This window comes from Grimontia marina, from assembly GCF_900060185.1.
In the GTDB taxonomy this organism is placed as follows: Bacteria; Pseudomonadota; Gammaproteobacteria; order Enterobacterales; family Vibrionaceae; genus Enterovibrio; species Enterovibrio marinus.
This window is the reverse complement of the sequence record NZ_FIZY01000013.1, coordinates 1-57671: the sequence shown is the minus strand read 5'-3', so window position 1 is coordinate 57671 and position 57671 is coordinate 1. Positions and strand designations below refer to the sequence as shown.

The 57671-nt window shown below is 48.4% G+C and carries 47 protein-coding genes; 18 read left to right on the top strand and 29 right to left on the bottom strand.

From position 1 onward, the window contains the following. Nucleotides 1-96: 96 nt before the first annotated feature. From GMA8713_RS08975 to GMA8713_RS08965, 3 genes are read left to right on the top strand one after another with little or no spacing between them, the layout of a single operon-like run. Nucleotides 97-2031: a PrkA family serine protein kinase gene (locus GMA8713_RS08975; protein ID WP_062708336.1), complete on the top strand. Its 1935-nt coding sequence runs from the start codon at nt 97-99 to the stop codon at nt 2029-2031. Nucleotides 2032-2067: 36 nt separating this feature from the next. Beyond that, a complete protein-coding gene (locus GMA8713_RS08970) occupies nt 2068-3339 on the top strand; it encodes a YeaH/YhbH family protein (RefSeq protein ID WP_062708198.1) in 1272 nt (423 codons plus the stop codon). Between the two features lie 43 nt (nt 3340-3382). Then, a complete protein-coding gene (locus GMA8713_RS08965) occupies nt 3383-4927 on the top strand; it encodes a SpoVR family protein (protein WP_062708195.1) in 1545 nt (514 codons plus the stop codon). A gap of 63 nt (nt 4928-4990) precedes the next feature. On the opposite strand, the gene fadR is transcribed toward GMA8713_RS08965, so the two are convergent. Then, nucleotides 4991-5842, bottom strand: a complete 852-nt coding sequence (gene fadR / locus GMA8713_RS08960; protein ID WP_062708192.1) for a fatty acid metabolism transcriptional regulator FadR — start codon at nt 5840-5842, stop codon at nt 4991-4993. A 669-nt stretch (nt 5843-6511) separates the two neighbouring features. Here fadR and nhaB point away from each other — a divergent pair. Next, entirely contained in the window at nt 6512-8098 is a 1587-nt protein-coding gene (gene nhaB, locus GMA8713_RS08955; protein ID WP_062708189.1) for a Na(+)/H(+) antiporter NhaB, read from the top strand. A gap of 85 nt (nt 8099-8183) precedes the next feature. Then, the gene (dsbB, locus tag GMA8713_RS08950; RefSeq protein ID WP_062708186.1) at nt 8184-8720 is read left to right on the top strand and encodes a disulfide bond formation protein DsbB; all 537 of its coding nucleotides are present in this window, start codon (nt 8184-8186) and stop codon (nt 8718-8720) included. Between the two features lie 57 nt (nt 8721-8777). Here dsbB and GMA8713_RS08945 read toward each other — a convergent pair whose 3' ends face one another. Then, a complete protein-coding gene (locus GMA8713_RS08945) occupies nt 8778-9164 on the bottom strand; it encodes a (deoxy)nucleoside triphosphate pyrophosphohydrolase (RefSeq protein WP_062708184.1) in 387 nt (128 codons plus the stop codon). After that, the gene (locus tag GMA8713_RS08940) at nt 9164-9808 is read right to left on the bottom strand and encodes a YecA family protein (protein WP_062708181.1); all 645 of its coding nucleotides are present in this window, start codon (nt 9806-9808) and stop codon (nt 9164-9166) included. Before GMA8713_RS08940 ends, GMA8713_RS08945 begins: the two co-directional genes overlap by 1 nt. A 202-nt stretch (nt 9809-10010) precedes the next feature. Between GMA8713_RS08940 and GMA8713_RS08935 the strand changes: the two genes are divergently transcribed. Continuing rightward, a complete protein-coding gene (locus tag GMA8713_RS08935; RefSeq protein WP_062708179.1) occupies nt 10011-10685 on the top strand; it encodes a Rossmann-fold NAD(P)-binding domain-containing protein in 675 nt (224 codons plus the stop codon). 72 nt (nt 10686-10757) lie between these two features. Here the strand turns inward: GMA8713_RS08935 and dusC are convergent, their stop codons facing one another. Both dusC and GMA8713_RS08925 read right to left on the bottom strand, forming a co-directional pair. Next, nucleotides 10758-11732, bottom strand: coding sequence for a tRNA dihydrouridine(16) synthase DusC (dusC, locus tag GMA8713_RS08930; protein WP_062708176.1), 975 nt, complete (start codon nt 11730-11732; stop codon nt 10758-10760). A 5-nt stretch (nt 11733-11737) separates the two neighbouring features. Beyond that, nucleotides 11738-12181, bottom strand: coding sequence for a YcgN family cysteine cluster protein (locus tag GMA8713_RS08925; protein WP_062708174.1), 444 nt, complete (start codon nt 12179-12181; stop codon nt 11738-11740). Nucleotides 12182-12398: 217 nt separating this feature from the next. Between GMA8713_RS08925 and GMA8713_RS08920 the strand changes: the two genes are divergently transcribed. Continuing rightward, on the top strand, nt 12399-12662 hold the full coding sequence (locus tag GMA8713_RS08920; RefSeq protein ID WP_002541050.1) for a YkgJ family cysteine cluster protein: 264 nt from the start codon (nt 12399-12401) through the stop codon (nt 12660-12662). On the opposite strand, the gene GMA8713_RS08915 is transcribed toward GMA8713_RS08920, so the two are convergent. Then, the gene (locus GMA8713_RS08915) at nt 12659-13240 is read right to left on the bottom strand and encodes a sugar O-acetyltransferase (protein ID WP_062708171.1); all 582 of its coding nucleotides are present in this window, start codon (nt 13238-13240) and stop codon (nt 12659-12661) included. The two genes, GMA8713_RS08920 and GMA8713_RS08915, sit on opposite strands and share 4 nt — an antisense overlap. Before the next feature lie 65 nt (nt 13241-13305). Between GMA8713_RS08915 and GMA8713_RS08910 the strand changes: the two genes are divergently transcribed. Next, nucleotides 13306-14718 carry a hypothetical protein gene (locus GMA8713_RS08910; protein ID WP_232314399.1) on the top strand — a complete coding sequence of 471 codons (1413 nt, stop codon included), beginning with the start codon at nt 13306-13308 and terminating at the stop codon, nt 14716-14718. 72 nt (nt 14719-14790) lie between these two features. Here the strand turns inward: GMA8713_RS08910 and GMA8713_RS08905 are convergent, their stop codons facing one another. From GMA8713_RS08905 to GMA8713_RS08840, 14 genes are all read right to left on the bottom strand, one after another. Next, nucleotides 14791-15249: an FKBP-type peptidyl-prolyl cis-trans isomerase gene (locus GMA8713_RS08905; protein WP_062708168.1), complete on the bottom strand. Its 459-nt coding sequence runs from the start codon at nt 15247-15249 to the stop codon at nt 14791-14793. A 158-nt stretch (nt 15250-15407) separates the two neighbouring features. Further along, nucleotides 15408-16145 (bottom strand): 3'-5' exonuclease, encoded by a 738-nt coding sequence (locus GMA8713_RS08900; protein ID WP_062708165.1) that lies wholly within the window; start codon nt 16143-16145, stop codon nt 15408-15410. A gap of 9 nt (nt 16146-16154) precedes the next feature. Then, nucleotides 16155-18038 carry a DUF294 nucleotidyltransferase-like domain-containing protein gene (locus GMA8713_RS08895; RefSeq protein ID WP_062708162.1) on the bottom strand — a complete coding sequence of 628 codons (1884 nt, stop codon included), beginning with the start codon at nt 18036-18038 and terminating at the stop codon, nt 16155-16157. Between the two features lie 116 nt (nt 18039-18154). Then, nucleotides 18155-19762 carry a BCCT family transporter gene (locus GMA8713_RS08890; RefSeq protein WP_422615197.1) on the bottom strand — a complete coding sequence of 536 codons (1608 nt, stop codon included), beginning with the start codon at nt 19760-19762 and terminating at the stop codon, nt 18155-18157. 476 nt (nt 19763-20238) lie between these two features. After that, on the bottom strand, nt 20239-21870 hold the full coding sequence (locus GMA8713_RS08885; protein WP_062708157.1) for a BCCT family transporter: 1632 nt from the start codon (nt 21868-21870) through the stop codon (nt 20239-20241). Between the two features lie 207 nt (nt 21871-22077). Beyond that, entirely contained in the window at nt 22078-23631 is a 1554-nt protein-coding gene (locus GMA8713_RS08880; protein ID WP_062708154.1) for a cryptochrome/photolyase family protein, read from the bottom strand. A 110-nt stretch (nt 23632-23741) separates the two neighbouring features. Continuing rightward, nucleotides 23742-25049, bottom strand: a complete 1308-nt coding sequence (locus GMA8713_RS08875; protein ID WP_062708151.1) for a dicarboxylate/amino acid:cation symporter — start codon at nt 25047-25049, stop codon at nt 23742-23744. A gap of 390 nt (nt 25050-25439) precedes the next feature. Continuing rightward, nucleotides 25440-26630: a putative manganese transporter gene (locus GMA8713_RS08870; protein ID WP_062708148.1), complete on the bottom strand. Its 1191-nt coding sequence runs from the start codon at nt 26628-26630 to the stop codon at nt 25440-25442. Between the two features lie 311 nt (nt 26631-26941). Next, on the bottom strand, nt 26942-28567 hold the full coding sequence (locus GMA8713_RS08865) for a methyl-accepting chemotaxis protein (protein WP_062708145.1): 1626 nt from the start codon (nt 28565-28567) through the stop codon (nt 26942-26944). Between the two features lie 223 nt (nt 28568-28790). Next, on the bottom strand, nt 28791-30248 hold the full coding sequence (locus GMA8713_RS08860) for a nucleoside hydrolase (RefSeq protein ID WP_062708142.1): 1458 nt from the start codon (nt 30246-30248) through the stop codon (nt 28791-28793). After that, the gene (locus tag GMA8713_RS08855) at nt 30217-31695 is read right to left on the bottom strand and encodes a GGDEF domain-containing protein (RefSeq protein ID WP_062708139.1); all 1479 of its coding nucleotides are present in this window, start codon (nt 31693-31695) and stop codon (nt 30217-30219) included. The genes GMA8713_RS08860 and GMA8713_RS08855 overlap by 32 nt, the downstream gene beginning before the upstream one ends. A 29-nt stretch (nt 31696-31724) precedes the next feature. Then, the gene (locus tag GMA8713_RS08850) at nt 31725-32213 is read right to left on the bottom strand and encodes a hypothetical protein (RefSeq protein ID WP_198159480.1); all 489 of its coding nucleotides are present in this window, start codon (nt 32211-32213) and stop codon (nt 31725-31727) included. 156 nt (nt 32214-32369) lie between these two features. Beyond that, nucleotides 32370-33218, bottom strand: coding sequence for an HTH-type transcriptional regulator HdfR (gene hdfR / locus GMA8713_RS08845; protein WP_062708133.1), 849 nt, complete (start codon nt 33216-33218; stop codon nt 32370-32372). 142 nt (nt 33219-33360) lie between these two features. Further along, nucleotides 33361-33690 (bottom strand): hypothetical protein, encoded by a 330-nt coding sequence (locus GMA8713_RS08840; protein ID WP_062708130.1) that lies wholly within the window; start codon nt 33688-33690, stop codon nt 33361-33363. 302 nt (nt 33691-33992) lie between these two features. Between GMA8713_RS08840 and GMA8713_RS08835 the strand changes: the two genes are divergently transcribed. After that, nucleotides 33993-35204 (top strand): pyridoxal-phosphate-dependent aminotransferase family protein, encoded by a 1212-nt coding sequence (locus tag GMA8713_RS08835; protein ID WP_062708127.1) that lies wholly within the window; start codon nt 33993-33995, stop codon nt 35202-35204. 134 nt (nt 35205-35338) lie between these two features. On the opposite strand, the gene GMA8713_RS08830 is transcribed toward GMA8713_RS08835, so the two are convergent. From GMA8713_RS08830 to GMA8713_RS08820, 3 genes are all read right to left on the bottom strand, one after another. After that, nucleotides 35339-36820 (bottom strand): EAL domain-containing protein, encoded by a 1482-nt coding sequence (locus GMA8713_RS08830; protein WP_062708123.1) that lies wholly within the window; start codon nt 36818-36820, stop codon nt 35339-35341. 273 nt (nt 36821-37093) lie between these two features. Next, the gene (locus GMA8713_RS08825) at nt 37094-38158 is read right to left on the bottom strand and encodes a hypothetical protein (RefSeq protein ID WP_232314398.1); all 1065 of its coding nucleotides are present in this window, start codon (nt 38156-38158) and stop codon (nt 37094-37096) included. A 74-nt stretch (nt 38159-38232) separates the two neighbouring features. Beyond that, entirely contained in the window at nt 38233-39282 is a 1050-nt protein-coding gene (locus GMA8713_RS08820; protein WP_062708120.1) for a hypothetical protein, read from the bottom strand. A 613-nt stretch (nt 39283-39895) separates the two neighbouring features. On the opposite strand from GMA8713_RS08820, the gene gbca reads away from it, so the two are divergent. The 3 genes from gbca (at nt 39896) to GMA8713_RS27675 (ending at nt 42764) form a co-directional block, all read left to right on the top strand. Further along, a complete protein-coding gene (gene gbca, locus GMA8713_RS08815; RefSeq protein ID WP_062708116.1) occupies nt 39896-41149 on the top strand; it encodes a glycine betaine monooxygenase oxygenase subunit in 1254 nt (417 codons plus the stop codon). Between the two features lie 144 nt (nt 41150-41293). Beyond that, complete coding sequence (gene gbcB / locus GMA8713_RS08810) at nt 41294-42409, top strand: glycine betaine monooxygenase reductase subunit (protein ID WP_062708326.1); 1116 nt, start codon at nt 41294-41296, stop codon at nt 42407-42409. 214 nt (nt 42410-42623) lie between these two features. Then, the gene (locus GMA8713_RS27675; RefSeq protein WP_198159479.1) at nt 42624-42764 is read left to right on the top strand and encodes a hypothetical protein; all 141 of its coding nucleotides are present in this window, start codon (nt 42624-42626) and stop codon (nt 42762-42764) included. A 113-nt stretch (nt 42765-42877) separates the two neighbouring features. On the opposite strand, the gene focA is transcribed toward GMA8713_RS27675, so the two are convergent. Continuing rightward, entirely contained in the window at nt 42878-43720 is an 843-nt protein-coding gene (gene focA / locus GMA8713_RS08805; protein ID WP_062708323.1) for a formate transporter FocA, read from the bottom strand. A gap of 332 nt (nt 43721-44052) precedes the next feature. On the opposite strand from focA, the gene GMA8713_RS08800 reads away from it, so the two are divergent. Genes GMA8713_RS08800 through GMA8713_RS08780 form a run of 5 tightly spaced genes read left to right on the top strand, consistent with a single transcriptional unit; the run spans nt 44053 to nt 49668 of the window. Further along, entirely contained in the window at nt 44053-45078 is a 1026-nt protein-coding gene (locus GMA8713_RS08800) for an ABC transporter permease subunit (protein ID WP_084387691.1), read from the top strand. Next, nucleotides 45078-46124 (top strand): ABC transporter permease, encoded by a 1047-nt coding sequence (locus GMA8713_RS08795; protein WP_062708321.1) that lies wholly within the window; start codon nt 45078-45080, stop codon nt 46122-46124. Before GMA8713_RS08800 ends, GMA8713_RS08795 begins: the two co-directional genes overlap by 1 nt. A gap of 13 nt (nt 46125-46137) precedes the next feature. Next, a complete protein-coding gene (locus tag GMA8713_RS08790) occupies nt 46138-47961 on the top strand; it encodes an extracellular solute-binding protein (RefSeq protein ID WP_062708109.1) in 1824 nt (607 codons plus the stop codon). 13 nt (nt 47962-47974) lie between these two features. Then, the gene (locus tag GMA8713_RS08785) at nt 47975-48838 is read left to right on the top strand and encodes an ABC transporter ATP-binding protein (protein WP_084387689.1); all 864 of its coding nucleotides are present in this window, start codon (nt 47975-47977) and stop codon (nt 48836-48838) included. 2 nt (nt 48839-48840) lie between these two features. Next, nucleotides 48841-49668 carry an ABC transporter ATP-binding protein gene (locus tag GMA8713_RS08780; RefSeq protein ID WP_084387688.1) on the top strand — a complete coding sequence of 276 codons (828 nt, stop codon included), beginning with the start codon at nt 48841-48843 and terminating at the stop codon, nt 49666-49668. A 219-nt stretch (nt 49669-49887) separates the two neighbouring features. On the opposite strand, the gene GMA8713_RS08775 is transcribed toward GMA8713_RS08780, so the two are convergent. The 3 genes from GMA8713_RS08775 to GMA8713_RS08765 form a co-directional block, all read right to left on the bottom strand. Then, complete coding sequence (locus tag GMA8713_RS08775) at nt 49888-50409, bottom strand: DUF2058 domain-containing protein (RefSeq protein WP_062708106.1); 522 nt, start codon at nt 50407-50409, stop codon at nt 49888-49890. Between the two features lie 86 nt (nt 50410-50495). Further along, nucleotides 50496-52457, bottom strand: a complete 1962-nt coding sequence (locus GMA8713_RS08770; RefSeq protein WP_062708318.1) for a RecQ family ATP-dependent DNA helicase — start codon at nt 52455-52457, stop codon at nt 50496-50498. 237 nt (nt 52458-52694) lie between these two features. Continuing rightward, a complete protein-coding gene (locus GMA8713_RS08765; protein WP_062708104.1) occupies nt 52695-53294 on the bottom strand; it encodes a hypothetical protein in 600 nt (199 codons plus the stop codon). Between the two features lie 759 nt (nt 53295-54053). Between GMA8713_RS08765 and trhO the strand changes: the two genes are divergently transcribed. After that, complete coding sequence (gene trhO / locus GMA8713_RS08760) at nt 54054-55034, top strand: oxygen-dependent tRNA uridine(34) hydroxylase TrhO (RefSeq protein WP_062708315.1); 981 nt, start codon at nt 54054-54056, stop codon at nt 55032-55034. Between the two features lie 491 nt (nt 55035-55525). Here the strand turns inward: trhO and GMA8713_RS08755 are convergent, their stop codons facing one another. Next, entirely contained in the window at nt 55526-56500 is a 975-nt protein-coding gene (locus tag GMA8713_RS08755; RefSeq protein ID WP_232314397.1) for a sensor domain-containing diguanylate cyclase, read from the bottom strand. A gap of 834 nt (nt 56501-57334) precedes the next feature. After that, nucleotides 57335-57671 (bottom strand): IS630 family transposase (locus GMA8713_RS08750; RefSeq protein ID WP_157515497.1); only part of this gene is annotated, 337 nt, incomplete at its 5' end.

Here is a 57671-nt window from a genome sequence, read left to right as displayed (position 1 = left end):
ATCAGTTGCGACTAGTCTTAAAAGAGTGAGGATATGAAAGCAACTGCGCCGATATCCTTTCTAATTGATAACAGCACGATTTTAGGGGGCAGGACCATGAGTATTTTCGACCACTATCGTCAGCGCTACGAAGAAGCAAAAGACGAAGAGCTGAGCCTTCAAGAGTTTCTGGACCTTTGCCGGGAAGACCGCAGCGCATACGCTAATGCGGCTGAAAGGCTGTTAATGGCCATAGGCGAACCTGAAATGATCGACACCGCGCTCGATCCCCGCTTAAGCCGACTATTCTCAAACCGCGTGATCTCTCGCTACAAAACCTTTGAAGATTTTTATGGCATGGAGGATGCGATAGAGCAGATCGTCTCTTATCTCAAGCATGCCGCTCAAGGGTTGGAAGAACGCAAACAGATTCTTTATTTACTGGGTCCAGTGGGTGGCGGTAAGTCCTCTCTGGCTGAAAAACTCAAAAGCCTGATGCAGAAAGTCCCGATTTACGTGCTGACTGCTAACGGTGAGAGAAGCCCAACTAACGACCACCCTTTCTGCCTTTTTGATGCTGCGGAAGACGGCGCACTGCTGGAAAGCGAATACGGCGTTCCTCAACGCTACCTTCGTACCATCATGTCACCCTGGATTGCCAAACGTCTGCATGAATTTGGCGGTGACATTACCAAGTTCAAGGTCGTCAAAGTCCGTCCATCGATCCTCGACCAGGTAGCTGTTGCGAAAACAGAACCTGGCGATGAGAACAACCAGGATATTTCTTCACTGGTTGGTAAAGTCGACATCCGTCAGCTTGAGCATTTTGCACAAGATGATCCAGACGCTTACAGCTATTCAGGTGCGCTGTGTAAAGCCAATCAGGGTTTGATGGAATTCGTTGAGATGTTCAAAGCACCGATCAAAGTGCTTCACCCACTGCTGACTGCAACGCAGGAAGGTAACTACAACGGTACTGAAGGTCTCTCTGCCCTTCCGTTTGATGGCATGATCCTCGCTCACTCTAATGAATCTGAGTGGCAGACCTTCCGCAACAACAAAAACAACGAGGCGTTCCTTGACCGTGTTTACATCGTGAAAGTGCCTTATTGTCTGCGTGTCTCTGAGGAAATCAAAATCTACGACAAATTGTTGGAAGGCAGCGAACTGTCGAATGCGCCTTGTTCACCAAGTACGCTCGATATTCTTGCACGATTCAGTGTGCTGTCGCGCCTTAAAGAGCCGGAAAACTCCAGCATCTTCTCGAAAATGCGCGTCTATGATGGTGAAACGCTGAAAGACACGGACCCAAAAGCCAAGTCTTATCAGGAGTACCGAGACTACGCAGGCGTCGACGAGGGCATGAACGGCCTGTCTACCCGCTTCGCGTTCAAGATCCTCTCCCGCGTGTTTAACTTCGACCATTCCGAAGTGGCGGCAAACCCTGTTCATCTGTTCTATGTGCTTGAGCAACAAATCGAGCGTGAGCAGTTCCCACAGGAAATTGCCGAGAGGTACCTAGAAAACCTGAAAGGGTACCTGATTCCAAAATATGTCGAATTCATCGGCAAAGAAATCCAGACTGCCTACCTCGAATCATACTCAGAGTACGGCCAGAATATCTTTGACCGTTACGTGACCTATGCGGACTTCTGGATTCAAGATCAGGAATACCGCGACCCAGATACCGGCCAACTGTTTGACCGCTCTGCACTCAACAGTGAACTGGAGAAAATCGAGAAGCCCGCAGGTATCAGTAACCCTAAAGACTTTCGTAATGAAATCGTGAACTTCGTACTTAGAGCGCGAGCTAACAACGAAGGAAAGAACCCGGTTTGGACCAGCTACGAGAAACTTCGCACTGTTATAGAGAAGAAAATGTTCTCGAACACCGAAGAGCTGCTTCCGGTCATTTCCTTCAATGCGAAAACGTCGACTGAGGAACAGAAGAAACACGACGACTTCGTCGCCCGTATGATGGAAAAAGGATATACCCGCAAACAAGTTCGCTTGCTGTCTGAGTGGTACTTGCGTGTGCGTAAATCCTCGTAAGTCTGTCTAGGGATGTATTGAAATTACGGGGGGCTTATGGCGCATTTTATTGATCGAAGGCTCAACGGGAAAAACAAAAGCACGGTGAACCGTCAGCGTTTCCTGCGACGTCACAAGCGACAGATTAAAGAATCTATTGCTGATGCCGTGAACAAACGCTCCATCACTGATGTGGATAGTGGCGAAAGCGTCACTATCCCTTCCCGAGATATTCGAGAGCCAGTATTCCGACAGGGCAAAGGTGGACAGCGTGATGCTGTCCACCCTGGCAACGACCAATTTATCCCCGGCGACCGCATTGAACGTCCACCGGGCGGTGGACAAGGTGGCGGTGCAGGTGAAGGTCAAGCAAGTCCAGATGGCGAAGGCCAAGACGATTTCGTATTCCAGATTTCCAAAGATGAATATCTGGATTTACTGTTTGAAGATCTGGAACTACCAAACCTACAGAAGAACCAGATGAACAAACTGGTTGAATGGAAAACCCACCGCTCCGGCTTCAAAGCCACCGGTGTTCCGGCCAACATTGCGATTGTACGTTCGCTCCAGAACTCTTTGGCACGCCGCACTGCCATGTCAGCAGGAAAACGTCGCAAGCTTCGTGAACTCGAGGCAGAGCTTGAGGCGCTGAAAAGTACTGAGCCGGGACAGCCACTCGAAGAGAAACGTATCCAGGAAGAAATCGATGAGCTGAAGGCGAAGATCGCTGCAGTCCCTTTCATCGATACCTTCGACCTGCGCTACAAAAACTACGAGAAGCGTCCACAGCCAAGCAGCCAGGCGGTGATGTTCTGTCTGATGGATGTGTCAGGTTCGATGGACCAAGCCACAAAAGATATCGCCAAACGCTTTTATATTTTGCTTTATCTCTTCCTTACTCGAACCTACAAGAACGTGGAAGTGGTGTTTATCCGTCACCACACTCAGGCGAAGGAAGTGGATGAGCATGAGTTTTTCTACTCACAGGAAACAGGTGGCACCATAGTGTCCAGTGCGCTTCGACTCATGAACGACATCGTGAAAGAGCGTTATCCCTCCAATGAGTGGAATGTCTACGCCGCACAAGCATCAGATGGTGATAACTGGGCAGATGATTCACCAGGCTGTCGCGAGTTGTTGGAACGACAACTGCTGCCTGTTACGCGCTACTATGCGTACATTGAAATCACCCGTCGAGCCCACCAAACGTTGTGGCGCGAATACGAATCAGTGGCAGACAGCTACGAAAACTTTGCCATGCAAAACATTCGCTCTGCCGACGACATTTTCCCAGTCTTCCGGGAGTTGTTTAAGAAACAGGTGAGCTAACCCCTCACCTCTTTTTCCGGGATAGAGTTCCAAGGAGGACGCTATGGCAGTCGCAGCAAAAAAGAAAAAGAAGACGCTCAGTGATGGTCCTGACTGGACATTTGAGTTGCTAGAGAACTATCACACAGAAATTAAACGTGTGGCAGCACACTATCGCCTCGACACCTTTGTTAACCAAATTGAAATCATCACCGCCGAGCAAATGATGGACGCCTACTCAAGCGTAGGTATGCCAATCAACTACAACCATTGGTCTTTCGGCAAGAAATTCATCGAAACTGAACGCGGTTACAAGCATGGCCACATGGGCCTTGCCTATGAAATCGTGATTAACTCCGACCCTTGCATCGCCTATCTGATGGAAGAAAACACCATCACGATGCAAGCACTGGTGATGGCACATGCCTGTTATGGGCATAACTCTTTCTTTAAAGGCAATTACCTGTTCCAAACCTGGACAGATGCTGGATCAATTATTGATTACCTGCTCTTTGCCAAGAACTACATCAGTGAATGTGAAGAAAAATACGGCGTCGATGAAGTCGAGAAGCTACTCGATTCCTGCCATGCGCTGATGAGTTATGGTGTAGACCGCTATAAACGTCCACAGAAGATCTCGATTGCAGAGGAGGTAGCGCGTCAGAAGTCCCGTGAAGACTACCTGCAGAGTCAGGTGAATGCCCTTTGGCGCACGATTCCAACCAGCGAGAAGAAGCGTGAAGTGGAAGTCGATCGGTTCCCATCAGAGCCTCAGGAAAATATCCTCTACTTCTTTGAGAAACATGCACCATTGCTGGAGTCTTGGCAACGTGAGGTGATCCGTATCGTCAGAAAAGTCAGCCAGTATTTCTACCCGCAAAAGCAAACGCAGGTGATGAACGAAGGCTGGGCGACATTTTGGCACTACACTATCCTCAACCACCTTTATGATGAAGGCCTCGTGACTGACCGTTTCATTATGGAGTTCCTGCACAGCCACACCAATGTAGTTGCACAACCCCCTTATAACAGTCGTTTTTACAGTGGTATCAACCCGTACGCGCTAGGATTTGCGATGTTTCAGGATATCCGCCGTATTTGTGAAGAGCCAACCGATGAAGACAAGTACTGGTTCCCGGAAATTGCAGGCAGTGACTGGCTTGAGACTCTTCACTTTGCGATGCATAACTTTAAAGACGAGAGCTTTATCAGCCAGTTTCTGTCTCCAAAAGTGATGCGGGACATGAAGTTCTTTGCCATCAATGACGATGACAGACAAAACTTCATCGAAGTGACCAGCATTCACAATGAGGAAGGTTACCGCCAGATACGTGAGAAACTGTCAGCGCAATACAACCTCAGTAACCATGAACCCAACATTCAGGTGTTTGATGTGGATTTACGTGGCAACCGCTCGCTGACCCTGCGTTACGTACCACATAACCGTATCCCGCTAAACGATTCCTACGAAGAAGTGCTAAAGCATGTCCACTGTTTGTGGGGTTTTGAAGTCGTACTGGAAGAAGAATTACCGGACGGCAAGAGCAAGATTATTTCCACGTGCCCAAAGCGTCCCCAGTTTGATCCCGACTTGATACCGGGTAGCTAGCTAAGAGCACAGCTACAAAAAAACCGCCAGCGATGGCGGTTTTTCTTTTTAGAAAAAGCGCGATTACGCTTCTTCCTGCTCCATCAGTCTGGCAATTGTGTCGCGGTTAGAGAACCAAATTGCACCACTCTCACGGCCATATTGCTTAATGCGGTCAGCCACATCCAGATGACAGCCTTCATTCGTGATAACCAGCAAATCACGATAAAACTGAATCGCCAACTCACAGGCACGCTTGTCCATGAAGTAGTAGCCGCCAACGCGGGAGTAAATTTTACGCATACCGTTCATGGTCAGTACATAAACTTTGTTGCCTGAACGTTGGGCCATACCTTGGAACAGCATGTAATCGAAGTGATTGAATGCACGACCACGGCAAACAGCTTCACAGGTCTCTAGGTCAGTTTTGCCGAAGGTATCATAAATCTTCTTCACATCCTGCTGGATAGCATCTTTCTCTTCAGCAGTTTCAATGAAGCTCGAAAAGCTCTCGCTCGCCAGCAAAGCCTCACAGCGACCAATCACTTTCTCAATCAGGTCAGCACAGATTTGTGGGTCATTTTTCACGGCATAGCGCATAAAAACGCCGCTGATATCAGTACGTGCTGAGAGTAGGTTTTCCAACACACCATGCACGTCTTCACCTTCAAGGGTAACTAGCGTATCAAGGATGTTGAGACCAGAGGTATTCATATAGTCATTTACACGTGTTGGCTTACCGTGTTGGATCGTCAGCCAACCATCACGAGCCAGACGCTGAAGCACCTCTCGGAGGGTAGTACGTGTGACACCAATCAGTTCTGACAACTCGCGTTCTGCGGGAAGAATTGAGCCTTGAGGAAAATGATTATTCCAAATGCTCTCGATAATATATTTCTCAGCAAAAGTTGCCGGGCTATCCGCCTTAATAACCATTTAGTGTTGTTTCCAAGTTGCTTCTTACCTTGATTAATAACTCATCATACCACTTATCATCACAACCTAGAAACCTATGAAGAGGGTGCTTTGCGCCCATTTGACCATGATTTGACGGGCGTACATCACAGTTAATTAAATTTTCATCTGACTTGAACATAGGTGTTGTTTGCTTTCATAGCCACAACATGCACTTTTATGTGCGTTTTAAAACGCAAAAACTTGCCAGCTACCAATTTTACAACCTCATCACGCTCAGCAATGGGAAAAGGAAGAGCGATTGTTTTCTGCTAGTCGCTATCCTTTGATCGCCATCACTGTATACAACCAATCTCATGCATAGAATATCGGCGCCAAAATGTTACAGGACATTACAAAAGCTCAGGATTGGAGTCGCGTTTTTTCGTAACATACTCCAGTAATTTAATTAACATGCAAAGGATTGTTGACTGTTTGAAAAGTCGCTGTATTGTGTGCTCCAAGTTTGCCTAAGCGATAGGTTTCAGCGGTACTTTTCGTCGATTTATCGGCGTTTAGGGGTCAGATTCCAGTCATTTCAACAAAATTTGAAATTATGTAATTTTTCCGCCCCCTTTCGCAACAGAGCGTTTACATCTTCATTTCAAGCCCCCAAAGATACTTGCTTATATAAGAAACAGAGACATAAACATGGCCATTACGCTAAGGAATGCTTTCATCAAGAACTTTCTCGGTAAGGCGCCCAACTGGTACAAAGCGGCGATTATTGCGTTCTTGATTATCAACCCAATTGTTTTCGCTATTGATCCGTTCGTCGCGGGTTGGTTGCTTGTGGTGGAATTTATTTTCACTCTGGCGATGGCGCTTAAATGTTACCCACTCCAGCCAGGCGGCTTGCTGGCTATTGAAGCTGTAGCCATCGGCATGACAAGCCCGGCCACCGTCAAGCACGAACTGGTTGCGAACTTCGAAGTTCTGCTGCTGCTTATCTTTATGGTGGCGGGCATCTATTTCATGAAGCAGTTGCTGCTGTTCATCTTTACTAAGATTCTGCTAGGTATTCAGTCAAAAACCCTGTTATCTCTAGCTTTCTGTTCTGCAGCCGCATTACTTTCTGCATTCCTTGATGCGCTGACAGTGATCGCCGTAGTCATCAGCGTGGCAGTGGGCTTCTACTCCATCTACCATCGCGTTGCTTCAGGTAAAGATTTTCAGTCAAGCCATGACCACACCTCAGACGAATCCGTGCGTGATGATCTGAGCCGTGATGACCTTGAAAACTACCGAGCGTTCCTGCGTAGCCTGTTGATGCATGCTGGTGTAGGTACCGCCTTAGGTGGTGTAATGACCATGGTGGGTGAACCTCAGAACCTTATCATTGCTGAAAAAGCGGGCTGGCAGTTTGGTGAGTTCATTATCCGCATGTTGCCAGTTACCCTACCGGTATTATTCTGTGGCTTGGCAACCTGTGCATTTGTTGAGAAGTTTGGCCTGTTTGATTACGGTACAAAACTCCCTGAAAACGTCCGCCAGATCCTGGTTGAGTTCAACAATGCTGAACGTGCAAAGCGCACCAACTATGACGTTGCGAAGCTTGTCGTTCAGGCGATCATTGCAGTTTGGCTGGTGATTGCGCTGGCAATGCACCTGGCTGCGGTTGGCTTGATTGGCTTGAGCGTTATCATTCTGGCGACCTCTTTCACCGGCGTTATTGACGAACACCACATTGGTAAAGCTTTCGAAGAGGCTCTGCCATTTACTGCCCTGCTTGCGGTTTTCTTCTCAGTCGTTGCTGTTATCGTTGACCAAGGGCTTTTCACGCCTGTCATCAGCGCCGTACTGGAACTGGAGGGCGGTGCGCAGCTCACCATGTTCTATATTGCGAACGGCTTACTTTCCATGGTGTCAGATAACGTGTTCGTAGGGACGGTTTATATCAACGAAGTGAAAGCGGCACTGATGGATGGCATCATCACTCGTGAACAATTCGAACTTCTTGCTGTCGCAATTAATACCGGTACTAACCTTCCGTCGGTTGCAACACCGAACGGTCAGGCTGCATTCCTGTTCCTGCTGACATCAACGCTGGCTCCACTGCTGCGCTTGTCGTACGGCAAGATGGTTTATATGGCACTGCCATACACCATTGTGATGGGCCTAGTAGGTCTCGCAGGTATCGAACTGCTGCTGATTCCAATGACTGATTGGTTCTACGATGCTGGTTGGATCTCACTAGGCACCGTTGACGCAGCCGACGCAGTGAGTACTGGTCACTAAGGGTTGCTATTCAACCGATTACATCTTTGAATAACAAAGTCCCGCCTTCGGTGGGGCTTTGTCTTTTACAACGGATTCGTATTTTATGTTGTCGTATTTTAACGAAATATCCCGTGGGCGTGGCGCTTGGTTCTTGCTGATGCTGGCGGGTTTTATCCTCGAAGGCTGTGCGCTGTTTTTCCAACATGTGATGGAGTTGGCCCCTTGTGTCATGTGTATCTACGAGCGCGTGGCTATGCTCGGTGTGGTCGGTGCAGGTCTCATCGGTATGCTTGCGCCGCAAAACGGTCTAGTACGCTGGTCTGGGTTAATTGCCTGGGGCGTAGCTGCGGGCTGGGGTCTCAAGCTTTCCATCGAACATGTTGGCTACCAGTTCCCGGATCCTAACGACCTGTTTGGTGCGACCTGCGATATCTTTGTTTCTTTCCCATCATGGGCACCATTGAACCAGTGGGTTCCTTGGATGTTTGAAGCCAGCGGCGATTGCAGTAAGATTGTTTGGCAATTCCTTACACTGTCTATGCCTCAATGGCTGGTCGTGATTTTTGCAGCCATGCTGGTTGTGTTGGCTATTGTTGTGTTGTCCCAGCTATTCGGCAAGCGCGAGCGCCGCCTTTTCTAGTTGAAACCATCGCGTCGATAGAATTATTAAAAACCCCAGCCTTGGCTGGGATTTTTGTTATTTTCTTTTCAGTAGTTCAACCAACGGTTTGTCCGCATCACTGAAGAGATAGTCGTCCAATTCTGATTGAGTCACCCAAGCCTTAGCCTGATGGCAATGTAGGGTGATATCACCTTCCAACTGCTCGCATCGATAGCTTCTCAGTAGAATTGATTTGGTTGGGTAGTGATGGAGCGTTTCCGTCAGGTACACCCCAACCTTCACTCTTATTTCTAACTCCTCCCAAAGCTCTCTGGCCAAAGCATCAGGCTCCCTCTCACCCGACTCAACTTTGCCACCAGGAAACTCCCAAAGACCACCTTCACTATCAAAGCGCTGAGTAATGAGAATGCTATCACCGTCCGTGAGCACACCCGCGACGACCAATATTGGGGCTTTCGTCATCACTTACCGCAGCACTTTTTGAATTTCTTGCCGCTGCCGCAAGGACACGGATCGTTACGGCCAACGGATTTGTAAGGATTCACCGCGCGCGCCCCAGAGCCCTGCTGTACTTCATCAGCGGCGAGTGCCACTTCGTTAATCATCAACGGCAGTTGCTGGTAATACTTTTCTGGCGATGGAAGTGCCGCCAGTCCCGCCTCTTTCATTTGATCCAGCGTCCCTTGCTCATCATGCAGGAACAACATGGTGGTCATCAGCGCCGAAAGCATACGTCGGCTACCGTCGGATACTTTGATTTCCCGCCACGCTGGCTCGATGTGCGGCCAAACAGCGAGAAAGCCTTCGGCAAAAGCCTGATGATTTTCATTTCGTGATGCGTCGAGTGACAACGCTACAGGCAGTTCGTAGGTATGCTTCATCAGTGCCACATACTGCTGCTCAAATCGCAGCATCACTGCCTTTTTCTGCTCGGTGGTCATTGGCTCTACATCATCTTCGTCCATGCCACCGGTCACAAGGATTGGCAACCAGCTATTTTCTGGATCCAAAGGTGCAGGAGAAAGGTTCGCTGCCAAAAGCGCACCTTCAATAAAAGTGGCTGGCATGCCTTCCCAGTCACTTTGCAATTCGACCATCGATGTCATTGTGGTTCTCTAGTGATGTAAAAAGCGGATGATAACCCAAAACGTCCACCGTCGTTGATTTTCAACTACTCCTTATGAAAACAAGGTCACTTTTTAACCAACAGAACTACGCGACAAATCGAATAATTGGTCTAAGGCGTTGAATAGTTTTGCTCAAACAGTGGTAGTCTAGCCGCAATTGATTTAAGAGGACTTTCAGTCAGTGCCATCGTCTCGAAGTGTCATTATCGCCGGTGCAACCGGGCTGGTAGGTGACGAGTTATTACATCAATTACTGGGGGATCCTGATGTCTCCCATATCCACGTTGTCACGCGACGTCCTGTCGCTGTAGTTTCTGATAAAATCATCGTCCATCAAAGTCCAGACCTTTCAGTCACTCACTGGCAACCTCAGTGGCCAGTGCCACTTCAAGGCTATATTTCGCTGGGTACTACCAAAAAACAGGCAGGGTCAAAAGCCGCTCTGGAAGAGGTGGATTATCACCTTGTAGTCAAAGTGGCACGCATGATGGCCGTCGTCGGCGTAAAGCATCTGGCTGTGGTTTCCAGTTTGTTGGCTCACCCTTGGTCACCATCCCATTACCTGCGCTGCAAAGGTAAAATGGAACGCGCACTTTCAGAAATGGGATTCGAACGCCTTTTGGTTGCACGTCCTGGCCCTTTGGTTGGCGAGCGTGAAAAGCCAAGAAAGGATGAGCAATTCCTGCAGCGAGTCATGCCGCTGCTGAACCCATTCCTTGCGGGCCCTCTGGCAGATTTTGAGCCTGTAGAAGCCGTGCGTGTTGCGCGAGCCATGATCTCAGCACTGTCCGAACAGAACTGGCCTGGGCGCATCGACTACCGTATTTTGCCGGGCCGGGTGTTGAATCAGTACTAGATTTTGGAACAGAGAATCCAAAGAGAAAAGGCAGACCCAAGTCTGCCTTTTTCATGTTTCTTGAAATCAATTCTAGGCAAAGCTCTCAACAGCAGCCTGACGCTCCACATTGTTGAGCGTGCTGATGATTTCACCCAGAATTTGTTGTTTGTCTTTAAGCTGGCGAATACGCACAAACAGCTCTTTCGCTTGTGGGTATTCAGCCTGCAGATAACGGAACCATTGTTTTACTCGGTTCGGGTAGTACATACCCTTGTCACCACGAATTTCAAATTCTGAATAGCGAACCAAGAGCATCAGTACTTGATGCCATGACATGGGCGCAGCATCGGCTTTAATGTGTGCCGCAAGATTCGGCATGTTCAGAGCGCCACGGCAAACCATCAAGGTTTCACATCCCGACACTTCTGCACATTTTAGTGCGTCATCTCGACACCAAATATCACCATTGGCAATCACTGGAATCGACAAGCTCTTTGCCAAATCGCCAATCAAATCCCAGCGAATAGTTCCCGCCTTATAAGCATCTGCTTTGCTGCGACCATGAACGACAATTTCATTGGCGCCGCCAGATTGCACCGCATTGGCAATTTCACGATAGGCTGAGACATCATCAAAGCCCAGACGCACTTTGGCACTAACGACTTGATCGGAAGGCACAGCATCACGAACGGCTTTCACCACCTGATACATCAGCTCAGGTTCTTTCAGAAGAGCTGCCCCACCTTTGTTGCCGTTTACCGTCTTGGATGGGCAACCAAAGTTAATATCCACCCCAGACGAGCCAAGTTCCGCCACCAGTGCGGCGTTTTCACCCATGTATTGTGGAGACTGACCTAGCAGTTGCACACGCACAGGTGTGCCCGCTGGCGTTTTACCGCCGTTTTCCAGTTCAGGGCTTAGCTTGTAGTAGACACGGGGAGGCAGTTTCGCATCGACGACACGGACAAATTCGGTCACGCAAAGATCGTAAGGATTAATCTCTGTCAGCATTTGACGCATCAGAGGGTCAAGTACGCCCTCCATTGGACCAAGGGTCAACTTCACAGGAGTTAACCTCGACGGCTGGGATGATTGATGATGTGGTCTTCCCAATCAATCACGTCGATTTCGTAAACCACTTTCTCGCGTACTGATTCGTTCGCGGCATGCATGGCCTCTTTTGACCCGGTAATGAGTGGGTGCCAGGCTGGAAGCGGTTTATTCTCTGCCAGCAAACGGTAAGCACAGGTATCCGGCAGCCAGTAAAACTCTTCGATTTTCTCTCGGGAAAGTTTCAGACAGTCTTCGTCGTAGTTAAAGCGGTTAGGGTAGTCTTTACACGAGCAAGTTTTGTCATCCAGTAGGCTGCAAGCGATGTTGGTGTAGTACAACTCCTCGGTATCTTCATCAATCAGTTTGTGAAGACAGCACTTACCGCAACCGTCGCACAGTGACTCCCACTCTGCGTCAGTCATTTCAGTCAGTGTTTTTTGTTCCCAGAAAGGCGTTGTCATGCTTACCCGTTCCTGCCAGTCAATCTTGATAAAGGCGCTCGTTATACCACCCAGAGCAGAAACTGCAAGCGCAAGCCGAAATCCTTGCGTTCAGCGACTGTCAATCAAGGGCTTATGGGCGATTACTATCAACATTTTGCGTTTACTCAGCGTGAGTGATACTGTGCGCGCCCACGATTGGATTATAACCAAATACCCCGTTCATTGAGGCTGAGAGATGACTGATACCGCTGTAAGCTGTCGTTTAGGTTGTGGTGCTTGCTGCATCGCGCCAAGCATTTCTTCGCCTATTCCAGGTATGCCCAATGGCAAACCGGCCGGGGTTCGATGTATCCAATTGAATGAAGAGAATCTTTGTAAGATTTTCGGCCAGCCTGAACGTCCTGCCGTTTGCGGACAATTCAAAGCTGACCGGGATATTTGTGGCAGCACCAATCAATACGCGATTGACGTGCTCACAGAGTTGGAATCGTTAACTTAACCTCGCTCGGCGATTTCCTCAGCAATCAGTTCACGCACCACCTTGGCAGGGTTACCGACAGCGATGGTGTTATCAGGAATATCTTTGGTCACCACACTGCCCGCGCCAATGACACAGTTCTTGCCAATCGTCACACCCGGCAGAACAATCACACCGCCACCTAACCATGCATTGTCACCGATGGTAATGGGCAAGCCATATTCTTCCATATCATAAACGCGGCGCTGAACATCCAGTGGGTGTGTTGCTGTCAAAAGTTGCACGTTGTTCGCCATCATCACACGATGACCAATAGTCACTGGTGCAACATCCAAAATGGTGCAGTTGAAATTGATAAAAACATTGTCACCAAAGGTCACATGAATGCCGTAATCACAGAAAAATGGCGGCTCGATATACACTGAATTGGGCGCGTTTGGCAGCAAATCACGCTTGGCTGTTTTCCATTCCTCACTTTCTGGCAGGCTTTGGTTAAAACGACGCATCGCTTCCCGGCACCGCATTTTATCTGCCACCAGCTCGTCATCACTCGCGCAATAAAGCTCACCACTTAGCATTTTTTGCTTCTCGGTTTTCATTTTTTGTCCTTTGTACCGACACTGTTATATACCCAAACCGAACAGTAACTTATAGACAGGACACAATGCTGAGATCCCAGTTCTTTTTCTTGCTATTGATGACAACACTGGCAGGGTGTGCGACTGCACCTGAGCCAGTTTTGTTCAGTAACAGCGAAGCGGTTTGCGAAAGCCGCCTCTCCACTTATTTCGAGAAAGTAGAGCAAGAGCGCGATTTCAAACTGCCTTACCATCAAGATGGGCGCTTTCCCCATCTGGCCTTTGACCGTTTCAGCACATCCTTTGTCGATGAGTTAAACCATCCATCAGCTCAGGCGCAATGGCTCAACTACGTTGCCCAGAAAGGAAAGCTTCAACTCAAAACCGCATTGGCGTTAATGCCAGTCAGCCCCGCAGAGCATAAGCTAATGATGCAGTGTCAGGAGCGATTGGTTAAAGAGAGCCTCGATAATCCGCGATTCTGGAATGAACTGAAAAACACTCCCCAAACCGTCCCGACTTCATACGAGCACTGGAAGCGTGTGCTGGGTGCTTACCCTGTCGCCAGCCTTGTCGCTAAAGGACAAATTGAAGACGAACAGGACCGCATAAAGGCGGACTTTGGCAGAACGCTGACACAGCCTTTCCGTTATGGCGAAGCCTCCTCACCTATGGCACAGGGTGAAGTTGCCAAATTGCTATCAGAAGCGAGCAAATACTCATCTTTGAATTGGCCTTTGCTCAGTGACGGGGAGTCAGAGGTACTACTCGATCGCTTTTCGCCGCTTTTCTTGGTGGAGACGTTATCAGCAGACGATATTCCCGGTGCGCTGGCAATGAATGACAGCATAAACGTCTATATCGATAGTCGGAAACCGACCCTCTATCGTACGGTCACTTACACCCGCTTTCACGGGAAAGTATTGCCACAGCTCAACTATGTATTGTGGTTTCCAGCCAGAACGGCAAAAAGTCGTTTCGACCCTTATGCCGGAGAATTTGATGCTGTCATTATCCGGATTACCCTCGGCGAAGATGGGATGCCTTTGATACTGGACTCCATCCACCAGTGTGGCTGCTATCACATGGTGTATGCCTTAAACCCAACACTGCGCTTTTTAGAGCGTGATGATGAAAAACCGATCCAAAACTACTTGTTCCCAAACACTGAGGGTGGCCGTTTTGAAATCAGCCTCACTGGCAAAGAACATATGATCAATGCAATTCATGTTATGGGTAACATTTCACCTGATATCGAACTTGAATCAGCGGAACTCAGTGAAACACTGGTGATCTCAGACAATCAGGGAAACAAACACAGTCCATTTGATGAGTTCGGCATTTTAAATGAGAGCCTTCGCAGTGAGCGCTGGTTCCTTTGGCCTTTTGGCGTGCGCTCACCGGGCGCAATGCGACAACATGGTCAACACGCTATCGCCTTCATTGGCGAGCGCCACTTCGATGATGCTTTCATCCTTGAAACCCTACTAAGCCCTTAGGGGCTGTTGATTTTTGCAGCACAACAAAAAAGCGAGCTCAACAGCTCGCTTTTTATCTTCACTTTTCAGTAATTAGTGAACGTGACCGTGATCGATCTCTTCAGCAGTTGCTTCACGCACTTCGCGGATAACGCCTTCAAATTGGAGTACGACACCCGCCAATGGGTGGTTACCGTCGATCGTCACTTCGTCGCCATCAATCGCGATGATGGTGACCTGAATGTTGCCTTGTGGACCCTGAGCGTTGAAAACCATGCCCACATCCAGTTGATCAACACCTTGGAAAACGCCGCGCTCAACCACTTGAATCAACGCTTCATTGCGCTGGCCATATGCATCATCTGGTTGGATTTGAACAGAAAACTCTTCACCTTCTGCACGACCTGCCAATGCTTTTTCCAAACCAGGAATAATGTTTCCTGCACCGTGCAGATACGCCAAAGGATCTTTGCCTTCCGATGTATCAATCAGCTGTCCTTCTTCGTCTTTTACGGTGTAGTCGATTTTTACGACCTTGTTGTCTTCAATCATCTTGCCATCCTTTGTCGGCAGCGAATTTATGCTGATAACAGCGCACCCTTTGACTGTAACACAGTGAGCAATACACTAAAAAAATCGGCCCAGTTGCAACGTTTTGAATCCTAAAAACGTGAACCTAGGCCGATATCATTGATTTCAGTTGCTGAGATTTAACGCCACAGCGCTTTGATGGGGTAGTCACCACGAAAACGATGCGCTATCTGAGCCTGAAGCAATTCCGCAGTCGCAATCGCATCCGTCAGCGCGTTATGCCCTTGATAAAAAGGCAAATTATAACGACGACGGCTGTCCGCCAACCGAATAGATGTTAGCGGCTTTTTCATTAGGCAGGACCAGAACTTCTGGAAAGGTTTACGGTAATACCATGACTCTATTTCCAAGGTATCCACCACCGGAAACAACAAGGTTTCACCCAAACGGCTTTTGACCGCCGCCTCGATAAAATCACGCTCGATGCGACGGTAGTGCACCACCACAATCTTTCCTTCCAGAGAAGCCAACACCTCTTCCAGAATCCGGCGTAAATCCGGCGCATCACTGACATCAGAATGCGTGATGCCATGGAATACCACAGAGTCATCTTCCAGCGGTTTTCCTGGCTTCACAATCCAATGCTTGGCTTCGCGGCAATGGATACGGTTAAGCGTGAACGGCACCAAGCCAATGCTGACAATGTCGTTTTTGCCGGGATCTAACCCCGTGGTTTCCAGATCCAGCGCAACGAACTCAACCTCAGACACTGGGGTGTCACCATTTACAACACCCGCTTCGTAAAACCGCTTCAGCAACGGCACGTTGGCACGTTCTTTTAGCCGCTTATTCAGAGTTACCCAGTCAGGCCCTGCTTTAACATCTTTAGCGCCGTTTTTAGGTTCAAGAATTAACACTACACGCCCCTAATTACTGCGGTTTGGCTGGTAACGATACTTCAGGAACTTCTGCGCGTTACTCATGATCTGGAACGCATCTTTGAGGTTGCGGCGTTCGAATTCAGACAGGTTTTCCGGCTCGATGTTGTTATCAGGCTCAATCTCCTGTTCCACATCAATAGCCTGATGGCGTATGCGTACCATGGAGATAAACTCCATCGCATCACGGATATCCTCGCCACGGCCTTTCGGCAAAATGCCCGCTTCAATGATATCGTCCAAACGCTCAAATGAGTTCTGGGAGCGCGACCCAACCGCCAGCGCGTGAACACGGATGAGATCTGCCAGTGGTGCGGTACCACGGCGTTTCAGGTTCATCGAGTTCTTGTGGCGACCGTCCTGCTCCATCACAAAACTCTTGAAGAAGCCCAGCGGAGGTGTGCGGTTCAGCGCGTTGCGAGCCATGCACGCCAGAAAACGGTTGTTACGTCGCGCACGGCGACTGATAAATGCCTTCAGGTTTTCAGCCCAGTTTGTTGCCCCATAAACACCATCAAGGTCAAAGAAGATATTACTGTTTAGCAACGACTGAGGATTGGGCTGATCAATCCAGTCTGCAAAGGTCTCTTCCCATTCAGTGCGGGTCTTACGCCATTCCGGATTCGTCGCCATGATGTTACCGGTACAATAGCTGTATCCACAGCGTGCAAGGCCATCACTCACGAACTTAGCCAGATTCGAGAAATACGCTTCGTGTTCAGCAGGGTCGTACTTGTCATCCAGAATCAGGGCATTGTCCTGATCGGTCACAATCAGTTGTTCGTCTCGCGCCATTGACCCCAGCGCAAGGAAACAATATCCGATAGGTGGTGGGCCAAACTCTTCTTCAAACAGTTCAAGAAGACGCTGCTTGAAGCTTCTGCCGATCACCGCCATTGCTGACCCAATCATGTGTGAATTCGCGTCTTCAGAAACCATACGAGAGAAGCAAGCAGGCACGTCTTTCGAGAGGACTTCCAAATCATCAATGGTCTGCTGGCGGAAAATGCTGCTCACGATCACCAGACTGCTTTGCGATTCATAACGAACGATATCAGATAAGGCTACCACCCCCACTGGACTATGGTTTTTCAGAATGGGCAGATGGTGCAGGTTATTACGAAGCATGGTCAGCATGGCTTCGAACACATAAGCATTGTGATCGAGCGTGATAATTTGTGGCGTCAGAATATCAGCAATCGGCGTCTCATAGGACAAACCAGGAGCCACCACTCGGGAACGCAAATCCCTGTCGGTAATGATGCCTGCGATACGTTCCTGCTCCACGCCTTCATCATCGGCTTCTACCGTCATCACCAACAGCGAAGATACACCTTCGTCAGTCATGACTTGTGCGGCGTGGCGAACGGATGATTCACAATCTACGGTAACGGGATCGCGCAATATCAGGTTAGTGACTTTGGAGGTGGTGAGATCATTGCTGTCACGGTGGTTCTCCACCGCCTGACGCAAACGTAATCCGTCTTCCACCTCCATAAAGTCTGAGAAAGATTCAAAGCGTTCGTTGAGATCGTCAAAAACGGTATCAGAAATAAAGTAAACCAGACTGTCTTCAATCGCTTTGGCAGGGAAGCGAACACGGCGGTTCATCATCAATCCCCATTGGCCGAACGTGCCCCCTTCAGAGAGCCGGTTATAAAGCTCTCCTTTACGGCGATAGATTTCGACCACGCCACTGCGAACTAAACAAAGATCGTGGATTGGTTGTCCGTATTCAAAAATTTGCGTCCCTGCGCGGAAGTAGGAAATCTCGACCTGCTTGGCCACCTCCTCCACTTCTTCTTCCGGCAATTCATTGAAGGGCGCATGTTGTTTGAGAAACGCTGCGATTTCTATTTGTTCCGCTTCCATTACTTATCAATCTCTCAACGAGTTTACTTCCCACAGGAAATCAGACTCGGACTTCAAACCAGACGAAACAGGGCAGACGTCATGTCTGCCCCGCTGCGCTTACAAGGTTGGTCAACCTAGCCTCGCGGTTCAGACATCAGGCCCTTTATTACCGAGATACAGGCAACCAGCAACACTATGGTGAACGGGAATCCGGTTGATACTGCCATCGCCTGAAGGGCAACCAATCCGCCACCCAATACCAGTGCAATCGCAACTAATCCTTCAAACGTACACCAGAACACACGCTGTGGCACAGGTGCATCTACCTTACCACCTGCGGAAATCGTATCGATAACCAGAGATCCTGAATCTGATGAGGTCACAAAGAAAACCACCACCAGAATAATACCGATAAATGACGTGATTGAAGCCAATGGCAATGCATCCAGCATCGCGAAAAGTTTCAATGGCAGATCTGCCTCTGTCACTGCAGTGTAACCATCATTGACCACCTGGCTGATGGCTGTGCCACCAAACGCAGTCATCCACAATACACATGCCAGAGATGGGATCAGCAGAACACAGACGATGAATTCACGTACCGTGCGACCACGCGAAACACGTGCGATGAACATACCAACAAATGGCGACCAGGAAATCCACCAAGCCCAGTAGAATGCAGTCCAGCCAGCGGCAAAGTTAGAGTCTTCACGTCCGAATGGGCTGGAAAGCGCAGGCAGGTGTTCAACATAAGAGGCCAGATTGCCAAAGAAGCCGGTCAGAATCGCAATGGTTGGTCCCATCAAAATCACAAACAGCAGCAGAGCCAACGCCAGAATCATGTTGATTTCAGACAGACGTTTCACACCGGCATCCAGACCCGCCATGACTGACACAAGCGCCAGCGCAGTGATCAGAATAACCAGAATCACTTCTGTGGTTTCACCAAGCGGGATACCAAACAGATAATTCAGGCCCGAAGCAGCTTGTGAGGCACCAAGTCCCAACGAGGTCGCCAGACCGAATAAGGTGGCAACGACCGCAAGTATATCAATGATGTGGCCAACCCAGCCCCATACACGCTCACCGAAAAGTGGGTAAAACACAGAACGCATGGTGAGCGGCAAACCCTTGTTAAACGAAAACAGCGCCAGACCTAAAGCTAGCACCGCATAAATCGCCCAAGGATGGAGACCCCAGTGGTAAATCGTTGCGGCCATGGCCAAATCTGCCGCCGCTTCCGGATCTCCAGCTGCCGCGCCCAATGGTGCCCAGTCGGTACGCACGCCATTTTCAACAGACGTTCCGCCTAGCGCTGCACCATAATGGGATAATGGCTCAGCAACCCCCCAGAACATCAGACCAATACCCATACCTGCAGCAAATAACATCGAGAACCAGCCCGCGTAGGTATAGTCTGGCGTGGCTTCAGTACCGCCAAGACGGACTTTACCCAATGGGCTGACAACCAGCACCAGACAGGTGATCACGAAGATGTCGCCTGCGGAAAGGAAGAACCAATCCAGGTTAGTCGTCAGCCAGCCTCGTATCTCACCAAAAATAGGAGCAACGTCCTTTTGGAAGGCGAGTGTAACGAAGACGAAAAGAACAACGGCGAGGCCGGAAATGAGGAAAACACGGTTGTGAATATCAAGCCCAAACGGCCCAATCTTCATGGCAATGTTGTCCTGCCCGACCTGATAGTCTGTGTCTATGGGGTTGACGTCACCGTCGGGTTTCATCAACTCTTCATGACTTTTATCGCTCACAGTAAACTCCTTAATCCGTTTTGCGAGTTAAGCAGCTAATGGCGTTGAATATGCAGGGTGAAACAACAGAAACGCACGGCTTCTATCATCAGGCATATTAAACGCTCACTAACTTTAGGTTCTGGGTCTGTTACCCCGAGACCTAAACACTCTAACATATCCTTAGTGTTCAACGCTTCAATAGTGAGAATTGAGTCGAATTAATTGCTGTATTTGCACGAATTTTAATCAGTTTACGCATTTTCTGGGCATACAGTCAACGCAAATAACCATTGAGCTCTAAACATTCAGTTTGTGAAGTTGCCCAATAGTTCTATCCCTGCTCAGGATGAGTGATTTATATAAATGCGCCGTGGTTGATCCTTTTTCGACCAGTGTGTCATTGCTGATCGCATCGTTGCTGAAAACAAAAATCCGGACGACAAGGTCCGGATTTTTTTGTCCACCGCTTATTTGCGCGGTTCAGACATCAATCCTTTCACCAAGGAGAATGCGCAAAGCAACAGAACGATACAGAATGGCAGACCTGTCGACACCACCATTGCCTGCAGCGCACCAAGGCCACCACCCAGCAACAGAGAAATCGCTACCAGACCAACAAACGAACACCAGAAAATGCGCTGTGGTACGGGTGCATCCACCTTACCACCAGCAGAAATGGTATCGATCACCAGTGAACCTGAGTCTGAAGAGGTGACGAAGAAAACCACCACCAGAATGATACCCAGCAGAGAGGTAATGCTCGACAGAGGCAGGCCATCCAGCATGTTGAACAGCTGTAGCGGCAGATCTGCATCAACCACTGCGCGGTAACCATCCTGAAGCTGCTCAATCGCCGTGGTACCGAATGCTGTCATCCACAGCACACAGACAGACGTTGGGATCAGCAGTACACAAATGATGAATTCACTCACCGTACGTCCACGCGAAACACGCGCGATAAACATACCTACGAATGGCGACCAGGACATCCACCATGCCCAGTAGAACGCCGTCCACCCTTGTGAGTAGTTAGCGTCTTCGCGGCCAAATGGGTTCGACAGTGCAGGTAGGTTCTCGAAGTACGCCACCATATTGGTACCAAGGTTAGTGAAAATTGACAGGGTAGGACCTACCACAATCACAAATACCATCAGCAGGGTAGCCATCGCCATGTTGAACTCAGAAAGACGTTTCACACCAGAGTCCAGACCCGCCACCACCGACATCAGTGCCAGACCTGTGATGCCGATGATCAGAATAACCTGAGTGGTAATACCGCTTGGAATGTTGAACAAGAAGTCCAGACCTGCAGCCGCCTGCGAAGCACCAAAGCCCAGTGACGTAGCCAGACCAAACAAAGTCGCAACGACAGCCGTGATATCAATAATATGACCCGGCCAGCCCCAGATACGCTCACCGAAAATTGGGTAGAACACCGAGCGAATTGTCAGAGGCAAGCCTTTGTTAAACGAGAACAACGCCAAAGACAGAGCCAGCAACGCGTAGATTGCCCATGGGTGCAGGCCCCAGTGGTAAATCGTCGCGGCCATACCGAGATCTTTTGCAGCAACCATATCGCCCGCAGCACCCCCCAATGGTGCCCAGTCAGTACGAACGCCATTTGCCTCAACCACACCGCCAAAAGAAGATGCATAGTGTGAAAGTGGTTCAGACACGCCGTAGAACATCAGTCCGATACCCATACCTGCAGCAAACAGCATGGAGAACCAACCGACATAGGTGTAATCAGGGGTAGCTTCTGTGCCGCCGAGACGCACGCGTCCCAATGGGCTGAAGATAAGGATCAGACAGAGAATAACGAAAAGGTTACCTGCGCCGATGAAGAACCAGTCCATCTGGGCAGTAAGGGTGTTTCGCATTTCGTTGAACACAGGGCCAACTGAGTTGCGGAACAATAGAGTGACTAACACGAACAGTGCAATCATACCGCCTGAAACCAAGAACACGCGGTTATGGATATCCAGACCCAAAGGACCGATTTGCAGGGCGACATTATCCTGACCTACTTGGTAGTCAGTATCGATAGGCGTCACCGCACCATCCGGTGACATTAATTCATCGTGGCTTTTATCACTCACAACGACAACTCCATTTTACATTCACAACTTTCAGGCCAATTCGCCTGAATAAACGCAAACTATTCCGGTTTACGCCAGTGAGGTAAAACAAATAAAACTTGTCGTATTAGTATGATTTTTCGATATTAATTGCCGGGGCAATCTAAAAAAACAAACCCATTCATCGTAAAAATGCCAAAATTGCAAATATCACTATAAATTAAACAGTTAGAGATTATTGAGATCGCCTAAATAGTGCTCAGCTTTCTCTAGTACCGCATTACGCTCTTCGTCGGATTTTCCATCCCAGCCGCGATAAACCATACCGGCGCGCGGATTTAACGCAATTTTAGCGCGATGACGTTCCATAAAATGCCAGTAAAGGCTATTCAGAGGACAAGCGCCCTCGCCCACTTTTTCTTTGACTTTGTAGTGGCAATCCGAGCAGTAATCGCTCATCTTGTTGATGTAGTTACCGCTGGCACTGTAGGGCTTGGTGGCGAACAGACCGCCATCTGCAAATAGCGCCATTCCCCGAACGTTCGGTAACTCTACCCACTCAATGGCATCGACATAGATCCCCAGATACCAGGCATCGACTTCTTCCGGTGCAATGCCCGTGAGCAGGGTGAAGTTACCGATAACCATCAAGCGTTGGATGTGATGCGCATAGCCGCAATCGAGCGACTGCTGGATAGCCTGTTTCAGGCATTGCATCTTGGTCTCGCCCGCCCAAAAGAAATCAGGCAATGTCCGTGTGCCGCCCAACGCGTTCATCGTCGAATAGTCCGGCATGTTTGCCCAATAAAGCCCGCGGACAAACTCACGCCAGCCAAGAATCTGTCTGACAAAGCCCTCCACTTGATTGATGCTAATGCCGGAGTCAGGCTGGCGATACGCCTTTACCGCGGCTTGAATCACCTGCATTGGGTGAAGCATTTTGCTGTTGAGTGCAAAGGAAAGTCGGGAATGATAAAGGCTCCAGCGATGCGGGCTCTCGGATGTCATCGCGTCCTGAAAACTGCCGAATTTTGGCAACAGGTACTGGCAGAAGTAATCGAGCAATTCCAGCGATTGTTTACGTGTGACTGGCCAGAGAAGTTTCGAACTAGCAAGCCCGATGGTTTTCACACCATGACGCTCCAAACGTTCGAGAATAGCTGACACATCATTGGCAAACACCAAAGGCTCAGGGATGCATCCAAGCTCAGCTTTAGTCAGCTTGGCGCGGTTGTCTTTGTCGTAATTCCACTTTCCCCCTTCCGGTTTGTCGCCTTCCATCATCACGTCAAACTGCTTACGCATCTTGCGGTAAAAAGACTCCATCAGGTGATGTTTCCCAGCAGTGAAATGTTGGTTCAAGGCATCATCAGGTACCAGAAAATGCTCGCTGCCAGTCGCGCTGGTCTCAATATCTAAAGAATCGCTAAACAGACGAAGCTGTTCGCGCAAACGGTATTCATCCGGAAGTTGATATTCAAAACGCATGACACTGTGTTTATCAATCAATGCGTTTAGCAGTACGTTCAGCGAATCGAAGGATTGTGTTTCATCCAGCGTCATGTGCCTCACATGGTGACCTGCTTTCTCCAAGGCAGTCGCAAAACCTTTCATGGCAGCGAAAAACGCACAGACCTTCTGGACATGATGAGGGGCGTAGTCCGTTTCCTGACGCAGTTCTGCGATCAGGTACAACACACCATCGTCGTGTTCGCTGTACCACGAATGGCTGGCATTTAGCTGGTCGCCGAGAATCAGTCTGAGTGTGTGGAACCGGGTCATTGGAATCGCTACCGTTTCTTTTTTCAATCAACAGTATGCATTACGGCTCAAGGAGCTGAGAGATCAAAAAAACGCCAGACAAGCTGGCGTTTTTTATCGGGGGCTGTGAGTTACTGCGCGTGAGGTCGGAACACGATTTTCTCGTCTTCTTCCGCCGCTTTCATGTCGTTGAAGCGTTTCTCATCCAACGCGTCTTCGCTTTTCGCAACAATACAGGTTACCGCACAGTCACCGGTGATGTTCACCGCGGTACGAATCATGTCCAGCAGACGGTCAACACCCATGATCAGTGCAATACCTTCCAGCGGCAGGCCCACCTGATTCAATACCATCGCCAGCATCACCAGACCCACACCCGGTACACCCGCGGTACCGATGGACGCCAGCGTTGCCGTCAGGATAACCGTCATGTAGTCCATCATCGTCAGGTCAACATTGAACGCCTGCGCGATAAACACCGTTGCCACACCCTGCATCATCGCGGTGCCGTCCATGTTAATGGTCGCACCTAGCGGGATGGTGAAAGAAGCAATCTTGTTGTCAGCACCCATGCGGCGAGTGGTGGTTTCCATCGACACAGGAATGGTCGCATTCGACGACGCCGTCGAGAACGCAAACATGATGGCATCTTCCATTTTCTTGAGGAATGTTACCGGGCTCAGGCCGCTGAATACCTTAAGCAAGGTGGTGTAAGTCACCAGCGCATGCAGCACCAGACCACCCGCCAACACGAAGAAGTATTCCGCCAGACTGACAATCGCAGACAGACCCAGCGAGGTAAACAACTTCGCCATCAGACAGAACACACCAAACGGGGCCAGATTCATCAGCAGCGCAACCAGCTTGAGAATCACTTCGTTCAGATCGCGGAAGAAGGCCGCCACGCGCTCACCTGGCTTACCGGACGCACTGATAGCAATACCGAACAGCAGCGCAAAAATGATGATTTGCAGCGTGTTGCCTTCCGCCATTGAGCTAATTGGGTTCGTTGGGAACATGCCCACAATCACATCGCCCAGCGATGGCGCTTCAGAAGCTTGGAAAGACGACGCCGCAGAAAGGTCTGCACCTTTACCTGGGCCAAACAGCAGCGCAAGGCTCATTGCCAGGGTGATCGCCAGCGCCGTGGTGCCCAGATAGAACATCAGGGTTTTACCCCCCAAACGACCCAGCGTTGCGATATCTTTCAGTGCGCTGGTGCCACACACCAGTGAAACGAATACCAAAGGAACCACCAGCATCTTCAAGCTGGCTACAAAAATTTGGCCACCAACGTCAAACAAGCCATTGACGATATACTCGTTGACGAAACCTTGTTCGCCGAACAAAAACCGAATAGCAAAACCAGTCACAATACCCATCACCATGCCCAGCAGGACACGGGTGGTCAAAGACATCTTGTTAGCTTCCGCATTCATGATTGAAAACTCCTTTTCAAAACTCAACGCCAAGGAGATTAAACTGGTGATTTATATTGACCAGAAGAATACGAACTGCCCTCGGGCAAAGCATCGTTTCAACAGAACTAAATGAACCGAATTTTAATCTGATTGGTTAACTTGCTCTTCACAATCAAGCGCGATGAGATTAGCAGCGGAATCCCAACTAAATACATTCCCTTTTTACAACATCGAGTCACTTTTATGCGACACATCACACATCTGAAGCGAAATTTCCAACCTGATAAACATCTGATTAACAAAATAAAAAACTATTAGATGCCTTTTTGACCAACAGAAAAGACCTGACCTGTTCGAAAAACCATCAGTGCTATTAACAATAGTCAGGCCTATACCCAATCTGAAGGCTCAGCTTTCTACCAACCAGAAGAAGCTGTAAGCAGCGATCAATGCCGGCAAAGTTGAATAAAGGGTGGCGACAATGGCAGCCTTTGGTGCCAGCGCAATCGCAGGGAAAAGCGCATCACCATCATTGGAAATCGCATTGCCAATTTGGGCGGACATTGGCACAGCACCGCTGATGTACAAACTGGTAACGAGAATCTGAGGGCCGCAGCCGGGCAATATGCCCACAAGGACCCCCATTAACGGCACCAAAACGCCCCAGCCCGTAAAGAGTTCACTGAGATCCATCCCCAGCCAAAGCACGCAAAGCTCAAACACCAGAAACGCCGCAATCACCCAGACCATCACAAAGTTAGTGTCCTGAGCGACCCGCTCGAAAAGGTGCGATCCACTGTCTTTGGGATCTTCTCCCACCAAAGACTCATAATTTTCCGCTTCTCGTGCCAGCGCCCAGAAGGTCACCGTCGTTATCGCGAGAACCGCGCCAACCAGCTCGGAAGTACGAACAGGAAGATGGAACACCCCATCGGTATCAAACTGCATCGAGCCAAGCAGTGCCATCACCAGAGATGGAAGCAATACCCATTGCCAAAAGCGCCCCTGCACACCGATAACAGTCTGGCTGTCGGCTTGATTGGAACATGCATTAGGTTTTGCCGGAGAGTGTTTGGGTCGCATAAAGTCATCACGATGCAGCGCATCGACAATCTGTCCGGAAACCAGACCGACGGCAAAGCCTAACCCAATCATAAAGATGCCATCCGAAGGCCTGGTGGCTAACAACAAGAACGCAGCATCGCCCATCGTCGCAGTAAGCACAGCAACCACACTGCCAAAGCTAAGGTTGCCACGTACAAACTGGGTGATAACAACAATAGCGCCACCACATCCCGGTAAAGCGCCCATTGCCGCTGAAAACACCACCTGCAGATTTTTCTTTTTTGCTAACCGCGACACCCAAGCGCCATGACGCTCGAACTTGTTCGTCAAATAGTGAAAAAGCGCTAATGTCGCAGCCACATAAGCAGCCACTTGCCAGAAAGCATCAGACAGCACAGCGAGTGTCACCGCACGTGTTGGTTCAGCGAAAATCAGCGCAAGTAACAACACTGGTACTAAAAGGCGACGTTTTTTCATCGCCCATAAGTGCCGTTTTGAAACCGGTGCGAAGAGTCGGGAAAGTAATCCTGTCATTGCTTTTCTTTTGATAATGAGAATTATTATCAATAATAGATCGTGGATGACGAATTGCAACAGGAAGTTTGATAATACCAATCACAGTAGATAGGTGATCAGAAATAGCGCAGGAAAAATGCTCGAGAACAAGGCGAAAAATTTCGATAAGTAGTTATTCTACAATCAGATTTTTCAACGCAGTTATCGAGCATTTTGACAAGCTAGGATGAGCAGATATTTACTACGATTGGTATAAGCATGAAGTACGGGTGAGAGATAAAAGAAAACCGCCCCGAAAGGAGGTTTTGGTTGAAGCTTACATCTGGCAATTAAACGCGGAAGAAAGCAAGCTCCTGCTTCTGGCTTTCAGCCAGCTGAGACAGCTCCTGACTTGCGGACGCGCTTTGGCTGATACCTGTAACATTCTGGGTAATGATGCCAGACATATTGGTGATGTTACGGTTGATGTCCTGCGTCACTGCCGATTGCTGTTCAGCGGCGGTCGCCACCAGCGTATTCATGTCAGTGATTTGTGCGACAGACTGGGTGATGCCATTCAGGGCATCATTCGCCTGCTGGCTCAGCTCCTGAGTACGCGCAAGCACGTCCATACACATTCCCATGCTGTCACCCGCCTGAGAAGCCTGAAGCTGCAAGCCTTCGATGATTTGCTGGATCTCTTTGGTCGACTCTTCAGTACGCGCCGCCAGCATTCGCACTTCGTCCGCGACCACTGCAAAACCGCGGCCTGAGTGGCCTGCACGTGCCGCTTCAATTGCCGCATTCAATGCCAATAGATTCGTTTGCTCCGAAATGCCGCGGATCACTTCCACCACATGGCTGATGCGCTCAGATTGCTCGCGCAGGGTGCTCACCACACTTGCGGTGTTTTCAATCGACTCCGCCATTTGCACTGCGGCCTGTGTACTTTGCTCAAACACTGCAAGACCTTGAGCTGCCAGTTCATCGGTTTGACGAGCCGCATGGTCGGCATTCACTGCGTTGTCTGACACGTTATCTGCGGTACTTGAAAGTTCAGTCACCGCAGAAGCAACCTGCTCAATCTCAGCCTGCTCTTGCTGTGCGTTCACCGCTGACTGGTTCATCACTGCCGCAAGTTCCGTAGAAGCAGCTGCCACTTCATCACTGATACCGAACAGAGTTGTCACGGTGTGACGAAGTTGGTTGATCGTTTGATTGGTGTCACGCCCTAAACGCGCTAGTTCATTTTCACCGTTTTCATCCGCCTGAACATTCAGGTCACCCGTCGCCAAACGGCGCATCACATCCTGAAGTTCCTCCAATGGCTTCACGATGACACCTGATAGCCACCAGCCAAACAGCATCGCGAGAGTCAGTGCACCGCCCATCACTAAACCCACTGCCACCATCATCTGGTCAGCATCATGATCAGATTTCTTCAGATCCTGCTCTACCAACGGGTCAATGAATGAAGACATCGAAGTGATGTCTTCCATCAAATTTGCACCCAGTTCACGGTACTCATTCACCATTGTGTTGTAGCGTGGCATCGCAATTTGCTGGTTAAAATAGGCTTCTATAGTTGGTTGCGCTTGAGTCTCGGTATAGCGCACGTAGTCGCTCACACTTTCTTCGATGTTAAGCGCCAAATCGCGAAGGACGCTTGTTTTCGCCATTTCACGGGAAATCGTCAACGCTTCATTCCCCAACTTAGCAACGCTATCACTCATTTGCTTGGTACGCTGTTCGTCATAGATACCGTAAATCGCCTCAACACGCATCGCCCAAGCAATGTCTGCCAGTTTAGACGCCCGGTCTTTGTCACCTGCTGCCTGACGGGCAGTATTGCTGACGGAGTAAACCGCAGATTCGACTTCGCTTTTAGCAAAGAACATCACTGCGAAAGTGCCAAAAACCAAAATAAAGATGGGGATCAGAATTTGATATCGAATTGAGATATTTTTTAGTGACATTTGTCGCTTAAACCTAAGCCTGATTAATGAAATTGCGCGCATTATGAGACTTAGATCAATATTTGCCAACTATGAATCTTCTTTTAGAATCACTTATTTTGGTATTTTTTTAAGCGCCAAATTTACGTCAGAATCGTCAAATTTTTGAGGGAGGTTATTCAGATAAAGCAGGTGTTGTAACTAGTGGTACCTTTGGGCTAAAGGCACCACCAAATCTGGATTACTATACGATACCTCTAGAGACTCCTACGCGTCGCCCCTCCTCCATTTCCCACTGTATTCCGTAACGGTCAATCCAGTAGAAGAATGTTATGGGGAAACCATCTAACTCAACCGGATGATAATCTTCAGATGGGTTGATCATTCTAACGCCTTCCTGCTCCTTCAAGTAATGGAAGACCTCGTTGCAGTTAGCGACTTCCATCGCAATATGGCGCGGGCCACCAAGATCATACGTCTTTGGCTGAGGAGGTAATTCACTACTCCCCTGAGGCTTGCGGTAATGCATCAATTCAATATAAATACCTGCATTGGGGTGCTTGATAAAAAGTACATCCAACTCTACCTGCTGTTTTCCAAGACCCGCATCAAGCGCAAAGCTCTGCATGGTCACGCCAGGGTAATACATGGCATTACTTTGTTCATCTTGCGCCCGTTCAAAACCTAAAACCCGCTGGTAATAGTCAGCCGCTGCTTCGACATCGTCCACAATCACGTTGATATGAGACAGCCCGAGCACCTGTTGCGCGATGGTCTGCTTCGAAAGTCTCGCCAGCATGTCTGCTTTAACGCCGCTTTCGACATCAACGCAGTAGGATACCGGATAACCCGTCGCTTCTTCATTACAAACCAAATAAGGCTTGTTCACCCCTTTTTCTGTATCACTTGGGGCAGACACTATATGCGCAAACCGTGTCTCTTGGGTAAACCAAGACGGACTTAACACATAGGCTGCGGCCACCATATCGAATGGGTTAAAGCCTTGACGGGCACCAAAAATAATTTCCCACTCTGCCCACCACCCCATCGCATGTCTTGCAAGGAAACTTCCCATTGGCCCTTGTTTGCGAAGCTTCGCCAGATCTTCAAAATCCACCCAGACTTTCTTACACACGCCGAATGGCACGAGCACAACAGGTACGCCGCTTTTTAACACCGCTTCAAAGGCGGCAGTGTCAAACTCGAAATTCAAATCGCGAAAAGGTTTTAGCTGGAATGTGCCGGATTTGAATATTTCATCCACCGACTCTCTTCCTGCAACAGCAACAACTTTTTCTATCTTCCCAGCAAGATCTGGGCGGGCTTTCAACAAAAGCGCGATATTTGTCAGTGCACCGATCGCTAGGATGGTCATTGGCCCCTGTTCGAGTTGCTTAGCCAACTCCGACACAGCGTCAGGAATAGAGTCAGCATCTTGCTTAAAATCTGTCCCTGCCCCCTGATAAACCTTGTAGCTATTCGCCCCAAAGTCCTGAACAAACTGCTTAGCTATTTGAGTAGATTCGTTGATGTCATCAGTGTTTCCGCGGGTTGAGCTAATCCCAAGGATTTCGATTTCAGAGCTATGCATTAGACTGCCTAACGCGTAGCCGTCATCTACATCTTTGTATTGTAAAAACTTATGATGAGCACCAATAGTAATATCTGTGTCAATCCAAAGTCTTGATTGCTTGTTTATCACAATGTTCCTTCCCTGGGGTTTGTTGTTTATCTATTTCCTTAAAAATGACTCGGTTGCGTCCTGCCCGTTTAGCAACATATAGCTGCTTGTCAGCAAAATCGAACACATCTTGATAGCTCAAGGACGTCGCGCGCGGAGAAACCATCACAGCACCAACCGACAACGTGACAGCGCCATGTTCAGAGACATGATGAATACCCATCTCCTCCACCTCAGACCTCATTCGCTCCGCAATGCGTATCAGGCTTTCTGCTTCATACACCTTAAGCAGCACGACAAATTCCTCACCACCAATTCGAAAACAAAGATCGTTGTTGCGGGTAGCACTGAGCAAGACATCTGCGATCTTCTTTATCACCTCATCTCCTTTACCGTGACCAAAAGTGTCGTTGTAGAGTTTGAAGAAGTCGATATCACACACAATGACCCCAAAACTCGCTCCCTGGTTACGAGTGGTATTAAACAAGGCTTCCGCACGGTTTTCGTAGTTGTGCCTTCCGCTTAATCCGGTCAGGGCATCGGTATCAGACAAATGCTTCAGCAGCTTAAGCTGTGACTGTGTTTTACGAGTCAGACGGTGAAGACCACGAGCAAGGGTGCCAATTTCATCGCTACGGTTTATCTCGTCTAACGCCGCGATATTCAGTTGTTCAATATCTTTGTCCATCTGTTCCGCCAGTGTTCTAAGCGGCGCAACCAACCAATGGGTAACCCCTACAATAAGGAGAAGAGAAACCATCAAAGCAATCACGGCTTCGATAGCGATGGTGAGATAAATTTCATGTTTGAGGGAGAAGAGGTTTGAGGCATCAAATACAGCGTAAATATTGCCGCCATTTTTATTAAACAGCGGTAATTGCAGTGTCACAATACCGTATTCAGGTAGTAATTCGTACTTACCAGATTGCGGCTTCAAAGGCCAAGGCGCTGAAAACTCGCTGGTTCGCGCCACACCTAGTTCTAATGCAGCCAAATCATCGTCGGCTTTTTTCAAAAGAAAAGTCAGTTTCCTCTTAGTAACGTCATTCAGGTTGTGTCGCTGCAAATTTATCGCGAGGTCTTTACGGCGTTGTCGTGCGATAGACAGTTCTTCACTACTGACGTCAGTTCGCCAGATCTCGCCTCTCTCACGGAAATAGCGAACACAGACCTTATTGTCTTTGTAATCAGAAGTGCCTTGAATATCGAGGAACAACAATGCTTCGATATTAGTGAGAGATTCTTTTTGCGAAGGCATAGTAAGTGCCGCATAGTTGCGCCCAGCGACGGCTGACGATACTTCCCTCATCATTGGCAGGATGGCGCGCTCAATGAGCGCAGCTTCGTGGTTAACCCGTGTCGTCCATTCACTCTGATACCGTGAGTAGCTCATACCCGCGATCAAAATAACGACCAACATCAAATGAGAAACAAAGAGCAGCTGGTTAATCGTAAACCTGTTCAGCATTCAATGCTCCTCACTGGTAAACAGGGGCTTTACTCGTAAGAAGAGAGCACAGGTTCAGTGCACGTTCCATTGATACAGATATCCTTATAGGTATCATGACAACGCGCGCAAAATTCAGGCTCGAGTGAAGGATGCATATTTGAGATATCCTCGCCTTTACGGTTGTAGCTTCCATATAGAGGCAAGCCACTGAAGTGCTCTGTCACCCAGATAATTCCCTGAACTTCAGACACTGCTACCACAGTAGGGCCATCAGTGTATGGACCGTGTGTTTTGTATTGCTCAAGTTTTGCTGGATTGACGCGAATGGTAAGAGGGGAGCCCTGACCATCATTAATCCATGAATAGGAGCGGACGGCTTCCTGAATAAAAAGAGAGGTATCCGGTGGCAGGACTGTATCTGCTGGGAGATTCATTGATTCCTTTACTACGGGCCAGGTTTCCCAACCCTCGGGATAACTTGCAACAGAATCCGCATAAGAAACTGAATTAATTGAAAAAGTCAGCGCGAACACGATAGCCTGACATACTTTTTTTAAAACCACTTGTTTCTCCTAAACAAAACACTAGAGTCAGAAACTATCCAACTTAAGTATTTTAACGGTTAAAAAAAAGTATTTAAAACGCGGATCGTCAATAATCGAGCCCGCTAACATTAACGCGAGAAAAGCGCGTTAACTTTCCTTTTCAAGACTGGCAACAAGCAGTTCAATATCTTCATGTTTGTCGCTGATAGAAAGCCAAACCAGATAAAGTTCATTAGCCATGGCCGGGCTGTCTTTTACAACGTGCAGCGCGCCTGCTTCGATCCAAGGCTCAGCAACCGTAGAAGGCAAGTAACCAACGCCACCACGATTCAAAAGGAATTTCAGGGCAGGTTGACAGGCATGACTGTGCAGAATTGGCGTTCGCTGCAACGTCATGATGCGGCTGTGTTCCAGTCCAAAGCGGGTGCCCCAGTCGAGATACACCACCTGCAATTCGCCTATCGTATCCATGTCTTGATCCGGCTCGCTGGAAACCAGCAACAACTCGAACGATGTAATGCGATGCTGCTGCAAGTCAGCCAGTTTTGGAGGTTCGGTGGTCAAAACAACGTCTACTTGCTTCTCAAGCAGTGCCGTAGAAATTTGCTGGCGGTTGAGAGAGTCCGTGCGAAGTGCCCAGTCTGGTTGCCTGGCTTCCACTTGCTCCAACCAGTCGCTACAACTGTCCATTTCCCAGATCAGCGACGTCGCACCCACCGTGAGCTGCTGCTGATAGCTACCGGTCAGCGCAACATCCTGACGTGCCCTTCCCCACGTCTGCAAAATGCTCTCCGCGTAGGGAACAAAACGTTCACCTGCTGACGTTAAACGCAAATCGCGACGTTTACGCGTAAACACTGGCGTGCCCAGTTTGATTTCCAACTGGCGAATGCGGAAACTGACAGCAGACTGCGTCAAATATAGGTTGGTCGCCGCCTTACCAAAATGGCGAGTTTTGTTCACTTCCAGGAACGTGCGTAGTAGATCGGTATCCATAATCAGCAATAAATCAAAATAATGTCGTCTACTTGCGTTATCAGGGAAAAACCGTATTGGGTCAAGGTTAAAACGCACAAATCAGTGCGATTGCAGGTCAATTGAACGCGTTCTACAAATTGAGCAAGAGCACTGCGTGAAATTAGAGAGTATCATGCCGACGAGAAACGGGTTTTGGCATTGAGAAACAGAGCGCATACACAGCCATCCCTAAGCACCATGCCACAATGAAAAGGCCCCAGCTTTCTACCAAACTACCGATCAATGCAGACGCTGACAGCAGGAATACCACCACCAGCACTATATTGATGAAGGTTGACAGGTACCTGTTTGCCTTAAAACTCCTTCCCCAAAAAACAAACACGCACAGGTTAATCGCCATGACTTGTCGACGGTAAAACCTGTCGAGGTACATCACGAGCCAAAATCCCCACAGTGAACCCACTGCAATGTCAAACCAAGTCTCAAACATCGAGCCTCCAAGCCCTCTCCACCTTGCCCTTTGCAAACTGCCGCTTCTTCGTAAATTGCGTAAACAGTGTAAACCTTAAGCAACCAGTTACATGTCTCAATAAGGAGACCAAGGATGTCGAAATGCTTGCCATAAGTTACTGAATATAGCGACAACAGTAAGTGCACCAAATTGCGACGAGTTATCCCCCAATACACGTGGAAATCCCTGTTTCACTGTGCGACCATGCCCTCCTTCCCGAAAATGATGCAGAATTTCCGACAGGAAGTCGCCCAAGCACAGAACCAATACAGGAGCTATACGTGCACATATCTGCCCCCATCGTCGAATCACTGGATACCATCCTCCCCGAAGAACCGCTTTTGATGATGGGTGCTGGCCCGGTCCCAATTCCCGCCAAAGTCGTCGCCGCCAACGGTATTGTGATTAACCACCTTGGCGAAACCATGTCTCGCATCATCGAGCAGGTTAAATCTATGTCCCGCTATGTTTTCCAAACCGAGTCTTCACATATCCTCGGCGTGGCAGGCCCTGGTTCTGCAGCCATGGAAATGGCAGTAGCAAACCTTGTCGTGCCAAATGATAAAGTGCTGTCCGTCAGCAACGGATTTTTTAGCGGTCGATTGGCGGAAATGTCTGAACGTGTTGGTGGAGAAGTTATCCGTTACACCATCACCGAGGGACAAGCAGCGAACCCGGAAGAAATCGCTAAAGCAATTGTTGAAGTGCAGCCGAAAGTGCTCACTATCGTGCAGGGTGAAACCTCCAATACGGTTTATAACAGTGCGCTGCCTCAAATATGTCGCGCCGCCAAAGCAGCGGGATGCTTAGTGATTATTGATGCAGTCTGTACACTCAGTACCATGCCACTCAATATGGACGCGTGGGGGGTAGATGCAGTGATCACTGGCGGACAAAAAGGCCTCAGCTGCATTCCCGGCGTCTCTTTGGTCGCCTTTTCTGAGCAAGCTTGGGCTAAAATAACCACCCGGGAAGACACGCTTCGTCACTGGTGTCTGGATGCCAAACTGGCCGATAAATTCTGGTACCAAAGCTCGTACCATTACACAGCACCGGTTTCCGGCATCATGGCCATCCACGAAGCGCTGCGACTGATCTGTGAAGAAACCTTGGAAAAGCGCTTTGACCGCCACCTGAAATGCTCTCTAGCCCTGCAGGCAGGTATTGAAGGCCTGGGCCTCTCCCTTTATGCAGATAAAACATCGCGCCTGAATTCCGTCGTTGGCATCAATGTGCCGGAAGGATTGAACCAAAAAGAGATTCTGGCCGCCATCTCCCGCGATTTCAAAGTGGAGATTTCAGGCTCTTTCGGCCTGAATATTGTTCGTATCGGGCAAATGGGCGAGCAATGCCGCGTGCATAATATCTTCCGCACAATCCATGCTCTGGGATCAACGATTCAAAAGTTAGGTGGTGAAGCGAACTTGCCGCTGGGTGTAGCGATGTTGGAGAAAACCTTGCAGGAGTATCAACCGCAGTTTGCTAACAGTTAGCACGTTAAAGCTCTATACAGGCAAGGCTAAATGGCTCATCGTCGATATGTATCACGTCATCTCTAAAGGTGATCACAACTTCATGATTTAGTGAGTACTTGCTGCTAATTTAACTGAGATATCAAAACCCTATATCAAATGCGTGGCGCTGTAGTTTCAAGAAGCTCATCCATTGTCAGTGGCTTAGCATAAAAGTAACCTTGCTGATATTGGCATCCACGCTGATTAAGGAAATCAACCTGTTTGGCGCTCTCAACGCCTTCCGCAACGATAGTGATATTAAGACGATGCGCCAATTCGATAATAGATTCAAGCACCGGCGCATTCACCGAATCGATGCCAACGGTATCCACAAAACACTTATCGATTTTCAGGTAGTCGATATTAAGTCGCTGAAGCATAGATAGCGAAGTATGCCCGACGCCAAAATCATCAATCGCAATTTTCACACCAAGTCGGCGCGCCATATCTATCTGTTCAATGGCAGCTTCGTCCAGTAACTGGCGTTCAGTGACCTCAAGGGTGATAGCAACAGGCAAGCCGTCAAATGTCTTCATCAGGGTCGACAACGTGCTTTCAAAGTTTGAGCACATTATAAACTCTGGTGGAACATTAATGCCCAAGTGATAGTTTTTGCCAGGCTCTAGTAACGCCATATCCTGAGCGGCACGAGCAAAAACATAGTAGGTAAACGCAATGCCTAACTGGTTCTTCTCAATGGCGGGGATAAAAATGTCAGGCCCTACTACACCCATTTTTGGATGCTGCCAGCGCGCCAAAGCTTCAAAACCATAGAGCTCTCCCATCGCATCATAGACTGGCTGATAAACAAGATAAAACTCGCCACGTTTCACAGCAGATTTGATCTCTTCTACTAGTGAGCAACGCGGTTTCAAGCGAATGATTACCAAATGGATAAACAGCGAAATCAGCAGTCCAAGAGGAATACTCGACAAGGTGAACATCAACATGGAGTAGCAGATATAGTTTTCTGTCGGCTCTATGCCCAACTTAATGTGAAAACGCTCTGACTTGAAATAGTGCATGTTGTCAAAATCGTACTGACTTCTGTCAAACAGACAATTAGCGCCAATCCAGACCGCCAATTTCTCATATTGCAATGAATCAGAGATGTCCATATAGCTGATAAATTCATCCAACGACACGATTGCCATACCAAGCGATGCTGGATTCAAGTTGTCCTGCGACACGATTACCAATACGCGCTCTTTATTGGCAGAGCCTGCTTTCGGGTAGCTATGGATACCTGGCGTTAGACCTGCCGTCACCAACAAAGGATCAACCCAATCAAACACGCTATCTGATTGACACATAATCTGGCCATTTTTCACAGTCAGATATCCATGAACACTCGGCCAGACCTTCAGCCGACGCCTGATGGAATCACAGTTAGAGGTATCGCTCATGAGCACCCTCGCCTGGTTGGTCAGAGAGTCAATTTTCCGCTCAAGGGTTTTCAGATAAATCGACCCAAAGCTATCAACGTGCTTATCAATGGATAATTTGGAGAGATAAAGCCCCAGCAACACAGCAAAAAACATCGGCACACATACCAGTGTTAGGTAGTAAACCAAATCTCGCCCATTGCGTTTCATGCTCGAAAACCTTGTAGATTGAAGATGATAGACCCCATAAATGCGGGGAGGCCTGCCCACTTTGCCGCGCATCATGCGCTTTAAAAGCGTATTTCGATTTATTTATAGCAACTCACCAACAGCTATCAAGTCAAAAAAGGTGGACATTAAAAATTGGTTGCGATGTATATCACATCGAAAAGTGAAGTGTTATAGATATTCTAGGGTTAGTACTCATATTTTGATGTGAAGCAGGAGTTTATAAAAAGGGAGAAACCAATAAAGCCTTTATGATCAGGCCTCACCGGCCAGGTGTTTTAAAAATTGAAGTTGCTGACGTTCTTGCTCCGAGGGTTGATATGGCAGATCACTCAACGCATCCACGTCCAACTCGCCAAGTTCAATTTGTCCAACTTTACTGACACCATACTGTGTTTCCTCTCCGGGACGTCCAGACATTCGTTCGAGCTGTAAGTCCTTTAGCGAATACACACCATTTTTTCCAGATAGAACCGATTGATGCGCCTTCAACACAATCTCACCTTGTCCTTCAGATAGCTTCTGTTTTTCAGTCAGAACGGCAATCGGTGTGCCATCTTCACGATACAAATTGGCACGCAGACGATAAAGACCCGCTTTTTTGGCATCGATAGTGACAGGTATCATCCAGTCAGCTTGTTGGGTATAAGCGGGTTGGGCTCCCATCACAAAAGCCACGGGATTGGCATAGTTGATGTCTGCAGTTAACACATCACTACCCCCTTCAAAACGTACCGTGACTTTCAACCTTAGTTGGGTAGACGATGATTCATCCGGCTGCATTTCACCGCTCGCCCAGTCACTATTGCCTCTGGCTACTTCTTCACGGCTAGCGATATCAAACAATGAATAGCGCATGCCCAAGATGGGAAGCGAGCTTTTCACTTTAAAAGGCACTGGTTCTGGATAGAAGAAGCGGTATTTATCAAGAAACAAGACTGCCGATTCCTTCCCATCCAGCACAGGCATTTCCACTTCAGCAAAACGGTTCGGTGTAAGATACGGGCTGTCGGCTGATAAGATAGGCTGGGAATAAGGTGGGTAATGCAGCTCTTGTTCAAACGTTTGCGCCACCATAGAAAATTGCGCCGTCATGGCTTCGGGGATCTCCACCACAGGTAAGGTTTCATTTGTCTTCGGTTCAGTTGCGCTCTGCTTAGCGAGTGGCAAAGGCTGAGGCTCAGAAGCGGCTTTCCTTTGATTGTCTGAGGCCATGACTGCAGACTCCTGCAAGGGTACTTCTGCTTCGGTATCTTCAAGTAACCAAACACCCAATCCAGCAAGTACCATAGTTATCAGCACCGTCCCCGCTTTCATCATTGAGTCATCCTTGTATTTGAGCGCGCTTTGGCGCAGAAACCAGTAACGGAGGAGCCATACCCCTCCGTTGTCTGCTATCGCAGGTTCGACACCAGCTCTGACATGGTTTGGCTATCAGAACCGTTTACATAACGGTAGTATGTCCAGCTCCACCAAGACCAAGAATCAGATGTGTTGACAGAAACCTGCGAGCCGTCCCCTAAAGACACGCGATTGTTCGCTGCAGTCACTTTTCCTTGGTGAATATTGCCAATCACCCCATCATGGGTATAACCCTTGCCCATCAACATAGGGTAATGCTGTGGCATAAAGCTCGAGACGCCGCCCGATTGATAGCTCAGTTTGCCGTCGTATGCGACAGAACGTGAACAACTGCTGAACCTGCCAACAGTGCTTGAACCACAAGTGGAGTGAGAAGCCACAACTCCATCGTCATGACCAGGCAAGAAAGACGAGGTGATGCCCAGATACTCGCTTGAATCCCCAGTAAAACGGATGCGAGGAACCCTACCGTCAGGGAAAGGGGCAATTTGTCGAGCATTAGATACTTTGAGATCATTTAATACGCCAGTATTACTACTATTTGGTATTTCGCCGAGCCAAAGCGCTATTGCAAGTCGTAGTGTTGTGTTTAAAACACCACCACCTTCGATAATATTTACCGCTAAATCAGCAAGCTCGGATCCTCCTCCTGCGCCAGCAAAATCAAACGTAGATATAATATTTAATGGAGGTAAGCCTTCGTTTAAAAGCCAGTTTTCTTGGTTATCTAAAATATAGCGTGTCACCAAGTCACCCGTGGAATGCGTAACAAATATACATCCGTTAGAACAAGTATTACTTTGCGCAAGTTGTTTTAATTTCGGCCACGCATAATCACTAGCGATCTTACCTGCTACCCGCTCGTGGGCTGGCCAGTCAATGCGGACATCTGCGTGGGTATTCCAAAACTGTTTCCAGTATTGTTCACCGTCGGCAGAAACCTCGGATGGACCAGGCCTTTCAGCCAGTTGAGAGGCTTGCAAGCCATGAACCAGCACCACAGGATGCTGGCCAATGGCGGCAGTTGCTGAAAAAGAAAGAGCTGCTGTTGAAAGTGAGAGCATTGCTATCGTTTTTTTCATTTTTAACCACCCTTTTTTATTGGTCTCGCTCAGCGTAGGGCAGATCTGAAAATATAACAATTTCTTAACATAGATCTTCCTCTCGTTATTTAATAAACGATATGGAAATTTAATTTTCGTGTAATACGAAGCGACATAACTTGTATAAATGCGACAATAAAATCGGGTTTCATAACACCCACCCCTAAGTTTCATTGTAATAAAAATGACTTTACCAAACCATGAAAATATAAAAAATCAATTGCATACAACTTCTCTATTAATATTTCAATCATAAAGAAATGCATTATACCCAAATAACCTGAAGATGCCTGATTCAGTGAGTTTGACTGGCGTTGTCACCACGGCGTTCCTTTGTAGGTGTACTCATCAGCGACTAAACCAATTCTCGTTCCAAACTACCGCAGCAAAGTCCATGATGCCGAGGGCTCTATCTTCTTGGTCGTATACAAGCAATCCCGAAGTCGTAATTAAATAATTTTCTACCGAGAAACAAAGCCATTATGCAGTTAGACCCAAGCAGCCCAAGAGCCGTTTGGGGACGCAGACGGCCCCGCGTTTGGATGAACGTTCTGATGAACTTAAACGACCGGTACTTCACTAGGGAAAGAAGATGACTAAAGTGCCTACACAACGCATAGATAATGCACTCATAGACCGCAATGCAGTTAAAACCATGCTCGAAAGACGCATCCCGGACCATACGCTGGAACAGCCGTTCTATAACAGTGAGGCACTTTTCCAGATCGATATGGAAGAGATTTTCCATAAAGAGTGGATATTTGCTGGCGTGAGCTGTGACCTACCTAAACGTGGTAGTTTCATCACTGCCGACATTGGCCTGAGCTCCGTCATCATTCTTCGCGACAATCAGGACCAAATCAGGGCTTTCCACAACACATGCCGTCACCGTGGTTCCAAGATCTGCCTGACGGCAAAAGGGAAGTCTCCAAAACTTGTCTGTCCTTACCATCAATGGGCCTATGACCTTGACGGCTCTCTTGTATTTCACGGGCAAGACATGGATGAGAGCTTCGATCGCTCGACCCATGGGTTGTCATCTGTGCATTGTCAGGTCGCTGGCGGATACATTTTCGTTTGTCTGGCTGACAACCCACCACCTATCGAAGACTTCGTTCAGGACATGGAGTACTACCTGGAACCACATGATCTCTACAACGCCAAAGTGGCAGTACAGAGTGAAATCATCGAAAAAGCCAACTGGAAACTGGTGGTTGAAAACAACCGCGAATGCTATCACTGCGACAGCTCCCATCCCGAACTACTGAATTCCCTTCTGGAATGGGACGACAACAACGACCCCCGCGCCACACCGGAATTTATCGCACTGGTTGAAAAGCAACAAACCTTCTGGTCTGGTATGGATATCCCTTACCAATACCAAATGCGTTACAACAATCGAAACCGTATAGTCAGGACACCGCTGAAGGAAGGGACACATTCAATGACAATGGATGGTCAAGCTGCCAGTAAGAAATTGCTGGGACGTATTACCTCTCCAGACCTTGGTGCCCTGCGTATCCTTCACCTTCCAAACTCCTGGAACCACGGAATGGGTGACCACCACATTGCTTTCCAAATCCTTCCTATCAGCCCGCAGGAAACTAAAGTCATCACCCGCTGGTTGGTGCACAAGGATGCTGTTGAAGGTGTTGATTACGACCCGGAAAACTTGCGACGTGTTTGGGACGCCACCAATGATCAGGACAGAACCCTGTCGGAAAACAACCAACTTGGTGTGAATTCGATAGGCTATCGTCCAGGTCCTTATTCCAAGACCTATGAATTTGGCGTGATCAACTTCGTCAATTGGTATTGTGAAAGGCTGAAGGACAATCTGGGCTGAGGTCTTTGACTTAAGCGAACGAATAAAACCAACAAAAGAGCGCAGTGGATTCAGGTAAGTCTGTGTCGTGCCTGTGTAATTTAAATCACTGAATCCACCACACAATCGCTTCAAGAAACCATGAAAAATCTTGGGGAAATCAATATGAACGAACTGGAAGCCTTACCCGAAGACAGCCTCAACCCGGTCAACACACAGACCTGGGCAAATGGGCGTCATGTGGTGCGCTGCGTAAAGGTGATTCAGGAAACACATGATGTAAAAACCTTTTGCTTTATGAGCCAGACGCCCATCATGTTTTTCTTCAAGCCGGGCCAGTTCGTGACGCTAGAGCTGGAGATTGGTGGTGAGCAGGTGATGCGCAGCTACACCATGTCTTCTTCTCCTTCTGTACCCTACAGTTTCTCCATCACGGTCAAGCGGGTGAAAAACGGTTTGGTCTCCAACTGGCTGCACGACAATCTTCGTGTAGAGGACGAAATCGCCGTACATGGTCCAGTTGGCAACTTCAACTGCATGGACTTCACCACGGATAAAGCACTATTCCTATCTGGCGGTGTTGGCATTACACCAGTGATGTCGATGGCAAGATGGTGGTATGACACCAATAGCGCCGTCGACATGAAGTTTGTTCACAGTGCCCAAACCCCGAAAGATATCATCTTCAAAAAAGAGCTTGAGTTGATGGCGTCCCGTATCGACAACTTCGAACTCAGCATCATCTGTGAACGCTATGACACAGGCGAAAGCTGGCATGGGTACCGCGGGTTCCTGAACCAGCAACTTTTGGAGCTAATGGCACCAGATGTTCTCCAGCGGGAGGTTTACTGTTGTGGGCCAGAACCCTATATGAGAGCCGTTCGCGCCATGCTGACCGACATGGGTTACGACATGTCGCGCTACCATGAAGAAAGCTTCGGCGAGACCCCTCCGGAAGCGATTGAAGATGCAGAAGAATCCGCAGAGCTGGCGCAGATCGCCGACGAACTGCCGCAAGCAGGGTTTTGCGTGGAATTTATCGATGAAGGCATGTCAGTCACAGTCACTGAGAATGAAACCGTGCATGCCGCAAGCACCAAATTGGGTATTCACGTTCCCAAGGCCTGTGGTATGGGGATTTGCGGTTCATGCAAAGTGAAGCTGCTGACCGGTAACGTTAACATGGAACACAATGGCGGGATCAGTGAGGAAGAGATTGAGGAAGGTTATATCCTCAGTTGCTGTAGTAAACCATTGGATGACGTGTCGATAGAAACCTAACCTGTTTCTGTCCAACTGACTGAAACCAAAGAAGCTACTTTACGGGGCTTCTTTATTTTTATCACCAAGCGTATAAGTTTTCAGACACAAAGTCTGCCTAACACAACCATTACCAAACGCTAACAAAACTCAGTAGGTTATGAACCAAAGTGTACGTGCTGCAGCAAATACACAGATAGCAATTATTAACTCCAATGGAAACAGGAGAATCGAAATGACGATGTTCAAAACACTGATGTTAACCTTTGCCGTACTTTTTTCAGGCTTGGCACTCGCCAGCGAAACCACCACTGATTGCACGGATGGCTCTGAAGCACCGGAATGTCAGGTAAAGGATGACAGCAGCACTAACTAATCGTATTTAATCGCGCCTTGTACTGACGCTTACTGTTCAAAGCGCTTTGATGCCTTAGCATGAAAGAAAGGCCAGTGATCACTCACTGGCCTTTTTGTCTTTCCTGCCTTGGCTTAGTCGCGTAGGTAAATCATCCAATACCACATACCAACAAACAGACCACCACCGATGATATTACCCAAAGTCACTGGTACCAGATTGTTGAAAAAGAAATTGGTGAACGTCAGATCAGCAAAATCTGCCACGTTCATACCTGTTGTCGCCCAAAAAGACTCCGGGGCAAAGTATTTGATACCAATCGCCATTGGCACCTGGAACATGTTAGCAATGCAGTGCTCAAAGCCTGATGAAACAAACATCGCCACTGGAAGAATCATGACCAGAATCTTGTCAGTCAGTGTACGACCCGAATAGGTCATCCATACCGCAATACACACCAGCACATTACACATAATGCCAAGCGCCACAGCCTGCAGGAAACCATGGTGTAGTTTATGCTGGGCAATATTCATGGCGTTGATACCCACCTGACCATTGCCAAACATGTACTGCTGGGCAATCAACATGCAGATCACCAGCAGAATCGCACCAATCAAGTTACCGCCATAAACAACCAGCCAATTCTTAAACAATGCGCCCCAGGTAATCTTACCACTGGCTCGCGCCACCAAAGTGAGTACCGAACTCGTGAATAGCTCGCCACCGGTAATGATCACTAGGATTAAACCCAGACTGAAGGCCAGACCACCGACGAAACGGGTCATACCCCAAGGCATGTCGCCAGCACCTGTCGTCACAGTTGTATAGAAAATAAATGCAATACCGATATGAATACCGGCTGATATCGCCAGAAGGAATGATTTGAATGGGTCTTTGGTTGCTTTCGCTACACCAATTTCCGCAGCACGCTCCGCGATCTGCGGCGGTGGCAGAGAGTCAAACTGAGTAAAGTTCATGGTTAATAGCACATAGTGTGAACAGGAGGGCGCGGATAATCTCTCCATTTCTTGATTTTTTCAAGGGCTAATTTTGTCAAGGTTCATATAAAAAAACTTGAACTTTGATCGGTTAAAGACGTTCGAAACGCGTTAGCTGGAATTGGCACCAACTTGCTGCGATTTCTCGCGCATTTGGCTTGCGAATAAAAAGAAAGTACGAATCAATGATGACAAACCTGAGGGTACACACATTTATTGATCTGGGGGGTTGAGATGTTTCTCCAACTACCACATTACTTTAGTTAGCCAACTTCTACTGTTCCGCACATAGACAAGGAGAGAGTCTTTCGGTGCTAGCCTATTTACTACGACGGTTGTTACTCGTCGTTCCCACATTTCTTGGCATCACATTAGTGATCTTTGCCATCACCCGCTTTGTACCGGGTGGCCCGGTTGAGCGCATGCTCGCCCAATCCCAATTTATGCAGGAAGGCGCGGCACAGACCCAGAGCTTTCAGGACAACTCCTCGTTGGATGAATATCAGCTCGAAGAACTGAACGCTTTCTACGGTCTCGACAAGCCCGTAATGGAGGCATATTGGGAATGGCTGAACCGCCTTCTGGTTCTCGATTTTGGTGAGTCGACCCGCTACTACGAGCCCGTATTGGATATGATTATCGAGCGGCTCCCTGTCTCTATGTTCTACGGTGGCATGACTTTCCTGATTGCCTATTTGGTCTCGATCCCTCTCGGCTACTACAAAGCCGTTAAGCACAATACTGCCTTTGATAACGCCTCTTCCGTGCTTATCTTTGTGGGTTATGCCCTTCCAGGTTATGTGGTCGGCATCCTGCTATTGAGTGTTTTCTCCTTCCACCTCGATTGGTTCCCCATGGGAGGGTTTACCTCTGACGACTTTGACGATTTAGAGTCCAAAGGCGAGATGATCAAAGACGTGCTCTGGCATGCCGTGCTGCCGCTGATTTGTTACATCATCGGGGATTTTGCCACCCTGACCATCACCATGAAGAACAACCTGATGGAGAACCTCTCCGCGGATTACATCCGAACGGCAATCGCCAAAGGTCTACCATTCAAAGACGCCGTGCGTAAACACGCAATGCAGAACAGTTTGATTCCTCTGGCGAGCCATTTCGGTAACTCGCTGTTGTTCTTCCTGACGGGCTCCTTCCTCATCGAAGTGGTGTTCAACATCGATGGCATTGGCCTGCTTGGCTATGAAGCCATTATGGAAAGGGATTATCCGGTCGTCATGGCCATTGTGGCACTGAATGCCGCCATGCTGCTGGTGGGTAACATCGTTTCAGATATCTGTGTGGCGCTCGTGGATCCGCGGGTAAGGTTTGGTGAATGATGATGACTCTCAGCCCACTGACGCAAAAGAAGATAAAACGCTTCAAAGAGATCAAACCAGGTTACTGGTCTTTCATTGTCCTCTCTATCTTGCTGGTCCTTTCCCTATTTGCAGAATTTTTCATTAACAGCAAAGCCTTGATGGTGCGCTACAACGGAGAGTTATTCTTCCCTGTGGTAAGTGATGTGCGCCTCGGCACCGAGTTTGGACAGGGTTACCAAAGCGAAGCCAACTATCGCGAACTACAAGCCCAGTTTGAGAAAGAAGACAATAGCAACTTCGTTATCATGCCTTTGGTGCCTTGGAACCCGTATGAGCAAGACTTCATCGAAGGGGAGTTCCCTCCTTATGCGCCGAGCATTGAATCTAAGCACTACCTCGGTACCGATGTCATTGGCCGTGATGTACTGGCGCGCCTATTCTATGGGTTCCGCATCGCCATGATGTACGCCCTTACCACCATGACCATCTGTTTTGCGATTGGTACCGTGATTGGCTGCGCCATGGGCTTTTTCGGTGGCAAGTTCGACCTCATCAGCCAGCGCTTTATTGAAGTCTGGTCGATGATCCCTTTCCTTTACGTCATCATGATACTGGTGTCGATCACCAAGCCCACCTTCACCCTTTTTGTTGCCATCAACGTCATATTCGGCTGGATGGGGATAACCTGGTACATGCGGACCATGACCTACAAAGAATCCGCACGGGAATACGTGATGGCTGCGAGAGCACTCGGCGCTTCTACTTCGCGTATCCTGCTGAAACATATTCTGCCCAACACCATGGTCATGGTGATCACTCTGGCACCCTTCACCATTGTGGCTAACATTACCGCGTTGACCGCGCTAGATTATCTAGGCCTTGGTCTTGCGCCACCAACACCGAGTTGGGGCGAGTTATTGCAGCAAGGTAAGTCTAACCTCGACAGCCCTTGGATTGTCACCTCGGTGGTGACCGCCACCGTGTTGGTGCTCACCATGGTGACCTTTATTGGCGATGCGGTTCGCGCTGCATTCGACCCGAAAAAATTCACCCGTTATGTCTGACAAGGAAGTGACCATGTTTAAATTGACCACACTTGCCGCTTTAAGCGCACTCGCCTTCACCGCGCAAGCCGCTGAACTTCCTGCCAACCTTAACTGGCAGACAAACTGGGACGATCCGGTTTTTGCGTCTGATAAAGCCAAACGCGGCGGCACATTACGTACCCATTTATCCAGCTTCCCACTGACGCTGCGAAGCGTAGGGCCTGATTCCAATTCAGGCCTCCGTGGTTATTTTCTCGATGAAGTACCCGGACTGGTGACACGTCATCCCGATACACTCAATTGGATACCAGCTATCGCGACAGATTGGGCTTACGCTGGCGACAACAAAACCATCTACTTTAAGCTCAACCCAAAGGCAAAATGGAATGACGGCAAGCCTCTGACTGCTGATGATTTTGTGTTTATGCTTCAGTTCTACCGCTCGAAGGATATCGTCGCCCCTTGGTACAACGATTACTACACCAAGACTATCGCCAATGTAGTGAAAATTGATGACCATACAATTGCCGCTAGTACAGTGGATGAGAAGAACCCAGAGGAGTTGATGCGAACGGTCGGTGGGCTCGTTCCTCGCCCACAGCATTTTTATGCATCCGGCAAGGACAAGAATGGCGATGGTGTTGACGACAACTTTGTCCGTAAATACAACTTCAAGCCCGAACCCAGCACGGGGCCATATTTTGTAGATGATATTAAGAAAGGCAAAAGTGTAACCTTTAAGCACGTAGGCGAAGATTGGTGGGGTTACGACAACCGTTATTACCAAAACCGCTACAATGTCGACAAAATCCGCATGACCGTGATTCGCGATACGGATGTGTCCAGACAGCATTTTGAAAAGGGAAAACTGGATATCTACGATCTCACACTCCCGGAAATCTGGCATGAGAAAACTGACGGGGACGCATACAAAAAAGGGTATATCCAGAAATTCTGGGGCTTCAATGAAACACCACAAGGCGGCGGTGGCCTTTGGCTGAACACAGCCATGCCAATACTGGATAACATCAACGTACGTCGCGGTATTATGCATGCCACTGACTTTGATGGCCTGATTGAAAAGCTAATTCGAGGAGATTACCAACGCAAACCCCATGCCATGGGCTCAGGACACGGTGAATACTCCTGGCCTGATGCCAAAGCGCCTGACTTCAACATCGATAAAGCAACAGAGTACTTTATCAAAGCTGGCTTCGACAAAATCGGCTCAGACGGAATTCGTGTCAATGATAAGGGCGAGCGCCTATCATTTGAGCTGGTATACCCCCTAGCCTTTTTCACTCCTCGAATGGCCTACCTCAAAGAGCAGTCAAAGCTGGCAGGCTTGGAATTCTCTCTAAAGCTCATTGATGGTGCCACAGGCTTTAAATATGTGTCGGAGAAAAAACACCAGATTGCATTCATCAACATGGGTGCCAGTGAAACCCCAGGTTATTGGCAGTACTTTCATTCCGACAACGCCAACAAGCCACAAACCAACAACTTTACCAACTTCAGCACCCCCGAACTGGATAAGCTGATTGAACAATATCGGGTTGAATTCGACATCAGCAAAAAACACCAGCAGTCAAAGGAGATGCAACGCATCATTCAAGAAGCTGCTGTTGTCTCACCAAGTTATATCGTTCCATGGACACGACAGGGTCATTGGCGTTGGGTTAAGTACCCAGAGAACCCAATGCAAAAGTGGACAGATACCCTGTTCACAATTGGCGGTGCGATGGGCTATAGCACCTTCTGGCTTGATGCAGACGTAAAAAAAGAAACCCTCGACGCCATGGACGATGATAAGACGTTTGAACCGGTGACTGTGATTGATGATCGCTACAAGTGATAAGGTAGGAAAGATGACGGCACCGGTTCTCAGCGTCCGCGGATTGGAAACCGAATTCACCACCGATGACGGTGTGGTGAAAATCCTCCACGGCGTGAATTTTGATGTCATGGCAGGCCGAACGCTGGGTTTAGTTGGCGAATCAGGCAGTGGTAAAAGCGTGACTGCTATGTCTATCATGGGCTTGCTACCCAAGCCTTATGGGCAGGTCACCGCAGGTGAGATCCTCTATCGCGGCACGAATTTGATCAGCCTGCCGCCGGAAGAAATGTACCAAATGCGCGGCAACCGGATTTCCATGATTTTTCAGGATCCGATGACCGCGCTGAATCCGGTGCATTCGATTGGCAAACAGCTCACCGAAGTGCTCGCTCTCCATCACCCAGAGATGAACAAAAAAGAACGGCAGGCTGCCGCCCTTGAAATGCTGGAAAAAGTAAAAATTCCGATGCCGGAAAAACGGTTCAATGAATACCCGCATAACCTTTCAGGTGGCATGCGACAACGCGTGATGATTGCGATGGCATTGGCCTGCAGGCCCGATATTCTGATCTGTGACGAACCCACCACCGCATTAGATGTCACCGTTCAAGCCTCCATTCTCGACCTGATGAATGACCTACAGGAAGAAACTGGTATGGGGATGATTTTCATCACTCACGATTTGGGCGTAGTCGCGGAAATCTGTGACGACGTGGCGGTCATGTATGGCGGGAAAATCGTCGAGAATGCCGACGTGTTCAATCTGTTTGACTACCCTCAGCACCCTTATACCAAGCGCTTGCTCGGCCTGATACCCGATCTTACCACCGAACCCAAGCAGTTGATCGATATCCCTGAGATCGACCCTGCGCTGTTTCCGGAATTTCGAGGTTAACCATGGAAGAGTTGCTAAGAATCGACAACCTTTGCAAACACTTCGTTTCCGGCAAAGGCATTTTCAAAAAGGGCTACACCATCAAAGCAGTGGATGGCGTTTCTTTCAGCGTGGAACGTGGCGAAACCTTAGGTCTAGTGGGCGAATCCGGCTGCGGAAAAAGCACCCTTGGGCGCACCATTCTTAAGCTTTATGAGCCAACCGGTGGCAAGATTTTCTTTGAAGGTAAAGATATCACCGACCTCAGCCCGCGTGCTATGCGTCCGCTTCGTAAAGACATGCAAATCGTGTTTCAGGATCCGCTGGAATCACTTAATCAGCGCCACACCGTGGGCATGATTCTGGAAGAGCCCTTCGAGATCCACAACATCGGCACCCGCGCAGAACGCAAACTGTGGGCAGAGGAACTCTTAGTAAAAGTTGGCTTACCCGTGGAAGCCGCCAGCCGTTATCCCCATGAGTTTTCCGGCGGTCAGCGTCAGCGCATCGGCATAGCACGAGCGATTGCGCTCAAACCTAAGCTGCTGATTTGTGATGAGTCCGTCTCCGCACTGGATGTATCTGTGCAGGCGCAAATCCTGAACTTGCTGATAAAGCTGCAACAGGAAATGAACCTGGCGATGATTTTCATCTCCCACGACCTTTCTGTGGTGCGTCAGGTCTCGGATAACGTCGCGGTGATGTATTTTGGCAACATGGTGGAATACGGTAACGCAAAAGCCCTGTATGCCGACCCGCAACATGAATACACCCAAACACTGCTGTCGGCAGTGCCGGTGAATCACCCGAGAAACCGCAAGAAAAAACGGCCTGCGGAAGCCACCAGCTAATACCAATCGTAGTAAGTATCTGCTCATCCTAGCTTGTTAAAATGCTCGATAACTGCGTTGAAAAATTTTATTGTAGAATAACTACTTATCGAAATTTTTCGCCTTGTTCTCGAGCATTTTTCCTGCGCTATTTCTGATCAGCTAACTACTGTGATTGGTATAAAAGCAAAAAGCCCTGTCCGGAGACAGGGCTTTTTCTTATTCATCAACAGGCTGTGCTTACCACATCAGATCATCAGGGATCTTGAAGTCTGCGTATGGATCGTCCTCGTCCATCGCCTGCTCATCCACCGTGTTGTTCAGTACGATGGTGTTTTCATCTCGCTGAACAATTTTGTCCGCCACCACGCCAGGAACAATCGCATAACCTTCACCGTCGCGGGCAATCGCCAAACGGCCATTCACCAACTGGTCTTGCGTCGCTTTGTCGACGTAAATCTTTTTCACCAGCGTACCGTCAGTGAAGTTGTAGCCAATATCACCGTCTTTACGGTCAATCTTGTTCATCTCAACCAGTTGCTTCACCTGCGCTGTAATGGCCTTTTTCTCAGCTTCCTGCTGCTTCTGGCGGTTCAGCTCCTGATCCTGAGCTACTTGCGCGGCGCGTTTTTCTTCGACTGCCGCTTTGGCTTCTTTTGCCAGCGTGCGCGATTTCTTCGAGCTCTTACCGGCCTTCTTCATTTTCTTTTTGTCGATAAGACCAGCTTGAAGCATCTGCTCTTGTAAGGATAGTTTTGCCATGTTAACTCCGTAGCGGGCGCTATTTTCCCGAATTAATGGCCGAATAATACCATTTAAGCCAGATTGGGCGCACTCCCACAAACAGCTTAAAGACGCAATGCCACCACTTGCGCTTTCACCTGAGCAAACGGATAGGCAGCCAGCTTGCCGAACCCTTCCATTTTACCAGCGCGTAAACGTCCGGTCAGCGGCGTTGCAATGCCGCAAAGGAACCTTGTCACCGCTTCTGCCGAGACTTGCGTGCGGTCTTTCGCGGCGGCTTCAAGTAAAGGCTGGATCAGACGCTGCAACTCAGCAGCATCCACCTCCGCCTGAGCACTGGCTTTCGGCAACAGCGCGATATTACCGCGACACACCGAGCAATGACCACACTGCGCAGGCGCATGCTGATCAGCGAAATATGTCGCTAATCGGTGACTCAAACAGGTGTCGGTTTCAAACAGCGACAGCATGGCTTCTACACGTTGAATTTCCGACGCTTCTTTGGTGAGGAAGAGTTGATGCATCTGCTCGCTCAATGGTGCCGCGTGCTCGCCCTGACACGCCTGAAGCTGGATGACGCGGTAAACGTCCATCATCTGCTTGCTTTCAAGCTCAATCCAGCCTTTATCAGCAAAGTAATCCAATGCGGTGACAGCTCGCTTTCTTTCCGCACTGTAGCCTTGCCAAAGCGCATCAAAGTCCACGCTATGCCAGGTGCGCGATTTTGGCGAGCATTGGAAAATCGCCTCCACAAATTGCCTTCTCTCCCCCTCAAACTGGCTCAATATCTGTTCTGCACCCACCAGCATTTTAAAACGGTAATCGGCAAAATAACTGAATTGAGGCTCAATGATTCCTGCAAGCTCCAGGTAAACCAATAAGGTTTTGAGCGGCAATTGGCGCACATTGGATTCTTTGGAAAGGCGGGTCAGCATCACTTCCCACGGTTTGCCTGCAGGCGTCGAACCGATGTCATCAATCACGGCACGAATGGCAATCAAATCTGGCGTGTCACCATAAACAAAGTTTTCCAGCACACTGACCGATTCGCGGTTGGCAAGTACCGAACAGACCGATGGCAAACCATCACGCCCAGCGCGTCCAATTTCCTGACTGTAGTTTTCCACTGATTTGGGCAAATTGTAGTGGATGACAGCGCGAATATCGGCTTTATCCACACCCATGCCGAAAGCAATCGTCGCCACAATGCAGTTGATTTCCCCACGCATAAAGGCGTTTTGAATCTGCTGGCGATCGTCGCTTGCCATACCCGCGTGGTAAGCCTGTACGGTAACGCCAGCTGCTCTCAGCTTGCCCGCCACACTCTCTGCAGTTTGCTGCAAGGTGACATAAATAATGGTTGATTGATGGAGGGGTACCGTCTTCATCAAGTTCAGTAGGGCCTCGTCTTTGTCTTCTTCGCTGCAAGGAAGCACATTGAGATCCAAGTTCTGACGATAAAAACCCGTTACCTCGACGTTTTCAGAGGTGATCCCGAACTTATTGCGCATGTCTTCGATAACCTGCGGTGTTGCAGTCGCGGTGAGAAGCAACACTTGAGGGATATTGAGCTGAGTGCGGTAAGCCGGCAGCTTCAGATAATCAGGACGGAAGTTATGCCCCCACTCTGAAATACAGTGCGCTTCGTCCACCACCAGTAAGGAAATTGGCACCGAGGAAATAAACTGACGGAAGCGTTCATTCTTCAAACGCTCAACGGAAATCATCAGGATTTTGGTTTCGCCTGCTTTCACCGAGCGCATCACTTCGCGCGATTCATCATAGGTCAGGGAAGAATCAATCGAGGCAGCAGCAATGCCCTTTCCACGCAGAAAATCGAGCTGGTCTTTCATCAGTGCGAGCAACGGAGAAATCACCAAGGTCAGATGCGGCAAGTGCAATGCGGGAAGTTGATAGCAGAGTGATTTGCCCGAACCTGTCGGAAAGATGGCCGCCGAGGAATGCCCTGACAGCACCCTTTCGATCACATTCTGCTGACCACCGCGTAAGCCCTCAAAGCCAAAAACTGTTTGGAGTGTGTTCAAGTACGCACCCTTTGCTTGCATCTTTCCTTGAATAGTTCCTTGCATAGTTTCCTGCGAAGATGCTTGCGTAGTTGGCTGCATCATTTGCCTCATGTTATTGGGTCAGTTCTGCCAGCAGTCTACACTGCGCAACCTAATGCTTCGAGTGCAAACACCTTCAAGGCGGAGCGCGCTCCGGTTTCCAGTGAAACCCAGCTAAACGGCGACATTCGCGCCACAGAAAAACGCAGAAAATTCATGCTCTGTCCGAGCGATTTATCACCAGAACTTCCACCACGGCTTTTTAATTTCAAGGGTAAATGTCGTTTCTGGTGCTTGGCTAACTGAAAGCTTCAAAGGGAGGCCATTAGCTAGCACATCACTACAATCTTCATCATGCTTAAAACCCACCAAGGCACTGGCAAGTATCAGCGGAATGTCGAAGATAAGATCGATGTCAGTAGACTCACCAGCTTCAGCTTTCTGCTCTGTCATATACTGCGCTTTCAACGTCTCAAACCTCGCTGGCAATTGCCCCTCAGCAGTCAAGTTCAAGCGGTCTTTCTGCCCGTCGTGAGTTACCTGCCAGCGGCGCTGCCCGAAAAACCAACACTCAGCAGAAGAGGTCATCACGTGCTCTTCCACCGCACAGGCGATGACCATTCCGACTTGGGAAAGCGCAGTCAGCGATCCCTCGGAAATCAATTGGTTATCCGCTTTCTTTGCGACCACCAGATACCAATCATCCAGCAAGGCCGCACCCGCAAAATCAGATTCAAAATACTCGTCAGTTTCTGTCGTTGCGGTTAACCCTAAGGATTTCAACACTGCGCTTTGATCGTCGGTTTTGACTGCCACCCAAGAAAGTGAAAAGCCCATTATCTCGTCCCTTAGAATATTTGATCAGAGTGATACCCAAGCAACCTTAAGATGCTCCCATTCAGAGGTCATCAATACATTCAATTCGTGGCAAATATTGCGAGGAATATTCGCTCTACTTATTTGAAATTAAAATAAAAAGTGGGCGCATTAAGGCCCTCCCTTCGGGCGAGTTGAACCACGCATCTTCAGATTGTTTGGGCACAGACTCAATACGATAGCGATATGCCATGTCAGGTTTTGTCTTTTGTTTTTGATAATGGGTAAAAAACTATGACTAGTTTCTAGGGTCTGCTGACCTTTGGTGATGATTTTTGCAGCAGTTTGTGGGGATTTTATGCAAGGCAGAGGCTTCGATGTGTAGCTGGCCTACATGAGAAGCTGATAACGCAGCAGAAATTCCCCACAAACGCTGCCCGAAGGGTTCTGCTCTAAGCGTTTTATGCTTTGTTGAGGTGTATTTGCTTAGAATGACTAGGCAGCACACACCTCGCCGCGCCTAAAACGCTTATAGCGAGAACAAAATTTAACCACCAAAGGTCAACAGACCCTAGGGTCTGTTGACCTTTGGTGATGATTTTTGCAGCAGTTTGTGGGGATTTTATGCAAGGCAGAGGCTTCGATGTGTAATTGGCCTACATGATAAGCCGATAACCACACACTCTATCCGTATTTAGCCGTTTCCTGCTTCGCTATACTTCAACCGCTCAACTAAGGAAGCTCTGGATTTACGCTCCAGCCCGCTAAATGGAAAATAAAATGAATCAATACGTTGTATGCGCGCTCTACAAATTTGTGCGCCTTGAAGATTATGTGGAACTCCGTGAGCCATTGAAGGCGCTAATGGAGAAGAATGAAATTCGCGGCACCTTGCTGCTGGCGAATGAAGGGATTAACGGCACCGTCGCCTCCACGCGCGAAGGCATCGACACCCTATTGGCATGGCTTAAGAAAGACCCTCGCCTTGCTGATACCGTCTATAAAGAGTCATTCGACGAAAACCAGCCATTCAACCGCACCAAAGTGAAACTCAAGAAGGAGATCGTCACCTTGGGTGTAGAAGGCATCGACCCGCGTCATGTGGTCGGAACCTATGTGAAGCCTGAAGACTGGAACGACCTGATTTCCGACCCGGAAGTGTTTGTGGTGGATACCCGCAACGATTATGAAATCGAAATCGGCACCTTCAAGAATGCGGTTAACCCAAAAACCGACACTTTCCGCGAGTTCCCGGAATACGTCGCCCAGAATATGGACCCGGCCAAACATAAGAAAGTCGCGATGTTCTGTACGGGCGGTATTCGTTGTGAAAAGTCGACTGCCTATATGAAAGAGCAAGGTTTTGACGAGGTTTACCACCTGGAAGGCGGCATTCTGAAATACCTAGAAGAAGTGCCTCAGGAAGAGAGTCTCTGGGAGGGGGATTGCTATGTGTTTGATGGCCGAGTGGCAGTAAACCACCAGCTTGAAAAGAGCGGCTACGCCATGTGTAACGCCTGCCGCCTGCCTATCACTGAAGAAGACATACAGTCAGAAGCGTTCGAGCAAGGCGTCAGCTGCCCTAAGTGCATAGACAAACACACCGACGAGCAAAAAGCCCGTTTCCGTGAGCGTGAAAAGCAAGTGCAGCTCTCAAGGGCACGCGGCGAAATTCACGTTGGCGGTGAAGCAGACCAAATCATTACCCAGCGGAGAAATGAAAAGCTGGCTAAGAAGGCAGAGCAGCGAAAAGCGAAGTAAGGCTGTTTGATTACCCTATGATAAAAATCCCCCTCTGCGGAAACGCGAGGGGATTTTTTGTTCAAGGATTGAAGTCATTATCCCTAAATGAGCTTTATGCGGAAACACAATGACACAAAACGTTCTAATTAAGGGCGTTTCTAGGGCAAACTGATTGAAACACCTGAATCACTGTGTGTCAGTAAAAAAGTGCGCTTCGAGTAAACATCTTTCGTCCACATTCTTAAAACAATAGAGGGATTTTGTCATCTGTAGTCACTCACACTCGCTCTTACATATCTTCTGGCCAGTTAAGACTACCAAACAATCTGGAGATGCTCGCTGAATCCTGCATCTTCAGGCTGTTTGGGTATATCCCGCGAATGGGTAGTTATTCAGACCTTGCATGCTGAGTGAGCCCGAGTTGGCGCGCATACAAGGTTGAAACCGATAATTGTGTTTTTATGGCACTGTCTATTCTTCTAGTGGAGTCCGCTGGAAACGCCCTATGATTAGCGTGCGTTTTTCTGTTTGTACATTTCGTTGTCAGCTTGCATTATTCTTTCTTCTATCGACAACTGATTATCATGATCGTAATGGCCAAAACCAAAACTAAATTCAATATTGTAAGGTTTGTTACTGTTTCTATTTATTCTGGCCATATTATCAGTGAACCTAGATAAGCAATGTTTGACAATATCTGGAGTGGAGTCAGCTAGAAACACCACAAATTCATCTCCCCCCAAGCGACCAACAACATCAGATTCCCGAAACGAGTTAAATAACTCCATAGCAATGGTTTTCAACGCATGATCTCCTTCATGGTGACCATATTTGTCATTTATTGGCTTAAACTTATTGAGATCAATAACGATGATAGAACTACCGAGTTTCTTACGCCTACACAGTTTGAGAGAAAAGTTTGCGAGTGATAAGAAGCCACGTCTATTAGGAATCATTGTGAGTTCATCCAAATTAGCCATTTGTAGCGACTTAATGTCTTGCTCGATCATCGACCCCAAATCTTGAAGAAGCAAACGATCTTCCTCACCCATTTCCCTAGGTTCGATATCAAACAAACAGAATGTTCCAATGTGGACACCAGGCCTGAGTTTCAGAGGATATCCCGCATAAAAACGAATGTTAGGAGCATCAGTTACAAGAGGGTTATCACAAAACCTTTTATCATCTTTCGCATTTGGAATAACAAACAAGTTGTCATCATTGATCGCGTGACCACAGAACGAAATTTCTCTCGGTGTTTCTTTCACATCCAAGCCTTGAGCTGATTTAAACCATTGTCTGTTCTCGTCAACAAAGCTAACAAGTGAGATAGAAACACCAAATAAGCGTTTGGCCACTCTCGTTACCCTATCAAATCTCTCTTCCTGAGAGGTGTCTAAAATTTCGAGTGCCCTAAGCGCGTGTAAACGCTCTACTTCATTATCAGGTATCTTTGGAGATCTCATTGCTTTCCCTAATGTCATGAAAATTAGTCATCACACACAACAATTAGTCGAATGTTGTTAGATTAATACTTATAAAGAGTCTGAACGACAATGGTGGTAACACCCGGATGACTTTCTTAAATACATCATATGTCCTCAAACAACAGCTTCAAACGACTGCAAAACGTGTTAAACCTATGACCCCAATCAGTGCACCCTGAAAACGGCTACGGATAAATTTTTTCATCGAAAAATAAGCTAGTCGGAATATAGAAAAATTCAACATTGAGAATACCGGTTTACTCATGACGTCTAGAAGCTGAGAAAATAAATTTAATTTTTAAAGCAGACAGTTACCGACATATATTCGGTAAATGAACCAATGCCGTTTTACATATGAGACAGCCCTCGTCGTTAAAAAATGCGGCCGACTTCAACATAATGCCTTTTGTCTTGTTAATCATCGTATCAGTGCCATTACACTTCGGACAAACAAGAAAGGTATGACAATGGTGGTCATCCCGAACGTATTCTTTGTTTGCCCTTGGCATTGAAAACTAGAAGGACGTTACCCAGCGAAGAAATGAGTGGACAAAAGTGAGTTAGCGGGTTTATTCACAACCGCCTTTTTCGGATAACTTCAGTTTAGGAAGAACGATGGGAGCCACCCAGAGTTGGGTGGCTTTGAGTTACTATTTGAGCGCAGGGAATATACTCACATCAAATTCAGGAGGTGATGCTTTGAGCGCCTCCAGGCTTGGCCCTTCTCCTTTGATAAGCCACTGCGGCAGAAAGGGTGAGTCAAAGCTAACTGTTTCACCGAGTGTTTGGTATATGACACGCATGAACGCTAAATAACTGATCCGAATAGTGCTACATTTTCGCCGTGCCGTGGCAACCTCCCGGGTACGGCGATACGTTATCCATAAAGTGCTTCACCTTCCTGAGCAATTGCCACATATGTTTACACCTGTGATTCCGAGTAATTGTCTCATGGAGAGCATTCCACAATCGTTCTATGACGTTGACCCAAGGGCAATAAACGGGCTGGAACAGCAGCCTGAACTTTGGGTTCTTCTTGAGCCAAGCCTTCGTTTTTTTACTTTTGTGGATGATGTAGTTATCCAGTATCAAGGTGACACTTTTGGCTCGGCGGTAGTGCCACTTTAGCTTCTCCAGCATGGCAATGAATAGGTCTGAGTCTTTCTTT

Coding starts and splice junctions, on each gene's coding strand:
- GMA8713_RS08825 (WP_232314398.1), bottom strand. CDS start 38,158: ATGATGAAAGCGGGGACGGTGCTGATAACTATGGTACTTGCTGGATTG.
- trhO (WP_062708315.1), top strand. CDS start 54,054: ATGAATCAATACGTTGTATGCGCGCTCTACAAATTTGTGCGCCTTGAA.
- fadR (WP_062708192.1), bottom strand. CDS start 5,842: ATGGTTATTAAGGCGGATAGCCCGGCAACTTTTGCTGAGAAATATATT.
- nhaB (WP_062708189.1), top strand. CDS start 6,512: ATGGCCATTACGCTAAGGAATGCTTTCATCAAGAACTTTCTCGGTAAG.
- GMA8713_RS08875 (WP_062708151.1), bottom strand. CDS start 25,049: ATGAATGCGGAAGCTAACAAGATGTCTTTGACCACCCGTGTCCTGCTG.
- GMA8713_RS08970 (WP_062708198.1), top strand. CDS start 2,068: ATGGCGCATTTTATTGATCGAAGGCTCAACGGGAAAAACAAAAGCACG.
- GMA8713_RS08855 (WP_062708139.1), bottom strand. CDS start 31,695: ATGCTGAACAGGTTTACGATTAACCAGCTGCTCTTTGTTTCTCATTTG.
- GMA8713_RS08945 (WP_062708184.1), bottom strand. CDS start 9,164: ATGACGAAAGCCCCAATATTGGTCGTCGCGGGTGTGCTCACGGACGGT.
- dsbB (WP_062708186.1), top strand. CDS start 8,184: ATGTTGTCGTATTTTAACGAAATATCCCGTGGGCGTGGCGCTTGGTTC.
- GMA8713_RS08920 (WP_002541050.1), top strand. CDS start 12,399: ATGACTGATACCGCTGTAAGCTGTCGTTTAGGTTGTGGTGCTTGCTGC.
- GMA8713_RS08915 (WP_062708171.1), bottom strand. CDS start 13,240: ATGAAAACCGAGAAGCAAAAAATGCTAAGTGGTGAGCTTTATTGCGCG.
- GMA8713_RS08910 (WP_232314399.1), top strand. CDS start 13,306: ATGCTGAGATCCCAGTTCTTTTTCTTGCTATTGATGACAACACTGGCA.
- GMA8713_RS08840 (WP_062708130.1), bottom strand. CDS start 33,690: ATGTTTGAGACTTGGTTTGACATTGCAGTGGGTTCACTGTGGGGATTT.
- GMA8713_RS08905 (WP_062708168.1), bottom strand. CDS start 15,249: ATGATTGAAGACAACAAGGTCGTAAAAATCGACTACACCGTAAAAGAC.
- gbcB (WP_062708326.1), top strand. CDS start 41,294: ATGAACGAACTGGAAGCCTTACCCGAAGACAGCCTCAACCCGGTCAAC.
- hdfR (WP_062708133.1), bottom strand. CDS start 33,218: ATGGATACCGATCTACTACGCACGTTCCTGGAAGTGAACAAAACTCGC.
- GMA8713_RS08940 (WP_062708181.1), bottom strand. CDS start 9,808: ATGACATCGATGGTCGAATTGCAAAGTGACTGGGAAGGCATGCCAGCC.
- GMA8713_RS08755 (WP_232314397.1), bottom strand. CDS start 56,500: ATGACATTAGGGAAAGCAATGAGATCTCCAAAGATACCTGATAATGAA.
- GMA8713_RS08785 (WP_084387689.1), top strand. CDS start 47,975: ATGACGGCACCGGTTCTCAGCGTCCGCGGATTGGAAACCGAATTCACC.
- GMA8713_RS08965 (WP_062708195.1), top strand. CDS start 3,383: ATGGCAGTCGCAGCAAAAAAGAAAAAGAAGACGCTCAGTGATGGTCCT.
- GMA8713_RS08795 (WP_062708321.1), top strand. CDS start 45,078: ATGATGACTCTCAGCCCACTGACGCAAAAGAAGATAAAACGCTTCAAA.
- GMA8713_RS08890 (WP_422615197.1), bottom strand. CDS start 19,762: ATGAAACCCGACGGTGACGTCAACCCCATAGACACAGACTATCAGGTC.
- focA (WP_062708323.1), bottom strand. CDS start 43,720: ATGAACTTTACTCAGTTTGACTCTCTGCCACCGCCGCAGATCGCGGAG.
- GMA8713_RS08775 (WP_062708106.1), bottom strand. CDS start 50,409: ATGGCAAAACTATCCTTACAAGAGCAGATGCTTCAAGCTGGTCTTATC.
- GMA8713_RS08880 (WP_062708154.1), bottom strand. CDS start 23,631: ATGACCCGGTTCCACACACTCAGACTGATTCTCGGCGACCAGCTAAAT.
- GMA8713_RS08975 (WP_062708336.1), top strand. CDS start 97: ATGAGTATTTTCGACCACTATCGTCAGCGCTACGAAGAAGCAAAAGAC.
- GMA8713_RS08820 (WP_062708120.1), bottom strand. CDS start 39,282: ATGAAAAAAACGATAGCAATGCTCTCACTTTCAACAGCAGCTCTTTCT.
- gbca (WP_062708116.1), top strand. CDS start 39,896: ATGACTAAAGTGCCTACACAACGCATAGATAATGCACTCATAGACCGC.
- GMA8713_RS08830 (WP_062708123.1), bottom strand. CDS start 36,820: ATGAAACGCAATGGGCGAGATTTGGTTTACTACCTAACACTGGTATGT.
- GMA8713_RS08780 (WP_084387688.1), top strand. CDS start 48,841: ATGGAAGAGTTGCTAAGAATCGACAACCTTTGCAAACACTTCGTTTCC.
- GMA8713_RS08790 (WP_062708109.1), top strand. CDS start 46,138: ATGTTTAAATTGACCACACTTGCCGCTTTAAGCGCACTCGCCTTCACC.
- GMA8713_RS27675 (WP_198159479.1), top strand. CDS start 42,624: ATGACGATGTTCAAAACACTGATGTTAACCTTTGCCGTACTTTTTTCA.
- GMA8713_RS08895 (WP_062708162.1), bottom strand. CDS start 18,038: ATGGAAGCGGAACAAATAGAAATCGCAGCGTTTCTCAAACAACATGCG.
- GMA8713_RS08870 (WP_062708148.1), bottom strand. CDS start 26,630: ATGACAGGATTACTTTCCCGACTCTTCGCACCGGTTTCAAAACGGCAC.
- GMA8713_RS08865 (WP_062708145.1), bottom strand. CDS start 28,567: ATGTCACTAAAAAATATCTCAATTCGATATCAAATTCTGATCCCCATC.
- GMA8713_RS08770 (WP_062708318.1), bottom strand. CDS start 52,457: ATGCAAGCAAAGGGTGCGTACTTGAACACACTCCAAACAGTTTTTGGC.
- GMA8713_RS08765 (WP_062708104.1), bottom strand. CDS start 53,294: ATGGGCTTTTCACTTTCTTGGGTGGCAGTCAAAACCGACGATCAAAGC.
- GMA8713_RS08925 (WP_062708174.1), bottom strand. CDS start 12,181: ATGACAACGCCTTTCTGGGAACAAAAAACACTGACTGAAATGACTGAC.